Genomic DNA, 41,026 nt, shown 5'->3' with positions numbered 1-41,026 from the left:
TACCTGGTATGATAAAAGTATATAATATATTAGACAATAGAATTTCAAGGAATCCAAAAATTGTACGTTTGTTATCTAAATCTAAACAAGCACCAAATAAAGAATTAGGAGAGGGACTAAATACAGCTACTATAAAAATGGCTGAATTAGGGTTAAAAAAACCTGTTTTTAAAGAAGAAAATAATAAATTTATAGCTTGCTTATATCATGTTTCAGCTGATGAGCCTGAAATTATTATAAAAAAATTTAAAAATATTTTACCAGAGGGTTTTACTAGATTGCATGCAAGGCATTTATTTGGACTAAACCCTGAACAAACGAGTACTGAATTACAAAGGTTAAAGGATAAAAAAATTATTCATTATGTACAAGAACATAAGCGATGGAATTACTTGTAACAATTAGTTTAAGTGCTTGAAATAAATTACTCTACTGGCTTAATTAAGTTTTATTAGTCATAAAATTTTGATGATTTATAAAATAGGTATTAATAAATGCCCAAACAATCCAGATTCCTCTGTATAGGTGGTTTCCTCAATGGAACACAAGTCAAAGACCAAGGCGATAGCTTTATCTGTGTGGAAAATGGCAAACAAGTGACCTATCGAAAAATGGAAATTTTCCATCAAGACTCATGGGATCATGACTACTATGTCTGTGAAACAACAACAGATAAGCAAGCGCATAATTGGGTCTATGACATCGAGTCTAATTAATCAAATATATTTTTATTCAGTGAGTAAAATTATAACGAAGTTTCTGTAATAGACAGACATTAAAAGCCCCCCTTATTCAGGGGGCAGGTTGTATAGATATTAAATTACCAATAGCCCAGCATCTTCCACCAAAGTCCGCCCAATACAATAAAAATAGCTATATTGATAATGCTCATAGCAAAACCAGCTTTCCACCATTCACCAAGCGTGGTGTAGCCAGAACCATAAATAATAGGGGATGTACCTGTCGCATAATGAGTCAGTGTCATCATAATACTTGATGCTGCTGCCATAATCAGTGCAAAGAACATTGGAGGAGCACCTAGTGCGATACCTGCAATGTAGAATGCTGAAAACATAGCGGTAATATGTGCAGTGGTACTGGCAAAAATATAGTGGGCGTACATATAAGCAAAGAGTAAAAGCATGGAAGCAGGAACCCACGTTAAGCCAAGCTGTCCAATGCTAGTTTGTAAAACACCAGAAAACCAAGCGATTAAGCCGAGCTTATTTAAAAAGGTCGCCATCATGACCAATGCAGCAAACCAAGTTACCGTATCCCATGCACTCTTTTGAGTTAAGACATCATCCCAAGTTAAAACTCCTGTAAGCAGAAGGAGTGATAAACCAATAAATGCGGTTGTAGTTGGGTCTAAAGTCCACATATCACCCAATAGCATGGCAGGAATACCTGCCCAGAGTAATAATAAAATTCCAAATACAGCCAACATAATCATTTCATGTAAGGTAATGGGACCCATTTCTTTTAAACGGTCTTTGGCAAATTGTGCAGCATTTGGTGTTTTTTTAATTTCAGGTGGGTACATAAAGTAAAGTGCAATCGGCATAAATGCTAATGCAACAACACCTGGTAAAACCATTGCTAATGCCCATGTGGTCCAACTCAAATGGATTTGACTATTGGTCGCTTTCGCAATGAGTTCAACGACTAAAGGGTTGGGTGCAGTAGCCGTAATAAACATGGCAGAAGTAATAGGATTTGAATGGTAATTGACCAAAGCAAGATATTTACCAATTTTACCTTCAGTGCCTTTTTCTGGATCAGAATCAAAACTCGTTGCAATCGAGCGCACGATAGGGTGAATAATTCCGCCTCCACGTGCTGTATTACTTGGGGTAACGGGTGCAAGAATGAGTTCAGATAATGCAAGGCTATAGCCAATACCAATGGTTCTTTTGCCCCAAACTGCAATAAAGTAATAACCTAGTCGTGCACCTAGCCCTGTTTTTTGTAACCCTTTTGAAATCATGATGGATATACCAATCAACCAAATAAGAGGGTTAGCAAAGCCACTTAAAGCATCTTTGATGGCATCGCTAGGGTTATCTGCTGTTACTCGGGTAATCGCAACCAGTGCTATCGCGATAATCGAAATTGCACCAATAGGCATTGCTTTACCAATAATGGCTGAAATAACACCAATAAACATCGCAAATAGAAGCCAAGCATTTGCAGAAACATCTTGCGGAATTGGAATGAGAAACCAAATAATAAGGGTAAGTGATACTGAAATTATGGTTGGTATGAGTTTGAATCCCATTGAATCGTACTCCAAAAATATAGTTATTATGTGATTTATAATGAACAGTGATTTTGTTGAAGTCTAGTGTGGTTAACATATTGTCAATAAAAGAAAGATTTCAATTTTGTCTAGCGAATGATTGACTTCAATAAGAATTTAATGCTGCTCAATTCATTTATTCTTAATAGCAGTTTATATGTTTATTATGAATCTATAGTTTCAAACAGACAATAAAAAACCCCACTTTCGTGGGGCTAGTCGTATAGCTCTCGCTATACTCATATAAGGCTCATCTCATACTGAGCATATTAAAACATACATCTGCATGAATTGCAGTAAAAGAGTTATGGATTATTCAATTAACATTAAATCTGAAGTTGTTGCAGATTTAAGTGGTCGTAAAGCAAACGTCGAGCGAGTATGTCGAATTCCTTTAATCGAATACAGTTTTTTCCTTAAAAAACGTTCATAGTGTTCAGCATTTTTCACAGCAACTTTGACTAAATAATCATAATCTCCTGTAACCAAATGAGCTTCAATCACTTCGGGAATGTCTGCTAAAGTTTGGCTAAATTGCTCCAAAATTTCATCGTCATGCCGTTCTAGCGTGATTTCGATAAAGAATAATTCATTGATGCCAATTGCCTTTGGATTAATATTGGCGGTATAGCCATCAATGATTTTTAGAGTTTCCAAACGTTTTAAACGTGTCCAACAAGGGGAGGAGGAAAGTCCAACTTCATCTGCGAGTTGTGCAACTGTAAGTCTACCGTTTTGTCTCAAGGCAGATAAAATCTTCCGATCAATTTTATCTAGTGTATATTCTGTGCTGTTCAAAATTCATTCCATAGAAGAATCTTCTTTAAAATATAAATATACTTCATTCTTATGCTGAAATTTTTTTAAATCACTTTAAATACAGCAGATAATTGTGCAAGTTAATGATTAAACTAGATATATAAATTATCACTGAATGGGTTAAAAGTGATAATTGAACCAATAGCATCTTTAGGGAAGGGTGACTTAAAGATGCTATTGGTTCATCTTATGACTCACTTTCTTTGCATAATCAGTGAAATTGATCACAACCTGTATAATCATTGACAAAAATTCTTAAAAAAAATATGGATTAAATTTTTGAGCATTTATGGTTTTGTTATAACCTATATTCTAATTATATCTTATTGATTTAAATGAAATCATAATTTTGCAATTGATTGATTTAAAAGATGAATAATCGTCTTTTAACTATACGTATAAGCCTTAATTACCTAATTTAGGGGATGTCAGACAGAATCATCTAGGATTAGAATAATGAGGTCTATTCAACTCGGACGGAGTTATGAATATTTCTGAAACAATAACAGATTATAAGAAGTTATTACCTGAACATCAGAACCAATATCTAGAACAACTTTTAGCATTTGACCGTATGATTTTTCCTGATACCTGTAAGCAAGAATTGCATGATTTTATGCATGATTCTGATGCGATATCGGTGCAAGTAGTCGAGTATTTTGATGGCGTTCGTTTAATTGGGTATAACAGTATTCTTATATTAAAACTGAGTATCCGTGAAAAGAATATTTTTGTGGCGAATTCTCGCGGGTCATTTTTACCCAACTATCAGCGCGCCAACAAAACCATTAATTCGGTCATTAAAGTGGCAATACAACATAGTATCAAACATCCACTTCTTCCCTTGTGGATTGTCATGACCTTAATGCAACCTAAAGCTTATGCTTTACTTGCATCTTGTGCACAGAATTTTTATCCACGTATTGATATGGATACACCTCAGGACTACCTTGAAATACTTAAATTAATTGCATTGAGAAAATCTGATGTGCAAAAACGTGGGGAAGATATTTATGTACATCCTCGAGTAATCCCTGAAACAGCCTTAGATGAATCGATTCATATTCATGAACAGGCTAATCAACATATCGATTTCTTTATGCAACACACACCAGATTTCTTTGATGGAATGGGCATGGTGTGTGTGAGTAAACTCAATACCAAAATGTTGACAGAAGCTGCAATATTGAGTGCGATTGAACGTGCGGTAAGCTAAGCGAATCAGCGTTACAGGAGACTCACTTTCTTAACGATTGATGATTTTCACATCCGCATATTCGTGCAATAGCTCTGCGTTAATACGATCTAAAGCATCTAAGAAAGCCACATTAAATGAACCTACAGTTTGTGCTGTTTGGTATGCTAATTGTCCTGCTACAGCAAAATGCACATGTGCGGCCAAAGTGGCAGTCGTAACATCGGTTACAGCACAATAAGCTGCAATTAAAGCACCAAGCGCACAACCAGTTGCAGTCACACGAGGTTGTAGAAAGCAACCGCCATTCACTTGAATGACGCTGTTCAATTCTTTAGAAAGAATAAAATCGGATTCTCCTGAAATCGCAATACACTCAGCATGGTCTAACAAAGCCCAAGCTTGTACATAGACTTCAGCACTATCCAGTGTGCTATCTACCCCTTTACCTGCAACCTGATTACCCGCCAGTCCACTTATTTCAGAAGCATTCCCTCGAATTGCTGTAGGTTGGTATTGCAACAATTCATTGGTCATTTCCGAGCGCCAAGATAAAATGTTGCCATAACCAACAGGGTCAAGTACCCAAGGAATAGAAGCTTGATGCGCGGTATTGGCAGAAATTTGCATTGCCTGCATTTGTTCCGTTGTTGGTGTACCTAAATTAATACTGAGTGCGCTACTAATACGAGTGAAACTTTCTGCTTCAAAGGGGTTATCAATCATGGCGGGGGAAGCGCCACAGGCAAGTAGAACATTGGCTACATAATTGGCTGCGACACTATTGGTAATACATTGCACTAGAGGTTGAGTTGCACGAAGTTGGGTATGCGCTTCAACAATTTTCTGTAGTAATGGTGCAGTTTGATCCACTAGATTATCCTGAAGGTCAATTATGGGTTGGTTTGAAAGTGTAGACATGATGTTCACCATTCACCGTGTGAAATAGTGGTCCTGATGCTTACAACGTCGACAAAATAATGACACATATTCTTCGGCATCATAGTCAACGGCTAAGTCGTTGGAACCACAATACATACAGCGTTTGACTGAATAAAAGTTTAAACGCGGTTCAATTTTCTTCCAAGAACGCCACACAGGTTGAAAGAAAATACGTTCATCATAACCAAGAAACTTAAAAAATAGGATTTCACTCATTTTACTGAGGGGCATAGTTGGTAAACGAGGAAGTGTAGATGTTTCCCATTTTTCTGCGAGAGATCGTTCTCGATACTGCTGAACAGTTTTTTTGAGTAAGTTGGTATTAATGAAGTTCTCATTGCGTGGCTTAAGCGCTTTTTGTTCATGTAGATATTCTAATGCAGTTTGGATGAGATAATAAATCTGACCCACCGCGAGAGTATCCATTAAACGATAACAAAAGGTTTGAAAGCTCTGATTGCCTGCAATTTGAACCCCCCAAGATTTGCAGTAATATTGCATGAACTGAACGATTTCTTGATATAAGATCAAATACAGTGTGTTTTTAACTTCGTCAGCGTCTTTAAATGGGATACCGAGTTTTAAATTTTCGTAAAACCAATGTCTGAGTTGTTGGGTAATACTGAATAAACTCGGTTCTGTATAACCTTCTAGACGAACATTGACATAATATTCATGCGCTTCTTCTGCGAAATCTTTGGCAATTAAAATTTGGTCTTTTAACAGTTGCTTGAGCAAGGTACTTTGAAAATAATAATTGGGGGTAATGGGCTGATATTTAATTTTTTCCCAGTGAATAAATTCGTCATGTGCTGAATATTCCTGAATCTGATTATCCAGAATACTGAGTAAAAATAGTTTGTGTAGAAAGCTAAGTTGGCGCAGTTCTAGCTCTACAATCTCTTTCTTCTTGAGTTTACGTTGTTCTTGCAGTCGCGTTTCTTGCAGTAGCTTTTTACGTTTTGAAGCACAACTGTCACAGTGGCAAGTGAATTTATCCGACTGAAATACCCGATGCGCACAGTGACTACATTCATGGAATTGCACATCTTGATCATATTGTTCTGCTTCTATCCAATACATTGCTGCCTGACAAAGCGGACAAGTTGTGCTTTCATCCAGTTGTTTTTGCAGAATTTGGAGCAGCATGGTTAGTCATCGAATAATTGAATCAGTGTTTAAGATTATACACCGTTTAGGTGTTGTTCAGAGTTGAACTGTTAAGCATTTATGCAAAGCTTTGCTGATGTTTTGCAAATAAAAAGAGCTACTGCTTCGAGTAGCTCTTTATTCGTTAGCGGTTAGAAAGAATTTAATAGGCTGCTGGGCAAGGCAGGGTTTCGTCATCTTCTCCGAGTTGTTTGGCATAAATTAAAGCTTTCACTTTTTTGGAAGGAATTTTTTTGCTTCCTAATGCATCATATTGATTTAAAACGCTGCTGACTTCTTGCGCTTGTATTGGAATACCTTCGCAACACATAAATGTGGCAATCACTTTATGATCGATGCCTGCTGCGTGTAAGGTTTGCATGACTTTAATATTTTCCGTACGAATCAAATGTTCTTTGATATACATCTTGCACCTCGTTTTTATTTTGCTGATTTTTATAGTGCGCTTTGCACATCTATTTACAAGCAAAAAACGTGCACAAATTGTAGTCAGTTTGAAAGATAAGTCATAAAAATGTCACTCGCACCAGTGATACGAAACGGTGTGTAACTGAAATAGGGACGTATACGCTAAATACACTGTAATTTATGGGCTATGAGTGTCTGATTGACTTTTTGTTTTTGTTCATCTGCTAGATAATTTTGATAAGTTGTTATAGCACCAGATTGCTTCGCAGTATAGATCACGGCATAAATCCGTGCACCTTGCAGAATAATTTCATATTGTCCTGTATTGCGTTGGGAATTACGTTCGTTGAAAAAAAGATGCTGTTCATAGGGACGATCTTTTGCCATTTCAATATTTTCAGTTTTTATATAATGCAAAGAAATGGGTTTTAAATAAGGAAAATACATCAGTTTTATTGTTTGCTCATTTTGAACTGGGGCAACCAAAACAAAATGATGTTGTTGATCCGACCCCAGACATTCCATGTATTCAATAGTTGGCGCGGCAATTGCAACGGATGCAAAACTTGACAAGATGATGCCGTAAATCAGGTGTTGTATTTTCATTTTTAGCCGACATACTCATCGAGGAGGAATAAAGCGTATAAATAAAATACATCTCCTTAAAATTATGCGCAATCATGATTGAAATGCAGAAAATAAACACCCATATTGAATGATAAACAAGGGCAAAGATACTTGTACTGTGGTGAATGATTTTACGCAATGCAAAAGTCAATGCTAAAAAGACAAATAGGAAATGATATGAACATTGCGGCAAACCCAGTGGTAGAAGCAGATCAAACTGTATATTTAAAAGACTATCAAAAACCTGTATTTCTGGTTGATTCGATCAATTTAGATATTCAGGTGTATGCAGAACACACACAAGTGGATGCCAATTTGGTCATGAAACGCCAAACTGAAGGTGATTTGGTCTTATTGGGGCGTGATTTAGAGCTGAAGTCTATAAGCTTAAATGGTCATGTTTTAAATGCGAGCGATTACACTTTAGATAGTGAGCAGCTTGTTATTCATAATGCACCAAATGAAGTCATTTTAGAAACATCGGTGATCATTCATCCCGAATCAAATACGCAACTTGAAGGCTTATACCAAGCAGCATCAGATTTGTATGTAACGCAAAATGAACCAGAAGGTTTCCGTAAAATTACATTCTATCCAGACCGTCCTGATGTTTTAGGGGTATTTACGACACGCGTAGAAGCCGATAAAAAATATCCAGTGCTTTTGGCCAATGGTAATTTGCTTGAAACAGGTTTAGTTGGTGAAGATCGCCATTTTGCGATTTGGCAAGATCCAACCAAAAAACCAAGCTATCTTTTTGCTTGTGTGATTGGTGATTTGGCTGTTTTAAAAGATCGATACACGACCTCTGAAGGACGTGATGTGGCTTTGGAAATTTATGCTGAAGAAAAAGATATTCCAAAATGCCATATTGCGATGGAAGCCTTAAAACATTCCATGCGTTGGGATGAAGAACACTACGGTCGTCCATATGATCTAGACAATTACATGATTGTTGCCACCAGTGCTTTCAACATGGGCGCAATGGAAAATAAAGGTTTAAATATCTTTAATACCTCATGTGTACTGGCTGATGAAGAATACACGACCGACGCTGCAATTATGCGTGTGCAATCGGTGATTGCACATGAATACTTCCATAACTGGACAGGTAACCGTATTACTTGCCGTGATTGGTTCCAATTATGTTTAAAAGAAGGCTTAACGGTTTTCCGTGATCAATCTTTTTCGGAAGACTTGCAATCGGCAGCCGTGCAACGTATTGATGATGTCGCTGTACTCAAAGCACATCAATTCCCAGAAGACTCAGGCCCATTGTCTCATCCACCGCGTCCTGATCATTTTGTAGAAATCAATAACTTTTACACAGCTACTGTATATGAGAAAGGTGCGGAAATTAACCGCATGATGGCGACCTTATTAGGAAAAGAAAAATTCCGTAAAGGTACAGATGAATATTTCCGCCGTCACGATGGTCAAGCTGTAACAGTTGAAGATTGGGTTGCGGCATTAACTGCGGGTTCAGGTGTTGATTTGTCAAATTTCCTGACTTGGTACAATCAACCAGGCACGCCAAAACTTGAAGCGACAGGTGAGTATGATGCTGCTACACAAAGCTATCGTTTGAGTTTTAAGCAAAGCCTTAAAGCCCATGCGAAATACCCGAACTTAAAAGCAGTTCCAATTCCTGTGGCACTGGCATTATTTAATGCGGAAACAGGTGAACAATACACGCTGCAATCTGAAGCATTATTTGAAAATGGCGTCAAAGATGGTGTGTATTTATTCGATCAAGAACAAGCTAGCATTGTCTTTACAAATGTAACAGCGAAACCTGTCGTATCTTTATTACGTAATTTCTCTGCACCCGTAAATCTTGAATTTAACTATTCAGATGAAGAGTTGGCGTTCTTGCTTCAATATGAAACCAACGGCTTTAACCAATGGCAGGCAACACAAACCTTGTTAGAGCGTGTTTTATTGAATGATCATGATGCAGCAATTTATGTTCAAGCCATTAAAAATACGTTGCCAGCGCTTGTCGAAAAAGATCCTTTACTGGCTTCACGTTTGTTTGATGTTCCGAGCGAAGGTTACTTGGGTAGTCGTATTGACGAAAACTATAATCCTGCCGTAATTCAAGAAAAGCGTAATGCATTGTTAAATACCTTGGCACGTGAATTAGGTCAATTCTGTAAAGAAACATACTTAGCTTTAGACCCTGATTTGCAGAAAGATTTTTCACAGGCAATGGGTGTGCGGGCATTGAAAAATATCATGTTGATGATGTTGGCACGTCAAGGCGATGTGGAAGCATTTGATTTGGCATATAGCCAATACACCAACACACGTAATATGTCAGAGCGTTTAGGGGCCTTGCGTGTTTTAGTCTGGAATGATGCGCTGCAAGCCCCAGTAGCACTGGAAGACTTCTATGCACGCTTTAAAGATGAAGCACTTTCGCTTGACCAATGGTTTACGGTGCAAGCGTCACATCCGAATGCAACAGTAGAAAGTATTCAAACTTTGATTAATCATCCAGATTATGATTTGGGAGTACCAAACCGAATTCGTGCTGTGAGCGGTGGTTTAAATAGCAACCCTGTAAATACATGGAGCTTTGGTGTTGAGCATTTTGTAGATTTGGCCAAGTATTTAGATGAAAAGAATCCAATTTTAGGTTCACGTTTATTACAGGTTTTATCTCGTTGGTATACTTTAGCTGAACCACAACGTTCTGATGTATTGGCATCTTTAGAAGCTTTAAAGCCGCAAGTCAAATCTAAAAACGTGGTGGAAACTTTAAATAGTATGCTGAGTATCTGATAAAAAGTTTTCTAAACTTTAAGCATGTTCAGGCTATTTTTCAGTCATGAGAAATAGCCTTTTTATTGGTTTCATTAAAGGCTAAACAAGCAAAATTGAAACTAAAAATTGTGTAGGGGAAGGTGTACGGATTTACGTCTGAGGGTATTTACAGATCCAAGTGCCTGAAGATGTAATGGCACGTGCAATTCAAATTAAAAAGTAATAAGACTGTTTTTAATACGTAAGTTCTGCATTTTGCTGAATAGATACATAAAAAATCCCTCGACGCAGAGGGATTTTTTTAACTTTAGACTTTTACAATCAGAACTGGAATAGGGGATTGTGTAAGTACAGCTTGTGCAACACTACCAAGCATCATCTTTTTGAAGCCAGTACGACCATGTGAGCCCATAATAATTAAGTCTGCACTGACTTCATCTGCAATTTGGATAATGCCATCCGCAACAGAAACACCACGGATGACTTTAGTATCGACCTCAATTTCATCCCGAACGAAGGATTGTTTAATATCTGCTAAACGCTTTTGGGCATTTTCTTCCGCTTGCATAAAATAATCTGTAATTGCTGGGGCAACTTTATAAAAGTCTACGCCGACAAAAGGGTCGACAGCCACTACAGACATTACAGTAACACGGCAGTTTAATAGTTTGGCTAAAGAAAGTGCTTGCTCAACAGCAGTATATGAGATTGGGGATTCATCGACAGGTACTAAAATATGTTGATAAGTCATGAGTGCACACCTTCGATCATTATTATAAAAACTTGGCTTTGTATATTGGAGGAATTGAAAAGTACCTACGAAAGATACTTCAATGAGCACCCACCTAAAAGTAGGTGCTGAATTTTTGGACTTATTCTTTCACAATTAAAACAGGTAAATGTGTACCGCGGAGCACATCTTGCGCGAAGCTACCGAGTAAAAACTTTTGGAAGCCTTTACGACCATGTGAACCCATAACAATTAAGTCAGATTTTTTTTCTTCGGCAGTTTGAACCACACCTTCCGCAGAAACTTGCCCTTTAATGATTTGAGTTGTTGGTTCGACACCTTCAGCCTGAGCAAATACAATCGCTTCTTTTAGGGCTTTTTCAGCATTCGCATAAGCTTGTACAAAGTATTCTTTCATAATTGCAGAAGAATAATAAAAGTCGACTTCTGTAAAAGGATCTTCTGCAACAAGGCTAATCAAAGTTAATTCACTGCCAAATGCTTTCGCAATAATCGCGGCTTGTTTAACTGCGGAGAATGAAATTGCAGAGCCGTCTACTGGAACTAAAATATGTTGGTAAGACATCGGATTTACTCCTATTGTTTATCATTATTGCTACTTAATTATAGATAGCACATAGTCCGATTGTGATCAATTTATAAAGTGAAAAAACAGCGTAAATTCATTCTATTAATTAGAAATTTTTAATCTTTCTCGATACTTCCTAAAAGTTAAAAAGTTGAGTGTTTTTATCAGATTTATCATTGAAGCTTTAATCAAAATAGAAAGGTTTTTTCATTTTTTATGAGAGAGCTTTGTTTTTTCGCTAAAATACGCCTGTTGAAAAAGATTCTTTAAAACACATCATCATGAAAATATTTAAAAAAACTGTGGAATTGCTCATGTATAAAAAGACAATTTTTATCATTTTAAGCTGTATTTTGGCGCTGTTAACAGCATGCCAAAATACTCAAAAAAGTAGCAAAGTTATTGCGCGAAGTTTTAACACTGCCACAGAAATACAGAAAAGAATGTTGGATAAACATGCACCTAAAAATGTATTGATTCATTCAAATATTGAATATTCCAGAAATCCAAAATTAGGACTTGATCTATATCAACCTGAAAATATCGAAGAATTGGGCTTAAGACCGACAATTATCTGGATTCATGGTGGGGGATGGATTTCTGGTTCCAAAGAAAATGCTCGCGGGTACTTTAAATTACTTGCTGCACAAGGTTTTAATGTTGTATCAGTCGAGTACCAATTCGCTCCTCAAGTGATTTATCCTAATCAGTTATTGCAAATCAATCGAGCACTTAAGTTTATTGGTAAACATGCTGAAGACTACCATATTGATGCGAATCAACTTTATATGGCAGGTGATTCGGCAGGTGCTAATTTAGCAAGCCATTATGCAGCGTTACTTACAAATCCTCAATTTGCACGAGAATCAGATTTTGTACCTTCAATACAATCGCAACAGTTGAAAGGATTGATTCTGCATTGTGGTATTTACGATATGGCGTCTTTTGTGGCTACAGCACCTGATGAACGTAAAATTGTAGAATGGGGAATTTATAGCCTGGTTAAGGCATACACAGGGGAGCGTAAGGATGATGCCGCTTTCTTAAATGAAATATCGCCAATAAAGCATCTAACTGCAAACTACCCTCCAGTATTTATTAGCGGTGGTCATAAGGACTTTTTAACAGCGACTCAATCTGTTCCTTTTGTTGCCGCATTAAAGCAGCAAAAGATACCAGTAACCGCTGTGTTTTATCCTGAGAGTAAAGAGCCATTAATTCATGAGTATCAGTTCCTTATGGGCTTAAAAGCCAGTCAGCAAACGTTTGATCAAACCATTTCTTTTGTACAAAAAATCAGTGATTTGGATTCTGAATTATAGAAAAATCATATAATGAGCAATTATGAACTGTTAAGCTGCATCCAGAAAATTAGGAGAGGTGAAGTAGAGTATGAATGCACTGATATTGGCTTATGCCATGTTGGCTTTGGCAATTGTTTCCGAAGTGACTGGCTCCGCATTTTTAGTAAAATCTGAGGGTTTTACAAAATTAGGACCAAGTCTGTTGGTGGTTGTGTTTTATGTCATTTCTTTTTATTTATTATCGCAAGTGATCAAAACTATCCCCCTAGGAATTGCTTATGCAATTTGGGGTGGTGTGGGTATTGTATTAACTGCTTTGATCGGATTTTTTGTATTTAAACAAATTTTAGATTTACCCGCTTTGATTGGAATTGCCATGATTGTTGGAGGGGTAATTGTAATGAATGTTTTTTCAAACTCGATTGGACATTGATACGAAATGATATAAAAAAAGCATACAGAATTTGTATGCTTTTTTATTTGGCAGTGCTTATTTTTTGATGTTCAATTTCATAATAAATGCAACGGCAAAACCGAACAGTAGTCCCCAAAATGCAGAACCAATGCCAAAAAATTGAACGCCTGAAGCACTAAATAAAAAAGTCATCAATGCTGCTTCACGATCGGAAACATCGTGAAAAGCCAGTGCTATGTTGTGACTAATGGTTCCAAATAACGCAATTCCTGCTAAAGCCACAATAAAAATATGTGGAAAAGACATTAAAAGGCTAGTGAGTGTTGCGGCAAATAACCCCATTAACACATAGAAGAAACCGCAACTAATTCCTGCAATATAGCGCTTACTTGGGTCTGGATGTACTTGATCATCTAAGCTCACTGCTGCACTAATGGCTGCAATATTGACACTATAACAACCAAAAGGTGCCAGTAGCGTTTGAATGAGTCCTGTGCCACCAATTAATTGATTGACATGAGGTTGATAGCCATAACTTTTAATCATGGCAATGCCGGGTAAATATTGCGAGGCCATGTTAATCACAAACAGGGGAAGTGCAAGACCTAAAATTGCAGACCAAGTAAAGTCAGGTGTCATCCAGACAGGTTGAGCCATACTCCATGTAACAGTAGGGGTATGAAAGTCTAAAAATACTGGGCATAAGGCTATCGCTGCAATGACGGTTAATACAATGCTGTAGCGTGGAGTCAGTTTTTTTGCAACGATATAAACTGCTAATAAGGATAGAATAAATCCCCAATCAGTTTTAAGGCTAGCAAAGAGTTCGATGCCAAATTTTAATAAGACACCTGCTAACATTGCGCTGGTCAGACTTTGTGGAATAAGCGTTAGAATTTTTTCAAAAATGCCTAAATAACCTAAAACCGCAGTAATTAAACCACAAACCAGAAAAGCGCCGATGGCTTCATTTAAACTATAACCACTGCCTGTGGCAATAATTAGCGCTAGACCTGCGGTAGACCACGCAGTAGACACTGGGTATTTCAGTTTCCAAGACAGAAACATGCCCACCAAACCAATACCAAGCCCTAAAGCCCAAAACCACGAGGTAATTTGTTCAGTGTTTGCACCTAAAATTTGAGCTGCTTGAATGACCAATACTGCAGAAACACTGATCCCAATTAAAAACGTGATGAAACCAGCGAAAACTGCGGGAATAGAAAAATCTTGAATGAGTTTTTGCATGTATCCGTACTTATTCTATTTTGACCAAAGGTTTAAATATAAGTCTTGCATCATACGCTTAAGCTATATTTTGGAAAAGTGAATATCTGAAAATTAAACGATATTTCACGTTTTAACGATATTTATTGAAATTTATTCAACTATAGTGTTGAAAATGCCAATTTCATGCCAAAGCCTAAAAAAGCAAATCCAACGATTGCCACGGCAACTGAAGTGAGGCGATAACGCTGATTGAAAAATGCTGCAAAACGTACGCCAGAGAAAATCAGAATACTTAAATAAAGCATACTAATGATCTGTAAAATAACCGACATCAGGGTAAAGCTAATCGCAGGGTATGAATAGTTCGGATCGACAAATTGTACGAAGAAAGACAAATAAAACAAAATCGCTTTAGGATTAAGAATACTAATGGTCAAAGCGGTACGATAAGGCTGTGCATCTTTATAAGTGGTGATTGTGTTTGAGCTTTCTAATGCTTGAGCAGTCGTCCCTTTCCAAGTTCGTATACTTGCAATGATGAGTCGGCTACCCAAGTAGGATAAATAAGCTGCACCGACTACTTTTAGAATGGTAAATAGCCATGGAAAACTATGTAATAAAGAAGCAGCACCGAAAATGGTGCAAAGAATTAAAATGAGATCGCCAGTAAAAACGCCTAAAGCCGCAAGATAGCCTATACGTGTTCCAAAACGCGATGCAATCGACATGACATATAATGAATTTGGACCAGGAAGAATAACAATTAAAATTGTTCCAATAATATAGGTACTGAGATCCGTAATGCCAAACACAATATACTCATTATAAAAAGCCCATTTTGCTATTGTAACAAAATGAGCTTAAGCTTTGCGCACTTATGGTACGGAATTTTAAGCTTGAATTTCAGCATCAAAACCGAATGATTGACGTAATAAGGTATTGAGTTGTTCACGTGCTTTAATAAAGCCATCAATACCGCCTTGCAGTAATTGGAATGCCATTAGATCGTGTTCTAAATGGTCTTTGAACGTCGCTTTATCAAGAATGACTGCTTGTTCGGAGCTGCTTGGAATTTGGTTTGGATCGAGCTGAAGTTGTACTTCACGTGTATCGAGTTCTAAGTCAGCCAATAAACTAGGTGATACGGTTAATAAGTCACAGCCTGCCAAACCTAGGACTTGATCGGTGCTACGAAAACTTGCACCCATAATTTCAGTTTGAATGTGGTGCTGTTTGTAATATTGATAAATTTGCTTCACAGAAAGTACGCCAGGATCCTTCTCAATAGGATAGTTTTGTACATTTTCAGCTTTTTTGTACCAATCCAAAATACGCCCAACAAATGGAGAAATTAAAGTCACTTTAGCATCAGCACAGGCTTGGGCTTGATGTAAACCAAACAGTAGTGTGAGGTTACAGTGAATCCCTTCAGCTTCAAGCACACGAGCAGCTTGAATGCCTTCCCACGTAGACGCGATTTTGATCAGAATTCTGTTTTGATCAATACCATAAGCTTTATAAAGTGCTAAAAGTTCTTTAGCTTTGGCGATGGTTGCTTCGGTGTCATAAGATAATGAGGCATCCACTTCCGTTGAAACTCGACCATCAATGAGTTTAAGAATTTCTACACCAAATTTTACGGTCAGAATATCAATGGTACGTTCAATTAATTCATCAGAAGTATAGCCTTCTTGTTTTGCTTGATCATATGCAGCTTCAATTAAAACTTTATTTTCTGGTTGATTGGCTGCCGCTGTGATTAAAGAAGGGTTGGTCGTTGCATCGAGCGGACGAAATTTTTCAATTGCCGCTAAGTCACTGCTATCAGCAACGATGGTTGTCATCTTTTTTAATTGGTTTAACGCATTCTGTGTCATTGAAATCTATTTCTTAAAAGTTATACCCGTCATTAAGTTATACCACAAACTTTGTCTGACCCAAGCAAAATCAGGGTTCTAGGTGAGCTAATTCGTATTTTTTTTGCTGTTTCTAATATGATCAATCAAAAAACGAGCAGCCGCACCCAGTTGACTTTCTCGGCTCCAAACTAAATCGACGAAATATTCAAATTTGGGTGAAAAATCTTGAAAACTCAGGATTTTTAATTGTTGTTGCAATGATGGATTTTCATTGAGCATTTCATAAGGAAGTACGCCCCAACCTAAGTTCTGTAAAATCATGGCACATGAGGAGTGATGATTATCCGTGCGCCAATAATTTTTAGAAAAAAGTAATTCAGGCTTTAAACTTCGGTCGCGACTTGCAACAACAATTTGTCGATTTTGCAGTAATTGTTCATAGCTTATTTTTTCATGTTGGGCGAGAGGATGTTGTTTTGCTGCCACAGCAATAAGCGTTTCTCGCTTTAATTCTACAAATTGTTCGCCACTTTGTAATTGTTCGCGTTCAAACATCAAGGCTAATTGTGCAGATTGATCGAGTAGCATTTGCAATGCATCTTCTTGAGGTGCCGAAAAAATGTTGATTTGAAGTTCAGGAAAACGTTGTTCTAGTAGCAGAATGTAGTCCGTCCAATGCGTATGGAGTAATTCGGAAACCACCACAATGTTCAAACTCGATTCTAGACCTCCAGCTAAGGCAAAGGCATGTTGTTTCCATTGATTCATTTCAATGAGAAGCTGTTGAGTTTTCTCATATAAAGTCATGGCTTGTGCAGTTGCAATTGGCTCACGCCCTTGACGGGTGAAAAGCGTGAGATCCAGATCAATTTCAAGATTCGCAATAGACATACTAATGGCGGAAGGGACTTTACCAAGTTTTCTTGCAGCTGCAGAAAAAGAACCTGTTTCTATCACAGTCTGAAAAATAATCAGTTGATCTTGGTTAATATTCATTGGCGTATTTTTTGCTTTAGTTACTAAAAAAAGTTTTAAGATAGACCTTTCAATAAAACTGAAAGAACCTAACTCGATTAATCAATATAATAAAAATAAAATAGCAAACATCAAAGACAAAGAGTAGTTTTAAATGTTGATTTCCAAGAGAAGGATTGTTCATGCGTTGAGCTATGAGATCATCCTGTTGGTCATCATTGCCATCGCATTAAGTTTTATTTTTAATATGCCAATGGAAGTTACAGGAAGCCTAGGAATTGTTATGGCGGTCACTTCTGTATTTTGGAACATAATTTTTAATCATTTTTTTGAAAAATTTGAGCAACGCCGTAAATTGCAGCGTACTGTTGGTGTTCGTATTATGCATGCGATTGGATTCGAAGGTGGTTTGATGTTAGCCACTATTCCAATGGTGGCGTATGCAATGGACATGACCATCTGGCAAGCCATATTATTGGATCTGAGTTTGACCATGTGTATTTTGGTATATACCTTTATTTTCCAATGGTGTTATGACCATATTGAAATGCGATTAGGATATTCTCCTGTTCAGCAGTCCTAAGAAGTAAAAAAGCCACAAATGAGTGGCTTTTTTTATGCGTAGGTGTTGAATCGCTTAACAGCAAACTTATTACAAAATAAAGATATGCATTATTTCGATTGTCTGACGATGGGTAAGTCTGCTGTGCTGGGTGGATTTATTGGTGATCAGTTGTATTACCAAATTGGGAAACGGTATGGATATGACTTTATTGACCAGCATCCCAAATTAAAACTGAGATTTCAAAAAGCCAGTGTGCTGATAGAAAACTATCCGATTTTAAGTATTTTATTGATGTGGTTTGCTTGGGGCTTAAGAACGATGCTTCCCATGATTATTGGGATTAAGCAATATCCAGTTTTGCGTTATATGGCAATCAATGTATTGGCTTGTTTTATTTGGGCATTTGTTATTGTAAGTGTTGGTTTGCAAGTCTCGCGTTGGTTGTATCAGTTCTGGCAAGCGGTAGTCCAACATGACAAATATTCAACCTTGATCATTGTCGCAGTGATTACCTGTATCTTATTAGTTCGTTTTGTCTTTTGGATGGTTTCATACCTTAGACAATCTAAAGATCATTGAGTTTGCTACAAATAGATCATGAAGTTAAGAGTTAATTTAAGTCTCAGAGGGAAAAAAAGCACCTCCGTAGAAGTGCTTTTTTAGAGAGGGTAAGTCAATTATTTTTCAACAATTGCCGTTACACCTTGACCACCCGCCGCACAAATCGAGATGAGTACACGACCAGAGCCTTTTTGGTTAAGAAGTTTTGCAGCCGTTGCTAAAATACGTCCACCTGTTGCAGCAAATGGGTGACCTGCTGCCAAAGAAGAACCTTTAACATTAAGTTTACTACGGTCAATTGAACCTAAAGGTGCAGCTAAGCCTAAGCGATCTTTACAGAATTGTGGATCTTCCCAAGCTTTTAAAGTTGAAAGCACTTGTGAAGCAAAGGCTTCATGAATTTCGTAATAGTCAAAATCTTGCAGAGTAATACCAGCACGTTCAAGCATACGAGGAACTGCGTAAGCAGGGGCCATTAATAAGCCTTCTTTTGGTCCATTCTTGCCAATAAAGTCTACCGCAGCAGTTTCAGTAAAGGTTAAATAAGCCAGTACTTCATGACCATTTGCTTTCGCCCATTCTTCAGATGCAAGTAACACACAAGATGCGCCATCGGTTAATGGGGTAGAGTTACCCGCAGTCATGGTGCGTGCATCACCTTTACCAAAAGCAGGCTTAAGTTTAGCTAGTTTCTCAACTGTAGAATCAGCACGTAAGTTGTTGTCACGTTCTAAACCTAAAAATGGTGTGATCAGGTCATCAAAGAAACCTTCTTCATAAGCCTTCGCCATTTTTTGATGTGAAGAGGCTGCAAGTTCGTCTTGTGCTTCACGCGAAATACCCCATTCTAATGCAGTAATCGCTTGATGGTCACCCATTGATAGACCAGTACGTGGCTCACCATTTTTAGGGGCATCCATCAAATCTTTTAGATTAATTTTGGTTAATGCTTTTAAACGGTCTTTACCTGTTTTTGCGATATTGAGCTCAAGCAATGCCTTACGTAAACCATCACCAAAAGCAATTGGCGCATCTGAAGTGGTATCTACGCCACCAGCGATACCCACTTCAATTTGTCCCAAGGCAATTTTATTCGCAACTTGGAAAGCTGCTTGTAAGCCTGTTCCACATGCTTGTTGCAAATCATAAGCAGGAGTTTCAGGTGCTAAAGCAGTATCTAGCACACACTCACGAGTCATATTAAAGTCACGGCTATGTTTTAACACTGCGCCCGCGACTACTTCACCTAGACGTTGACCTTGAAGATTATAACGCTCAATAAGACCATTTAATGCTGCGGTAAACATATCCATGTTTGATGCTGTGAAATAAGCACCATTCGAACGAGCAAATGGAATACGGTTACCACCAATAATTGCAACGCGGCGAGGAGTATTTTGACTCATAATTTTTTCCTGTTGGACAGAAGTTTGAGTTGTAGATTCAGTTTTAGTTGTACTAGGTGCTGCTTTTTTGCGAGGCGAAGAAGTTGCACGTGTACGTGTTGTTTTAGTCGTTGGGGTTGCAGACGTAGAAGCTGTGTCAGTTGTTTTGCGTGTACGAGTACGTGCTTTTGATGTATTTGACACAGTTTCTGCCACAGAATGATCGACTGCTGGATTATCTTGAGTTGTTTTGCTCATAAGGCTTTTCCAAGCATGTTACAGTATTCTTGAGGTGTACATTAACACAATACAGCATAGCTCGAATTGACTACAATGACATTGCAGAATACATTCAGGTCAAGTCATCACTAGATTAACTCAAGTATGATTCAACGGAAACTGATGGGTCTATTGAAATCTACGTCTTTGACATGATATTGAAGTTAAACAGTAGTTTAAAAGCCATCAAATAAATTTAATTCGTTTTGAGAGATAATAAACATGACTGACCAATACCAAGCATTCGCAAAATCTCCAATTGGTAAATTTGTCATTAAAAATTTAGGTTTGCCAGCACCCACTTTTTTAGATCGTTTTGACTCTGCGACGCCTGTTGTAAAAGGTGCTGTTTTGGTTGGTGCTGCACCAGCAGGTACATTATCTGGTGCAATTTCTCAGGTTTTGGCAAATATTCATGCCAACAGCTATGCAGGCAACAATGTAGAATTACAACAAGTTGCTGCAACCCAAGGTTTAAAATTGAATGCGTTTAACGATGGTGACCGTGAGTCGAAGTTCAAAGCCGTCGTTTTTGATGCGTCTGGTATTCAAAATTCTGAACAATTGAAAGAGCTTTATAATTTCTTTAATCCTGTCGCCCGACAAATCCTAGCTTCGGGTCGTGTCATTGTCGTTGGTACAACACCTGAAACGGCTAAAACAGTAAAGCAAGCCATTGCTCAACGCGCTTTAGAAGGTTTTGTTAAATCTGTAGGTAAAGAATTCAAAAAAGGGATTGCAGCACAATTGGTCTATGTAGATGACGGTGCAGAAGCCAATTTAGAGTCGACCTTACGTTTTGCATTATCGCCACGTTCTGCTTATGTTTCAGGTCAAGTCATTCGTGTGTCTAAAGCAGATGTGATTGATGTAGATTGGGTGAAACCACTTGCAGGCAAAACAGCGGTAGTCACAGGTGCGAGCCGTGGTATTGGTGAAGCAATTGCACATGTACTGTCACGTGATGGCGCGCATGTCATTTGTTTAGACGTACCACAACAGCAAGCTGACTTGGACCGTGTTGCGAGTGAAATTGGTGGTTCGACTTTAGCGATTGATATTACCGCAGCAGATGCAGGTCAGAAAATTAAAGAAGCTGCTGTAGCACAGGGCGGTGTTGATATTATTGTGCACAATGCAGGTATTACCCGTGACAAGACTTTGGCCAATATGAAGCCAGAACTTTGGGACTTGGTCATCAACATTAACTTGTCTGCGATTGAACGTGTTAATGATTATTTACTTGAACATGATGGTTTAAATGCCAATGGCCGTATTATCTGTGTATCTTCAATTTCAGGTATTGCAGGGAACTTAGGTCAAACGAACTACGCTGCATCGAAAGCAGGTGTTATTGGGGTGGTGAAATTTACTGCACCGATCTTAAAAAATGGTATAACCATTAATGCTGTTGCTCCAGGCTTTATTGAAACACAAATGACAGCAGCAATTCCATTTGCCATCCGTGAAGCAGGCCGTCGTATGAACTCGATGAGTCAAGGTGGTTTACCTGTTGATGTTGCAGAAACCATTGCTTTATTTGCTTCAACGGCTTCGACGGGCTTAAATGGTAACGTTGTTCGTGTTTGCGGACAAAGTTTATTGGGTGCTTAATCATAAAAATTTAGAATTTTCCCTCTTCTTGAAGGAGAGGGAAAACCAATAAAGGGAATGAAATTTTTCCTTCATCCCAACCTTCTCCTTGAAGGAGAAGAAGCTTTCAAAAAATATTGAAATAAAAACTTCATATAGGTTCAACATGAAAACGCGCCATTTTTCTCAGCTTCCGAAACCTTATTTGGCTTATCCCAAAGTCGTGCAGGGCCTCATCTTTAAAAAGCCCAAAGGCGAAAAAGTTCTTCCCCAAGTTGAATATGTGGTGGATTCTTTTAAGGTTGATCCAAAGCATTTGAAAGCGTATAACGCCGTGTGTGGATTTAAAAATAATGGCTATATTCCAGCGATTTATTTAGCTGTTTTGTCTCAAAGTTTACAAATGCATATGATGACGCAAGAGGCATTTCCTTTTGCGATTTTAGGTTTGGTACATATTCGTAACCAAGTTTCTCAAAGCCGTAAAATTGGTGTAAATGAAAGCTTATGTCTATCTTGCCAGTTTGGTGAATTAAAACCGCATGACAAAGGTGTGCAGTTTGACTTTATCACCACCGCAAAAGTGGGCAATGAAGTCGTGATGCAAGGGGTGACGACCTATCTTGCACGTCAAAAAACTGAAACTAAAGCGGCTACGAAGGCAAAAGAAGAAACTCGCCCAAATTATACGCTTCAGGCAGAGTGGGCAGTTTCAGAAAATACGGGTCGTCGTTATGCCTTAACTTCTGGCGATTTTAATTTAATTCACATTCATGCAATTACGGCAAAAGCATTTGGGTTCAAACAAGCGATTGCACATGGTATGTGGAGCAAAGCAAAAGCCTTAGCCAATTTAACTTTACCCGACAGCTATGAGGCTGATGTTTGGTTTAAATTACCGATGTATTTGCCTTCTAAAGTTGAGTTCCTCACTGCGCAAGTAGGTAAGGATATCGATTTTATGATTCAAAATAGTAAAAATAAAAAACCACATGTGACAGGTCATATTACCGCACGCTAATAGCGCTGAATAAAAGCCCAAATTTTAAGGATTTGGGCTTTTTTACTTATGTATGTATCAATAATTAAAAAATTATAAGGATGTAAGATGAAAGAACTAAAAGCATATTTATCGGCGAATCCCAATCAATATCATGGTGATGTTGCTGAAAATTTTGAAGATTTGGCGAAACAGTTCAGTCGCTTACAGCATCCGCGAATGCATGAAGGTGGGGCTGCACTGTGTGTGTATTTTCAAGGACAAAAGGTCGTTGATATTTGTATCGGAAAAAAATCAGCGACAGAACAATGGGACAAGAATACTTTGTCGGTCTGTTACTCAACAGGCAAAGGTGTTTTGGCAACTTTAGCTCATATTTTAGTGAGTCGCGGTTTACTTGATTATGATCAACCAATTGCAGAATATTGGCCTGAATTTGCACAAAATGGTAAATCCAATATTCGCTTGGCGGATATTCTAAGTCACCAAAGTGGCCTATTTGATATCCGCAATTTGGTTCAAGATGCAGCTCAAATGGCCGATTGGGAGTTTATGTTAGATCGGATTGCAGAGGCCAAACCGCGCTTTGCTGTAGGTGAAGATACAGCGTATCAGCCTTTAACTTTTGGCTGGTTAGTGGGCGGTGTTCTGGAAAAAGCCACAGGGCAAAGTTTATCTCATTTAATGCAACAATATTTGTTACAACCTCTTCAGATACAAGATGCTTATTTCGGTGTGCCAACATCACAACTTGATCGGGTTGCGCGACCATTCCCCAAGGCGAACTCTAAAAGCTCACGTTCTGATTCTTCAATGAGAAAAAATACAGCCAAGAAAACGACTTTAATGGATCGTGTTGCGACTTGGTCAGGTCAAAATCCGCAAGATTTCCAAGATGCGATGATTCCTAAAGGTATGAAGAACTTTAGTTTTTTCAGTGAACAAGGTTTACGAGCCGTAATTCCTGCTGCCAATGGAGTTTTCTCTGCTGAAAGTTTGGCAAAAATTTATGCCATGTTGGCTCAAGGTGGTTCATGGCAACAGCAACAGTTGATTAGGCCTGAAGTATTCCAACGCATGTCGCAGATTCAATATCAGCATCGTGATCGAATTATGCCTATCCCCATGCATTGGCGTTTAGGGTATCACCGTGTCCTGACTTTAGGTAAACAAGTTCCACAAGGTTTTGGACACATGGGTTTTAATGGCTCAGGTGCTTGGTGTGATCCACAGCGCCAATTAAGTTTTGCTTATACACATAATTTTGCAACGGCGTCCATCACTGGAGACTATCGTTTATGGGGCTTAACGCAAGAAACATTACGCTGTGCTGATGCCATACTAAAGGGACGTAAGGGGTGGTTCTAAGATTTTTAGATTGGATAATAGAGACTTCACATACTTAATAAATGCTAGGTGCAATGGACATTGTCTTTGGTTTAATCATATTTGAAGGTGGTCAAAAATAGAGAATTGAATAAACCTTCTTAAAGAAAATGTCGTTTAAATTATGTGAAAGATGTGACTGGACAAGATCAAGTTGTATATAGATTTAAAGTGCACTTTGACTGAATCTAAGGTTAAGGTATCAACAGCGTGTTTAATTTCCACAATCATCTACTCGCTTTGAGATTGTTCATTCACTCTTGCGCAAAAAAACAGTATGCTTAGACCTGTGAAAAGGAGCATACATGTATCAAGTACTTGCGCGTAAATATCGTCCCCGTAATTTTAATGAATTAGTGGGGCAAAACCATGTCTCGCGTGCACTGAGTAGTGCATTGGAACGTGGACGTTTACACCATGCGTATTTATTTACAGGTACGCGTGGCGTGGGTAAAACCACAATTGCACGTATTCTTGCGAAATGCTTAAACTGTGAGACAGGTGTAACAGCGACACCATGTGAAGTCTGTGCTACTTGTAAAGCGGTGAATGAAGGCCGTTTTATCGACCTGATTGAAATTGATGCAGCGTCACGAACCAAAGTCGAAGATACGCGAGAGCTTTTAGATAACGTACCGTATGCGCCAACTCAGGGACGTTATAAAGTATACTTGATTGACGAAGTACACATGCTCTCTACACATTCATTTAATGCTTTGCTTAAAACCTTAGAAGAACCACCTGAGCATGTGAAATTTCTATTTGCAACCACAGATCCGCAAAAGCTCCCAATTACGGTGATTTCGCGTTGCCTACAATTTACCTTGCGTCCTCTAGCGGTCGATGAAATTACTGAGCATTTGACAAAAATTCTTGAAAAAGAACAGATTCCAGCTCAACAAGATGCAATCTGGCAAATCGCTGAGTCTGCACAAGGCTCACTGCGTGATGCGCTCTCTTTAACTGACCAAGCGATTGCCTATGGTCAAGGTGCGATTCAGCATCAAGATGTAAAAGAGATGTTAGGCTTGATTGATCGTACTATTATTTATGATTTATTGATGGCGATTCATCAAAATCAGAAAGCGCGTGTGAGTCAATTGTTGCTGCAATTTAGACAGCAAGCTTTAGATGTTTCTCTGGTTTTGGATCAGTTGATTTCAACTTTGCATGAATTAGCATTGCTGCAATATTTGCCTGATTTGAGTTTGAAATATAGTGCAGAAATTAATCAAAAAATTTCTCAACTTTCCAAATTGATTGCAGATCAAGATTTACAACTTTATTACCAGATTGCGTGTAAAGGACGCGCGGATTTGCAGCTTGCGGTAACGCAAGAGCAAGGTTTTGAAATGTGTGTGCTACGTTTGTTAGCCTTTAGACCTTTGCAACCAAATGAAATCTTGGTTTCAACGCCTACTACACAAATTCAGTCGGCACCAATGTTGGCTACTGAACAAGCTGTCACAAATATCAATACTGTAGTTGTAGCTCCGCAAGATCAAATTCAAGCGATAGCGGAAGTTACACCACTTGTAGAAAACCTTGCTGTTGAGACAAATCTACAAGATGAGTCTGCATTACCAGAAATTCCAGAGCAGGTTGAAGAAACGGCCAATTTAACGAGTCATTCAGATCAAATCGTGTTTGACCCTGCCAGTGAAGAGGTCTTATTCGACCTTGATGAAGACACTGATACATCATACGAAGCTCCATCTGAAGCAAGTAGTGATGACTTCTTGTTTGAAGAAATTGCACCAATTGCCGTAGAAGAAAAAGTAGAACGTCCAGTCGAAGCATCTGTTGAAAATGAGTCATTATCAGCCGACTTAGGTTTTACCAGTGTAGACATAACTCAAGACACACTCTTTAATTTGGCGGTTGATGAAGTCGAAACAGATTCAGCGGTTCAGCCGATTATTGAGCAACCCGAGCCTGAAATAGAATCTCTGCTCACACCAACTGCTTCGAATACAGAAACTGCAAAGCTTATGCCGCAAGATATTTTGCGTGTACAAGAACAAGTTTTGGAAGGTGAGTGGACGCTCGGTAAGTGGGAGTTCTGGTTCAGACATAGTGAATTATCACCTGCGGTGCAAGAATTGGCACAACATGGTCTGATGACGGGTCAAATTGATGCTGAATCTGTGTTTCATATTCCAGAGCAATATCAGCAATTATTGGGTCAATCCCAACATGCTCTTGAACAGGCGCTAAAAAACCAGTGGCCGAATACCTTGTTTAAAATTGAGTATGGTGCAGTGACAGATACCACACCTTATCTTTTACAGCATCAACGAAAAGAACGAGCTTATCAGCGGGCAGAAGAGCTGTTACAAACAGAACCTGTCGTGCGTGATTTAATCCAAAGTTTTGATGCTGAATTACATAACATTCAATTGAAATAACGATTAAACAAATTTCTGGTCAGGCTCAACTTGCATAAAAGTGTGTAGAGCCTGACGCATGTTCATGGGAATCGGCGTACTTTTGCGCTGCTCTCGATCTACAAAAACATGAATAAATTGTCCCTGTGCCGCAGCTCTATTTTGATTGGCTTTAAAGATGGCCAAGTCATATTCCAAAGAACTGTTTCCCATACGTTTGATTGCCACACCGACTTCAATCACTTCGGGATAACAAAGCTCTTGTAAAAACTGACAAGATGAACTCACCACTAAGCCAATAATCGGTGAATGGTGTATATCAAAATGAGCTTTTTGAATCAGTAGCGCATTTGCTGCACTATCAAAGAAACTATAATAATTGACATTGTTTACATGTCCGTAAATATCATTATCTGACCAACGTGTTTGTATGGGAAAAATAAAAGGATAATTTTCTTTAAGTTTGGCTTGGGGTTTCATTTTTTGCATGTCCTTTGCTAAGTTATAAATTAAGCGTAAATCGCTTGGTAAATTTGTTCAGCATCATTCAGGCGCAGATCACGTGGATTATTTTGCAGTAGTCGGGTTTGTAAAATCGCATCCTGTGCCAGTGCTGAAATGGCATTCTTTGGAACATTCAGGGCATTGAGCTTTAAAGTCAAACCACTTCGGTCTAAATGATTTTGCATATGATCGATAAATAAATCACATAAACCATCGGTGCAACCTTTGCTATAAGGGTCTATCCATGTCATTAGCTCTGCATATAAATGCTTGGCATTCGGCGCATTGAACTTCAAGACTTCAGTTAAAACCAAGGCATTACTGTGACCATGCGAAATGTGAAAATGGCCACCCAAAGGATAAGCCAATGCATGTACTGCACCTACAGGGGCATTAGCAAAAGCCTGACCTGCAAACATTGAACCATTCAGCATATTTTGCCGTGCTTGTAGATTTGAACCATCTTCTAGTACCAGTTTTAAATTTTGATTGAGTAGCCTTAATGCTTGTTTGGCTAACATATCGGCATATAGGTTTTTTTTAATTTTTGAAGTATATGCTTCGATGGCATGCACCATGGCATCAATACCTGTTGCTGCCGTAATATGCGCGGGTAAATTTTGGGTAAAAGTTGCATCTAAAATGGCTACATCCGCATACAGTACGGGTGAAACAATGCCCATTTTAGTGGTTTCACCTGTAGTCACAATGGAAATTGGCGTGACTTCAGAGCCAGTACCCGCAGTTGTCGGAATTAAAATTAAGGGTAATCGAGAAGATTTTGCATTGTTGATTCCATAGAGTTCAGCCAATTTTTGCGACTGGTCTGGATGGGCTAAAATTGCAATGAGTTTTGCAACATCTAAAGAGCTACCTCCACCAAAGCCAATCACCGTATCAATTTTTTCTTGTTTCGCAAATTCTACTGCTGAATTGACAACGTGTTCGGGCGGATCAGCAATGACATCGGCATAAATCACATGTGTTAAAGATAGATGTTCTAAAATCTCTAAAATAGAGTGATGTAATTGTTGTTGAAGCATACCGTTATCTGTCACCAACAGCACTTTCTTACCACCTTGTTCAGTCAAGACCGTTGTGAGTTCTTGAATTGAGCCGAGACCAGAAATAATTCGGGAAACAGTTTGAAACTGAAAGTCATACATTGGCAATTCCTTCATGCTTTATCAATATTTACGTGTTTTTGTTATACAGTTTTAGTGGGATTCATCCTCCAAATAACTTAACATAAGACATTGCAAAATAAACGTTCTATTGAGGTGCTTATGTCATCGCAAACGCCCTACAAGGTGTTATGTGTCTGTCTTGGAAATATCTGCCGTTCACCCACAGCAGAAGTGGTATTTAGACATTACTGTGATGCACATCAACTGAATATTGAGGTCGATTCTGCTGGAACCAGCAATTATCATCCGAATAAGGCACCTGATTTAAGAAGCCAAAAACATGCCAAACATCGGGGGTATGATTTATCTGCTTTACGCGCACGTCAGCTTAAGATTCAAGACTTTGTTGAATTTGATCTGATTTTGGCAATGGATTATGAAAATTTAGAAGATATTCAAGACCTCATGCAGCAGGCTCAATTGGTTTTAGGGCAGCATATGCTTCGCGCAAAGATTGCCCTGATGAGTCAGCATGATCAAAAATTCCTTCAACAAGCGGTGCCAGACCCTTATTATGGTGGCGATGATGGATTTGAGCGTGTACTTGATCAATGTGAATCAAGTAGTTTGGCTTGGGTTCAGGTACTTCAACAACAGCTGAAAGGCTAGTTCGGGTTTTAGCATGCATATTCAAAATAACGTTCAACTTCAGCCTTTTAACACCTTAAATTTGGGTTCGGTTGCATCACACTATGTAAAAATTGAAACTGAACACATGTTGTTGGAAGCCTTGTCTTATGCAGAACAGCAGCAGCTCAATGTGTTAATTCTATCTGGTGGGAGCAATATGCTTTTGCCTGAACATATTCATGCTTTGGTTATCCATATGGATATTCAAGGGATTGAAACTTTAAATGAAGATGCTCAGACCAAGACGCTCGCGGTTGGTGCGGGTCAAGTTTGGCATGATTTTGTGTTATGGACGACTGAACAGCATTTATATGGTCTGCAAAATTTAGCTTTAATTCCTGGTTTAGTCGGGGCATCACCTGTACAAAACATTGGTGCTTACGGTGTAGAAGTTGGTGAGTTTATTCAGGCTGTGCGAGTTTATGACCGCACAACACAGCAATTTACTGAAATTTTAGCGTCAGATTGTCAATTTGCTTATCGACATAGTATTTTTAAAGATGAGCCTGAGCGTTATGTTATCACTCAAGTGATTTTTCAGCTTCTAAAATATGCAAATTTAAAGCTGAGTTACGGTGATTTAAAACAAGCCGTGGGCGAAGACTTAAGTGCAGAAAATCTACAAAATCAGGTTATTCAAATTCGTCAAAGTAAATTACCAGACCCAAAAGAATATCCGAATGCGGGCAGTTTCTTTAAAAATCCTGTGATCTCTGCACAATGTTTTGACCAAATAAATACGAAATTCCCTCAATTGCCCCATTACCCTCAAGCAAATGGTCAGATTAAAATTGCTGCAGGCTGGTTAATTGATCAGGCTGGTTGGAAAGGTAAGCGTTTAGGCATGGTTGGTATGTTTGCAAAACAGGCATTGGTTTTGGTGAACTATGAAAATGCTACTTTGCTGGATGTGCAGGCGACTTATCGTGCAGTTCAGCAAGCTGTGCTAAATAAGTTCAATATCAACTTAGAACCAGAACCTGTTTTATTTAATGCAGTCGGTTTAATTCAATCACACGTGGAATAATGAATGGTTAAAACGCATTGGATGGTTCGTATTGTACAAATTGCAGCTTTGCTTTTTGTACTTTTGGGCTGCCTGATGATTTTTATCTATTCACCATTTTATTCAAAATTGATAGTCAAAGCATTGAATACCTTTGTTCCTGTGGAAGTGAATGAAGTGGCTGCAAAAAGTCAAAAAATGGCAGCATTAAGTGAAGCTGAGAATCTTGAACCAGGTTCTAATTTATGGATTGCACGTCAAGCGTATCTTAAATTGATGGAACAAGAAATTCAGCAAAATAATTCTGAAAATTTACCGCAAATTCAAGCACGTTACAAAGCCCTGCAAGATTTAATTAATAAAGAGCAGCAAGAACAACACGAAGAGGAAGAACGCCCTCAAGTTCCGCTTTTGGCAGATCCCAAGCAAGCCGCATCAGCGCCTGAAGATCCAACACAAAATGTAAAAGATTTATTAGAGTTAGACAGCAAAGAAAATAAAGCCTTGATGGAAAAATATCTGGATTTTCTACAGATACATGAAGTAAAACCTGTAGTTGAAAGTGTTGATGCACGGCAGATTGAAAAAGATATTGCACAAATTAAAGAACAGAATGAAACACCGAAAGGGGCTTTATCACAACCTTATGCGATTGTGGTGTTAGGTGGTGGTTTAACTTTGGACAAAAATAGAAAAGATATAGTTGTGAATGACTATACAAAATTAAGACTAGAGAAAACACTAGCGGTAGAAAAAGTATATAACTTACCGATTGTACTGAGTGGAGTAGAAGCTCCTTATATGCAGCGTTGGTTAAAAGAGCGTGGTGTCGATGCAAAACTATTAGAAAATAGAAGTATGAATACCTGTGAAAATTCACGCTTTAGCTCTCTATTATTACAAAAGAAAGGAGGAGCACCAACCGTGATTCTCATTACTGATCAATATCATATGCCTAGAACGCGCCGTTTATTTGCTTTAAATGGAATTGAGACTGTGCCTATTGAGGCACCAATGCCAACACAATTAACTGCTTGGCAGCCTAGCCAACAAAACTATGATCATAGCCGCCGTGCAAATTATGAAATGTTGGCGACCATTCGCGATATGTTATTCGGCTCAAGTGATTGCCGAGAGGTACCTTAATGCCTGAAATTCCATTTTTAAATCCAAGTATACTGAAACAACTAGATTTACCTGTACCTAATCGAGACACGACGCCACAGGTTTTAAGTCCATTAAATTTGAATCATGCATTTTCACCATCGGTTGAATTACAAGCTTATCGTAAGTTGTACGGGTTACATTTGCTGGACTGTGAGCATTGGCAAGGTTTTGTGCAAATGCCTTTGTTTAAATTGCATGTGCAAGTGTTTCAACCTAAAGCGAATGCAGAAGGAAAGGTTGTCATAAAAGGAACAGTATTCCTTTTGCATGGCTATTTAGAACATAGTGGAATTTATCAGCCAATTATCTGTGAACTGCTTGAACAAGGTTTTAGTGTACTTACATATGACCTCCCAGGTCATGGATTGAGTGATGGTTCGCCCGCGAGTATTCAAGATTTTGATCATTATCAGCGTGTTTTACATGCGGTATATCAATATGTGAAAAATGCTTCGCAGCTTCCTAAACCATGGTTAGGGATTGGACAAAGTACGGGTGGTGCGATTTTAATGCATCATTTACTTGAGTTTGCCGAGCGCCGTGAAAATCCATATGTAGAGCGTGTTCTATTATTGTCACCTTTAATTCGACCTGCTAAATCGGCTTGGTGGCACAACTCTGTCGGTTTGGGTATTATTCGTCGGATTAAGCGGCAAGTTCCGAGACATTTCCGTCGTAATAATCATAACCCTGAGTTTTTACGCTTTGTTCGTTTAAAAGATCCTTTGCAACCTCGTATGATGGGTATGGACTGGATTTTGGCAATGTCGAAGTGGATGCAGCAGATGGAAGAGCGCCCCTCTTGTCGTATACCTGTCTGGTTGGCTCAAGGTGCATTAGATCAAACCGTAGACTGGCGTTATAACATTGAATTTATCCGTCGGAAATTTCGATTGCAAACCCTGTTGATGTTAGAAGAAGGGTCACATCAATTAATTAATGAACGGGCTGATATTCGTGCTGCTTTAACAGGTCTAATCCCTGCTTTTTTACATGCGCATAGCACAGGCGAGTATTATTAAAATTATTTTTGAAATTCATGCTTAAAATGGACTGGGTTAAAAGCTTAGCCGAGTCCATTTATCATTAGAAATATTCTTTTTTTGCCATATTCCACATACGGAAATAAAAGTTTTCCTGATCTTTATTTTCGCAGTTTAGAAGTTCACCGTCTTTCAACCAAAAATGCAATTGAGCATAGTTTTTAATTTCACGGTCATTAATACGTTGTGCTAAATGATGAGCTTTAATGTCTGAAGGGTGGCGTAGACCTGCCGCAGCAATCATTTCGGATAGGGCGTGTAGGGTATTTTTGTGGAAATGGAAAACACGTTCACCTTTTGTAGGCACATGTATTGCCTTTTGGCGGTCTTGATCTTGGGTTGCAACACCTACGGGGCACTGGTTGGTGTGACAACTCTGTGCTTGAATGCAGCCAATTGCGAACATAAAGCCACGTGCTGAATTAACCCAATCGGCACCAATTGCCATTGTGCTTGCAATATCAAAAGCACTGATGATTTTTCCACTGGCGCCAATCTTGATCTGCTTTCTTAATCCAGCACCAACTAAGGTGTTGTGTACGAATAGTACGCCTTCACGGAGCGGTGTTCCCATATGATTGATCAATTCAATCGGTGCAGCCCCAGTCCCACCTTCGGAACCATCGACTACAATAAAGTCAGGTAATATTTGCGTATGCAGCATCGCTTTGACTATCCCCATAAACTGCCAAGGTTGACCGATACACAATTTGAATCCTACGGGTTTTCCGCCAGAGAGTTCACGTAATTTTTGAATAAACTGTAGCATTTCAATAGGCGTATTGAAGGCTGAGTGTTTAGAAGGTGAAATACAATCACGATCACGTGGAATACCACGGATTTGCGCAATTTCCGCAGAGATTTTATCTTTAGGGAGGATGCCACCGTGCCCTGGTTTGGCACCTTGTGACAGCTTAATCTCAATCATTTTAATTTGGGGAAGAACAGCCTGCTGTGCGAACTTTACAGGATCGAAAGTACCATCTTCAGTGCGACAACCAAAGTATCCACTGCCCAGTTCCCAGACAATATCACCACCATATTCTAAGTGGTAAGGACTGAGACTACCTTCACCAGTATCGTGGTAAAAGTTGCCCAATTGTGCTCCTTTGTTTAATGCACGAATGGCATTAGCACTTAAACTTCCAAAGCTCATGGCAGAAATATTCATGATAGAAGCATTATAGGGTTGAGTACATTGTGAACTCCCGATTTGAATGCGGAATGTAGAAGGGTCGGCAGGGGGGCAAGGTTGAATGGAGTGCGTCATAAAGCGATAGTCTTGCTGATACACATCGATGATGGAACCAAAAGGTTTATCTGAGTTTTCATTCTTGGCGCGTTGATAGACTAAGCTGCGTTGCATTCTTGAAAAAGGCAAAGCATCTTCATCGGATTCAATGAAATATTGTCGAATTTCTGGTCGGAACTCTTCAAATAAGAAGCGAAAATGTCCCATGATCGGGTAGTTTTTTAAAATTGAGTGCCGATTCTGTAATAAATCATATAAGCCGACAATGCTTAGGACAGTACTCACTAACCATAATACGTTAAGCGTCGTATCGGAGAGGAAATAATAAATATAATGAGGGGCATAATTGAGTCTAAACCAAGTGATGCTAAGTGCGATAAAAATAAAAGTGAACCAAACAGAATGACGCGAGAAAAAAGTGTTCAGTAATTTGTGGCGTACAATTTGTGCTGGATTCGGCATAGTTATAATTCATCCTTGTACCTGAAGGTTATTTCATTTCACAATGCCAAGATTTGATGATGAGTACAAGTAACTATTTGTGTTAGAAGTTCACTCATAAATCATTAAAAAAAGTCGAGTGGCTTACATAACAATCATGTTTATTTTCATTTAATTTATGCGAATAAACAGTTTTTTTGTGTAAAAAGTAAGCGATGAGTGTATCTTAGGAGAATAGTATTAAATTGAAGGAGAAAGCTTTAATTTACCCAAATATAGGGATATGAGTCATCTTAAAAATTTGAGTATAGTACATACCAAAAAATGGGGTGTTACATGAGCAATGATGAAACAATGTTGCCAGTGCCAGTAGTTATTCTGGAAGATGAACCGATTATACAAAACCGTCTAAGAAGAATTCTAACTGAACTGGGATATGAAAATGAGACATTACATTTTGTCTCTAATCTTAAAGAAGCATTTGAAAAAATAGAGGAAATTCCGGTCTCATTGGCTTTGGTAGACTTGGGTTTGCCAGATGGAAATGGCGTGGAGTTTATTGAGAAGTTACGCGAAAGAGATTCGAGCGCCTTAATTCTGGTTATTTCAGCATGGAGTACACAGTCAAGCTTATTCTCTGCCATTAAGGCAGGTGCAACGGGTTATGTGTTAAAAGAGCGTGATGACGCTGAAGTCTTGTTGGCTATCCGTAGTATTTTGCGTGGTGGTGCGCCAATTGACCCTTTTATTGCTCGTGAGATTTTGAACCAAATTGCGGTACAAGAAAACTCACATGATAAAAGTCAGCAACAGGAAGCTTTACCTGTTGATATGGAAGCTTTAACCAATCGTGAAAAGGAAATTTTGGATTTGGTGGCGCAAGGTTTAAGTAATCGGGAAATCTCTGAACAATTATTTGTTTCGCGCTATACGGTAGAAAGTCATATTAAGCATATTTATCGGAAACTTTCCGTTTCAAAAAGGACGAAAGCTGTAAGTGCAGCGAGAACTTTAGGGATTATATGACCAAATTGATTCTGCGGATTTTTTGTATGTTTGCACTAGTTTGCATTCATATGCAGACTTACGCAGCATCATCTTATTATTCCATAGATGAGCATTGTACGATTCAAGTACAACCGATTCAGTTTGTAAAAACGAATACGATTCATCATATTCCTACATCGGGTTGGAAAGAGGTAGCGTTACCTGATAATTGGGATATCCATGAGCCAAATTATAATGGTGGTGCGTGGTATAAAATACTTTGGAAACCTGATTGTTCTTCAGGAACACTTAGTGAATCTTTTGCATTTTCGATTGAATATATTAATTCTGCGGGTGCAGTTTATTTTAATCGTAACGTACTTTGGCGTGATAAAAATTTGGTTGAACCCTTATCGAAAAGCTGGAATATGCCTAGATATTGGGTATTAACACCATCTAGTTTTAAAACTGGAGAGAATGAGTTTTTAATTTATGTGAATGGTTATGCCTTTCAAAAAGCAGGACTTGGAGGGATTTCTTTCCATAATGTACAAGCTGCTGATGATCAACATCGGCAACAGATTTGGAATAGGCGAACTTTATTTGAAATCAATATCATTATTTCATTGGTGCTAGGTCTATTATGTTTTTCGATATGGATTTTTAGGCGTTCAGAAACAACTTTTGCATGGTTCGCACTCAGTTGCATACTTTGGGTTCTATTTATTTCCAATATTCTAGTGACAGAAACTAAACCATTTCCTAATAATCTGATTTCTGCACAAGCCAATCTCAGTTTTTTTATTCTTTATATGGTGTGTTTCTGTACGTATCTGCTTCGATTTATTCGTATTGAGTTTCCTCGCTTAGAGCGCTGTATTTGGGGTATCACGTTTATTATATTAATTATTATTTTCTTTACACCACTACAATGGATCACCCCAGTTTTTATTAATATTTTTATTCTTTATATTTTATTATTTTTATCGACTTATTTTTATTTGGCTTATATTACAATTAAAACTAAGAAAAGAGAGTATATATTTTTATTGCTCTGTCTTACTGGTATTTTAATTTGTGCATTATTTGACAGCTTACTTCTAGGTTCAAATTTGCATAAAAATATCAAACCACTTTCTCCTTATACATCACCAATCATTACGGTCTTTGTCGTGCTTATTTTAGGGGTGAAATTAGCCAGAAATACGCGCCGCGTAGAGAAGTTCAATGTAAGACTAGAAGAAAAAATGCATCAGGTCAGTCAAGATTTATATGCCAGTATGAATGAAAAACATAAGCTTGAATTGGAGAATGTTCGTTTACAGGAGAGAATTCATCTTTCGCATGATTTACATGATGGATTAGGTTCATCTTTGGTGCGTTCCATGATTATTGTGGATCAGGCGGAGCACAATATGAGTAATCAGCAATTTTTATCTATTTTAAAGTTGTTGCGGGATGATTTAAGACAAATCATTGATAGTGGGTCAAGTCTTGGCTCACGAGTTCCTGAAAATCCAATTTTATGGGTAGCACCAGTTCGTCACCGTTTTAGCCAACTCATGGATGAATTGGACATCGAGTCTAAATGGTCTTTTCCACAAAATTGGGGCTATGTGCCGAATGCTTTACAGTGTTTAACCCTTATTCGGGTTTTGGAAGAAAGTCTGACCAATATTGTGAAACATAGTCAGGCGAAACATGTCTTTGTTTCTATGATATTCCCGTATGAACGCCAACTGATTTTAACCATTGAGGATGATGGTGTTGGTTTTGATGTGAAGAGCAATTTTCAAAATGGGATGAGCATTGGAATTCGAAGTATGAAAATGCGTTTAGAACGTGTAGGTGCTGAATTACAAGTCAGCTCTGAAAAGGGTAAAACGGTGGTTCAGGCATTTTTGGAAATTAGACAATAAAAATATTAAAAAAGGCATTCAAAACGAGATTGAATGCCTTTGTAACGTTGACTTATTCTTCAGTTGGTGGAAGTAGCATCAGAATCGAGTCATTCATCAGTTGAGCAAAATCTTCTAAAATTTCGTCATGATTAAAGTGCTGATCAAAGGCCAATATTTGACCGTCTGCAATTTGCTTTAACAGATTGCTAGAATCTTCAGAAATACAAATTTGCTCGCCATTTGCCCAGAACAATAATGCTTGGTCTTGTTCGGCATACAATAAACGTGACGCAGGTTCGAGTAAAATTTCATAACCTGTATCTAAAATTTCACGTAAGTCATCTGCTTCAATTTCATCAGGTTCAGGAATATTGTCTGGATATTTTGGCTCTGACATTAAACTGATAATGGCATTATCCAGTTCGGATGAATTCTGTAGGCGTTCGAGTAACAGGGTTTTTAAATAATCCAATTCTGATTTGGTGATTTGTCCAATTGAATTGGGATGTTGTCTTTGAATATCAATCAATGGATTTTTTAAAAAAGTGTTATCAGCAAACTTGTCACTAACACGATCCATCAGATCGGCCATATTTGGCATACGGAAACCAAATGAGAAGGTGAGACAGTCATCTTCTGCGACACCGTAATGAGATAAACCTGGTGGGACATAGAGTAAATCGCCAGGCGCAAGTACTTCATCAAAATCAACCTGCATTTCAGGCAGTAATTTTAAAGGTTGACCTGCAACAAATTCGGTATTGGCATCACACATTTGTCCAAGCTGCCAACGACGATGCCCATAGCCTTGCACAAGGAACACATCATAAAAGTCAAAGTGTTTTCCAACTGAACCACCTTTAGGCGCATAGGACACCATAATATCATCACGGCGCCATTGCGGAATAAATGGAAACTTTTTCCACAATTCAGCCAAATCAAAAGAGTAATGATCGACGGCTTGAACCAGTAAGGTCCAAAGTTTCGGCATTTTTTGGAAATCACCCTTAATTAAAGGTGAAGATTTCACTGTCCATTGATTTGGGTCTTTATCTTTTTGCTTAATTAAACGTGCAGTCACATGCTCTTCTAAAGCCAGTTCCATCACATCATTCGGTTCTAAGATGTTGATGATCTCAGGTAAAGCATTGCGTACAAGTAAAGGTTTCTTTTGCCAGTATTCGCGAAGAAACTGTTCAGCGGTGATGCCGCCTAAAACATCTAAAGGTTGGGACATAAATTACAGCCTAAATTAAGGAACTAAAATATTTAATTGACGGAGAATTTGGCACAATTGAATCATCGGCATGCCCATTAATGTGGTTTGATCGTGTCCGATCATTTGTTCGAATAAACTAATACCCAAACTCTCACATTTAAAGCTACCCGCACAATGTAGCGGTTGCTCTATGGCGACATAACGTTCAATCTCTGCCAAACTCAGTTTTCTAAATTTTACTTTGTAGTGTTCTACCAGTGTTTGTTCAAATCCAGTTGAATGTTGTTGTACGCTCAGTGCAGTGCTGAAATAGACGATTTTGTCAGAATTGGCTTGTAACTGACGAATGGCTTTATCTGCCGAGAGCGGTTTACCAATAAAAATATCTGGGGCACCTTCACGCCAAGCCACTTGGTCTGAACCAATGACAATCGAGTCAGGATGTTTCTGTGCAATGGCATTGGCTTTTTCAAAGGCTAAACGACGAGCCAAATCATCTGCATGTAATTCACCACGGGGTGATTCATCAATATCTGGTACAACACAATCATACTGGATCTTTAAGCGATCCATTAAATCTTTGCGTGTCTGACTGCTTGAAGCCAGAATGATTTGGGTATTCATCAGATGGCATAATCCATTAATACATTCAGTGGAACATAAGAAAGAACGGCTTGATGGCAGGCATGGATTTTAACAGGAGGTGCTTGACCCGCCTGATAAGCTTCCACCCAACGTGTCACACAAATACACCAGAAATCGCCAGGTTGTAAACCAGGGAAACCAACTTCGGGTACAGGGGTGATTAAGTCATTGCCAACTTTCTGTGAAAAATTTAGAAACTCAGAAGTCATTTGCGCACACAGGGTGTGCTGCCCTAAATCGGTCGTTGCAGTATGGCAAAATCCATTGCGGAAATAACCTGTAATTGGGTCAAAACAACAACTGGCTAAGGGTTCGCCAAATACATTTAAGCGGTTAATTTTAGGATCTGGATGAAATGACATAGCAGTGAATCAATTTGTGGCTTTTCAATATCATAATCAAAACGAACGCTTTCGGCAGCTTTTATGCAAAAGAAGCTAACCTTTTTCTGCATAATCATTTAAAATCGTGCCGATTTTATATATTCAGAGAGCTATACATGAATTTTCAGCGTATGACTGACCTTGATTTAGCAGGTAAACGAGTTCTTATTCGTGAAGACTTAAACGTTCCTGTTAAAAATAGTGTGATTACCAGTGATGCACGTTTACGTGCTGCATTACCGACAATCAAAGCCGCATTAGATAAAGGCGCAGCAGTCATGGTGTATTCACATCTTGGTCGTCCTGTAGAAGGTGAGCCAAAAGCTGAACAATCATTAGCTCCAGTTGCAGCATACTTAACAGAAGCTCTAGGTCAAGACGTTCAGTTAGTCACTGACTATCTTGATGGTGTTGAAGTTCAAGCAGGTCAAGTGGTTCTGTTAGAAAACTGCCGTTTTAACCTCGGTGAAAAGAAAAATAACCCAGAATTGGCGCAAAAATATGCAGCGCTTTGTGATGTATTTGTGATGGACGCATTTGGTACGGCTCACCGTGCTGAAGCTTCAACTGAAGGTGTTGCACGTTTAGCACCTGTTGCAGCAGCAGGTCCACTCCTTGCGGCTGAACTTGATGCCTTAGGTCGTGCATTACAAACGCCTGAAAAACCAATGGTCGCAATTGTTGCAGGTTCTAAGGTATCGACTAAGTTAGATGTGTTGACCTCACTTTCTGATATTTGTGATCAATTGATCGTGGGGGGGGGTATTGCCAATACATTCTTGGCGGCAGCAGGCTTCAATGTTGGCAAATCATTGTGTGAAAATGATTTAATCGATACAGCAAAAGCGATTGCGGCAAAAGTATCTGTTCCACTTCCAACAGATGTTGTTGTTGCTGATGCATCTGAAATTAACTTTGATGATTTCTTGGGTTCATTGGCTGCTGCAAAAGCAGTGGTGAAAAAAGTTGAAGATGTTACTGATAACGACATGATTTTGGATGTTGGCCCAGAAACAGCGCAAGCTTTTGCAGAAATTTTAAAAACTTCAAAAACAATTCTTTGGAACGGTCCTGTAGGCGTGTTTGAAGTTGATCAATTTGGTGAAGGCACTAAAACGCTTTCTTTAGCGATTGCAGAGTCTGAAGGTTTCTCAATTGCAGGTGGTGGCGATACTTTAGCTGCAATTGATAAATACGAAGTTGCTGACAAAATTGGTTATATCTCAACGGGTGGTGGTGCTTTCCTTGAATTTGTTGAAGGTAAAACACTTCCAGCAGTCGCTGTTCTTTTAGAACGTGCTTAAAAAAATAATTCATCGAATGAGATGAAATATAAAAGGTTGACTTCGGTCAGCCTTTTTTATTGCATTCATCTTTAGGTCATCAAACTGTCACATCTTTGAAATAAAATCACGCCTATTAAATCACCTGTTGTAGGAATAATGTGATGAACCTAAAATTAACGCTTGCTGCTTTATTAATCGCACCATTGGCTTTAACTGCTTGTGCAAAAAAAGATGAAGCACCGAAAACAGATGCAGCAGTAGAAGAAAAAGTTTCTCCAGAGCAACAAGCTGCAATTGATTCACTAGATAAGCCAGTTATGGATGAAAAGAATACTGATGTGCCTGCAGAAGTTGCAAATGTAGATGCCGATGCTGCGACTCCTGCAACAGAAGTTGAAGCTTCAAAGGCCACTGCTCAATAAATTGTCGTATTTTCTTAGAAGGTCCCTGCAATTGCAGGGATTTTTTTTAAATAGTGTTATTTATTGCTGAATTGAAATTAATGACCATGTAGAATATGTCGCATTACCTGGGAGGACACTATGGCTCTTATTTCATTGCGCCAGCTCTTGGATCACGCCGGCGAACATGCTTACGGCGTACCAGCATTCAACGTAAACAACTTAGAACAAATGCGCGCAATCATGCTTGCAGCAGATGCGACAAATTCACCTGTTATCGTACAAGCATCAGCGGGTGCGCGTAAATACGCAGGTGCTCCATTTTTACGTCACCTTATCTTGGCTGCAATTGAAGAATGGCCACATATTCCAGTGGTGATGCATCAAGATCACGGTACAGATCCAGATGTTTGCCAACGTTCAATTCAATTGGGCTTCTCATCAGTGATGATGGATGGTTCATTAGGTGCAGACGGTAAAACACCAA

Annotated in this window: 40 protein-coding genes (1 of these 40 running past the window's edge); 21 read left to right on the top strand and 19 right to left on the bottom strand. The window is 38.6% G+C overall.

Going from position 1 to position 41,026, the window contains the following annotated elements; translation table 11 throughout:
• Together DCO44_RS08480 and DCO44_RS08475 are read left to right on the top strand one after the other, a co-directional pair.
• On the top strand, positions 1–398 hold a 398-nt coding region (locus DCO44_RS08480; protein WP_228157533.1), incomplete at its 5' end, for a hypothetical protein.
• A 96-nt stretch (positions 399–494) separates the two neighbouring features.
• On the top strand, positions 495–716 hold the full coding sequence (locus DCO44_RS08475) for a hypothetical protein (RefSeq protein WP_116760942.1): 222 nt from the start codon (positions 495–497) through the stop codon (positions 714–716).
• Between the two features lie 104 nt (positions 717–820).
• On the opposite strand, the gene DCO44_RS08470 is transcribed toward DCO44_RS08475, so the two are convergent.
• Both DCO44_RS08470 and DCO44_RS08465 read right to left on the bottom strand, forming a co-directional pair.
• Positions 821–2,278, bottom strand: a complete 1,458-nt coding sequence (locus DCO44_RS08470) for a DASS family sodium-coupled anion symporter (protein WP_116760940.1) — start codon at positions 2,276–2,278, stop codon at positions 821–823.
• A gap of 333 nt (positions 2,279–2,611) precedes the next feature.
• On the bottom strand, positions 2,612–3,097 hold the full coding sequence (locus tag DCO44_RS08465) for an Lrp/AsnC family transcriptional regulator (protein WP_116760938.1): 486 nt from the start codon (positions 3,095–3,097) through the stop codon (positions 2,612–2,614).
• A 505-nt stretch (positions 3,098–3,602) separates the two neighbouring features.
• On the opposite strand from DCO44_RS08465, the gene DCO44_RS08460 reads away from it, so the two are divergent.
• Positions 3,603–4,334 carry a hypothetical protein gene (locus tag DCO44_RS08460; protein ID WP_116760936.1) on the top strand — a complete coding sequence of 244 codons (732 nt, stop codon included), beginning with the start codon at positions 3,603–3,605 and terminating at the stop codon, positions 4,332–4,334.
• Between the two features lie 30 nt (positions 4,335–4,364).
• Here DCO44_RS08460 and thiM read toward each other — a convergent pair whose 3' ends face one another.
• The 4 genes from thiM to DCO44_RS08440 form a co-directional block, all read right to left on the bottom strand.
• Positions 4,365–5,234, bottom strand: a complete 870-nt coding sequence (gene thiM / locus DCO44_RS08455) for a hydroxyethylthiazole kinase (RefSeq protein WP_116760934.1) — start codon at positions 5,232–5,234, stop codon at positions 4,365–4,367.
• Positions 5,235–5,246: 12 nt separating this feature from the next.
• A complete protein-coding gene (locus DCO44_RS08450; protein WP_116760932.1) occupies positions 5,247–6,404 on the bottom strand; it encodes a hypothetical protein in 1,158 nt (385 codons plus the stop codon).
• Between the two features lie 163 nt (positions 6,405–6,567).
• Positions 6,568–6,831: a hypothetical protein gene (locus DCO44_RS08445; RefSeq protein WP_116760930.1), complete on the bottom strand. Its 264-nt coding sequence runs from the start codon at positions 6,829–6,831 to the stop codon at positions 6,568–6,570.
• 164 nt (positions 6,832–6,995) lie between these two features.
• The gene (locus tag DCO44_RS08440) at positions 6,996–7,439 is read right to left on the bottom strand and encodes a hypothetical protein (RefSeq protein ID WP_116760928.1); all 444 of its coding nucleotides are present in this window, start codon (positions 7,437–7,439) and stop codon (positions 6,996–6,998) included.
• Between the two features lie 198 nt (positions 7,440–7,637).
• On the opposite strand from DCO44_RS08440, the gene pepN reads away from it, so the two are divergent.
• On the top strand, positions 7,638–10,247 hold the full coding sequence (gene pepN / locus DCO44_RS08435) for an aminopeptidase N (protein ID WP_116760926.1): 2,610 nt from the start codon (positions 7,638–7,640) through the stop codon (positions 10,245–10,247).
• A 289-nt stretch (positions 10,248–10,536) separates the two neighbouring features.
• Here the strand turns inward: pepN and DCO44_RS08430 are convergent, their stop codons facing one another.
• Together DCO44_RS08430 and DCO44_RS08425 are read right to left on the bottom strand one after the other, a co-directional pair.
• Positions 10,537–10,980 carry a universal stress protein gene (locus DCO44_RS08430; RefSeq protein ID WP_116760924.1) on the bottom strand — a complete coding sequence of 148 codons (444 nt, stop codon included), beginning with the start codon at positions 10,978–10,980 and terminating at the stop codon, positions 10,537–10,539.
• A gap of 121 nt (positions 10,981–11,101) precedes the next feature.
• Complete coding sequence (locus tag DCO44_RS08425; RefSeq protein ID WP_116760923.1) at positions 11,102–11,545, bottom strand: universal stress protein; 444 nt, start codon at positions 11,543–11,545, stop codon at positions 11,102–11,104.
• Between the two features lie 317 nt (positions 11,546–11,862).
• Between DCO44_RS08425 and DCO44_RS08420 the strand changes: the two genes are divergently transcribed.
• Positions 11,863–12,870: an alpha/beta hydrolase gene (locus DCO44_RS08420; RefSeq protein WP_116760921.1), complete on the top strand. Its 1,008-nt coding sequence runs from the start codon at positions 11,863–11,865 to the stop codon at positions 12,868–12,870.
• Between the two features lie 70 nt (positions 12,871–12,940).
• Complete coding sequence (locus DCO44_RS08415; RefSeq protein ID WP_116760919.1) at positions 12,941–13,285, top strand: DMT family transporter; 345 nt, start codon at positions 12,941–12,943, stop codon at positions 13,283–13,285.
• 57 nt (positions 13,286–13,342) lie between these two features.
• Here DCO44_RS08415 and DCO44_RS08410 read toward each other — a convergent pair whose 3' ends face one another.
• From DCO44_RS08410 to DCO44_RS08395, 4 genes are all read right to left on the bottom strand, one after another.
• Positions 13,343–14,515, bottom strand: coding sequence for a benzoate/H(+) symporter BenE family transporter (locus tag DCO44_RS08410; RefSeq protein WP_116760917.1), 1,173 nt, complete (start codon positions 14,513–14,515; stop codon positions 13,343–13,345).
• A 140-nt stretch (positions 14,516–14,655) separates the two neighbouring features.
• Positions 14,656–15,309: a leucine efflux protein LeuE gene (gene leuE, locus DCO44_RS08405; RefSeq protein ID WP_116760915.1), complete on the bottom strand. Its 654-nt coding sequence runs from the start codon at positions 15,307–15,309 to the stop codon at positions 14,656–14,658.
• A gap of 78 nt (positions 15,310–15,387) precedes the next feature.
• Positions 15,388–16,374: a transaldolase gene (tal, locus tag DCO44_RS08400; RefSeq protein WP_116760913.1), complete on the bottom strand. Its 987-nt coding sequence runs from the start codon at positions 16,372–16,374 to the stop codon at positions 15,388–15,390.
• A gap of 87 nt (positions 16,375–16,461) precedes the next feature.
• Positions 16,462–17,352 (bottom strand): LysR family transcriptional regulator, encoded by an 891-nt coding sequence (locus DCO44_RS08395; protein ID WP_116760911.1) that lies wholly within the window; start codon positions 17,350–17,352, stop codon positions 16,462–16,464.
• A gap of 133 nt (positions 17,353–17,485) precedes the next feature.
• Between DCO44_RS08395 and aceI the strand changes: the two genes are divergently transcribed.
• Positions 17,486–17,914 (top strand): chlorhexidine efflux PACE transporter AceI, encoded by a 429-nt coding sequence (gene aceI, locus DCO44_RS08390; protein ID WP_116760909.1) that lies wholly within the window; start codon positions 17,486–17,488, stop codon positions 17,912–17,914.
• A 45-nt stretch (positions 17,915–17,959) separates the two neighbouring features.
• Positions 17,960–18,475 carry a DedA family protein gene (locus DCO44_RS08385; protein WP_228157532.1) on the top strand — a complete coding sequence of 172 codons (516 nt, stop codon included), beginning with the start codon at positions 17,960–17,962 and terminating at the stop codon, positions 18,473–18,475.
• A gap of 98 nt (positions 18,476–18,573) precedes the next feature.
• Here the strand turns inward: DCO44_RS08385 and DCO44_RS08380 are convergent, their stop codons facing one another.
• The gene (locus DCO44_RS08380; protein ID WP_116760907.1) at positions 18,574–20,100 is read right to left on the bottom strand and encodes an acetyl-CoA C-acetyltransferase; all 1,527 of its coding nucleotides are present in this window, start codon (positions 20,098–20,100) and stop codon (positions 18,574–18,576) included.
• A gap of 243 nt (positions 20,101–20,343) precedes the next feature.
• Here DCO44_RS08380 and DCO44_RS08375 point away from each other — a divergent pair, with 243 nt between their 5' ends.
• The 4 genes from DCO44_RS08375 (at position 20,344) to dnaX (ending at position 26,508) form a co-directional block, all read left to right on the top strand.
• A complete protein-coding gene (locus DCO44_RS08375; protein ID WP_116760905.1) occupies positions 20,344–21,735 on the top strand; it encodes a 3-oxoacyl-ACP reductase in 1,392 nt (463 codons plus the stop codon).
• 145 nt (positions 21,736–21,880) lie between these two features.
• Positions 21,881–22,735 carry a MaoC/PaaZ C-terminal domain-containing protein gene (locus DCO44_RS08370; RefSeq protein WP_116760903.1) on the top strand — a complete coding sequence of 285 codons (855 nt, stop codon included), beginning with the start codon at positions 21,881–21,883 and terminating at the stop codon, positions 22,733–22,735.
• Positions 22,736–22,822: 87 nt separating this feature from the next.
• Positions 22,823–24,082, top strand: coding sequence for a serine hydrolase domain-containing protein (locus DCO44_RS08365; RefSeq protein ID WP_116760901.1), 1,260 nt, complete (start codon positions 22,823–22,825; stop codon positions 24,080–24,082).
• A 323-nt stretch (positions 24,083–24,405) separates the two neighbouring features.
• The gene (gene dnaX, locus DCO44_RS08360) at positions 24,406–26,508 is read left to right on the top strand and encodes a DNA polymerase III subunit gamma/tau (protein ID WP_116760899.1); all 2,103 of its coding nucleotides are present in this window, start codon (positions 24,406–24,408) and stop codon (positions 26,506–26,508) included.
• 3 nt (positions 26,509–26,511) lie between these two features.
• Here dnaX and DCO44_RS08355 read toward each other — a convergent pair whose 3' ends face one another.
• Together DCO44_RS08355 and DCO44_RS08350 are read right to left on the bottom strand one after the other, a co-directional pair.
• On the bottom strand, positions 26,512–26,967 hold the full coding sequence (locus tag DCO44_RS08355) for an acyl-CoA thioesterase (RefSeq protein WP_165815698.1): 456 nt from the start codon (positions 26,965–26,967) through the stop codon (positions 26,512–26,514).
• Positions 26,968–26,996: 29 nt separating this feature from the next.
• Positions 26,997–28,157 (bottom strand): iron-containing alcohol dehydrogenase, encoded by a 1,161-nt coding sequence (locus DCO44_RS08350; protein ID WP_116760896.1) that lies wholly within the window; start codon positions 28,155–28,157, stop codon positions 26,997–26,999.
• Positions 28,158–28,277: 120 nt separating this feature from the next.
• On the opposite strand from DCO44_RS08350, the gene DCO44_RS08345 reads away from it, so the two are divergent.
• The 4 genes from DCO44_RS08345 to DCO44_RS08330 are packed head-to-tail and all read left to right on the top strand — an operon-like array spanning position 28,278 to position 32,003.
• Positions 28,278–28,787 (top strand): low molecular weight protein-tyrosine-phosphatase, encoded by a 510-nt coding sequence (locus DCO44_RS08345; protein ID WP_116760894.1) that lies wholly within the window; start codon positions 28,278–28,280, stop codon positions 28,785–28,787.
• 13 nt (positions 28,788–28,800) lie between these two features.
• Positions 28,801–29,835, top strand: coding sequence for a UDP-N-acetylmuramate dehydrogenase (gene murB, locus DCO44_RS08340; RefSeq protein WP_116760892.1), 1,035 nt, complete (start codon positions 28,801–28,803; stop codon positions 29,833–29,835).
• Between the two features lie 3 nt (positions 29,836–29,838).
• Positions 29,839–30,960: a YdcF family protein gene (locus tag DCO44_RS08335; protein ID WP_116760889.1), complete on the top strand. Its 1,122-nt coding sequence runs from the start codon at positions 29,839–29,841 to the stop codon at positions 30,958–30,960.
• A complete protein-coding gene (locus DCO44_RS08330) occupies positions 30,960–32,003 on the top strand; it encodes an alpha/beta hydrolase (protein ID WP_116760887.1) in 1,044 nt (347 codons plus the stop codon). Before DCO44_RS08335 ends, DCO44_RS08330 begins: the two co-directional genes overlap by 1 nt.
• A gap of 64 nt (positions 32,004–32,067) precedes the next feature.
• Here DCO44_RS08330 and DCO44_RS08325 read toward each other — a convergent pair whose 3' ends face one another.
• Positions 32,068–33,738 carry an FMN-binding glutamate synthase family protein gene (locus DCO44_RS08325; protein WP_116760885.1) on the bottom strand — a complete coding sequence of 557 codons (1,671 nt, stop codon included), beginning with the start codon at positions 33,736–33,738 and terminating at the stop codon, positions 32,068–32,070.
• Between the two features lie 315 nt (positions 33,739–34,053).
• Between DCO44_RS08325 and DCO44_RS08320 the strand changes: the two genes are divergently transcribed.
• Both DCO44_RS08320 and DCO44_RS08315 read left to right on the top strand, forming a co-directional pair.
• Positions 34,054–34,743 carry a response regulator gene (locus DCO44_RS08320; protein WP_116760883.1) on the top strand — a complete coding sequence of 230 codons (690 nt, stop codon included), beginning with the start codon at positions 34,054–34,056 and terminating at the stop codon, positions 34,741–34,743.
• Complete coding sequence (locus DCO44_RS08315) at positions 34,740–36,623, top strand: 7TM diverse intracellular signaling domain-containing protein (protein WP_416224522.1); 1,884 nt, start codon at positions 34,740–34,742, stop codon at positions 36,621–36,623. The genes DCO44_RS08320 and DCO44_RS08315 overlap by 4 nt, the downstream gene beginning before the upstream one ends.
• A 52-nt stretch (positions 36,624–36,675) precedes the next feature.
• Here the strand turns inward: DCO44_RS08315 and DCO44_RS08310 are convergent, their stop codons facing one another.
• Genes DCO44_RS08310 through DCO44_RS08300 form a run of 3 tightly spaced genes read right to left on the bottom strand, consistent with a single transcriptional unit; the run spans position 36,676 to position 38,831 of the window.
• Positions 36,676–37,842 (bottom strand): cupin domain-containing protein, encoded by a 1,167-nt coding sequence (locus DCO44_RS08310; RefSeq protein ID WP_116760881.1) that lies wholly within the window; start codon positions 37,840–37,842, stop codon positions 36,676–36,678.
• A 15-nt stretch (positions 37,843–37,857) separates the two neighbouring features.
• A complete protein-coding gene (locus DCO44_RS08305; protein ID WP_116760879.1) occupies positions 37,858–38,448 on the bottom strand; it encodes a Maf family protein in 591 nt (196 codons plus the stop codon).
• Positions 38,448–38,831: a DUF2237 family protein gene (locus tag DCO44_RS08300; protein WP_116760877.1), complete on the bottom strand. Its 384-nt coding sequence runs from the start codon at positions 38,829–38,831 to the stop codon at positions 38,448–38,450. Before DCO44_RS08300 ends, DCO44_RS08305 begins: the two co-directional genes overlap by 1 nt.
• Before the next feature lie 137 nt (positions 38,832–38,968).
• Between DCO44_RS08300 and DCO44_RS08295 the strand changes: the two genes are divergently transcribed.
• From DCO44_RS08295 to fba, 3 genes are all read left to right on the top strand, one after another.
• Positions 38,969–40,156: a phosphoglycerate kinase gene (locus DCO44_RS08295; protein ID WP_116760875.1), complete on the top strand. Its 1,188-nt coding sequence runs from the start codon at positions 38,969–38,971 to the stop codon at positions 40,154–40,156.
• Positions 40,157–40,299: 143 nt separating this feature from the next.
• A complete protein-coding gene (locus DCO44_RS08290; protein ID WP_116760872.1) occupies positions 40,300–40,560 on the top strand; it encodes a hypothetical protein in 261 nt (86 codons plus the stop codon).
• A 120-nt stretch (positions 40,561–40,680) separates the two neighbouring features.
• Positions 40,681–41,026 carry the start of a class II fructose-bisphosphate aldolase gene (gene fba / locus DCO44_RS08285; protein WP_116760870.1) on the top strand. Its footprint extends 692 nt past the window's final position, so 346 of the gene's 1,038 nt are visible here — the first part of the coding sequence; the start codon lies at positions 40,681–40,683; the stop codon falls past the right edge of the window.

This window comes from Acinetobacter sp. AM (assembly GCF_003105055.1).
GTDB lineage: Bacteria > Pseudomonadota > Gammaproteobacteria > Pseudomonadales > Moraxellaceae > Acinetobacter > Acinetobacter tibetensis.
The sequence above is the reverse complement of the archived record's forward strand: the minus strand, read 5'-3'. Positions and strand labels throughout refer to the sequence as shown.

What these genes read in the sequence shown, in the direction of transcription:
- DCO44_RS08335 (WP_116760889.1), top strand. Translation starts at nt 29,839, where the DNA reads ATGGTTAAAACGCATTGGATGGTTCGTATTGTACAAATTGCAGCTTTG.
- DCO44_RS08420 (WP_116760921.1), top strand. Translation starts at nt 11,863, where the DNA reads ATGTATAAAAAGACAATTTTTATCATTTTAAGCTGTATTTTGGCGCTG.
- murB (WP_116760892.1), top strand. Translation starts at nt 28,801, where the DNA reads ATGCATATTCAAAATAACGTTCAACTTCAGCCTTTTAACACCTTAAAT.
- pepN (WP_116760926.1), top strand. Translation starts at nt 7,638, where the DNA reads ATGAACATTGCGGCAAACCCAGTGGTAGAAGCAGATCAAACTGTATAT.
- DCO44_RS08440 (WP_116760928.1), bottom strand. Translation starts at nt 7,439, where the DNA reads ATGAAAATACAACACCTGATTTACGGCATCATCTTGTCAAGTTTTGCA.
- DCO44_RS08395 (WP_116760911.1), bottom strand. Translation starts at nt 17,352, where the DNA reads ATGAATATTAACCAAGATCAACTGATTATTTTTCAGACTGTGATAGAA.
- DCO44_RS08380 (WP_116760907.1), bottom strand. Translation starts at nt 20,100, where the DNA reads ATGAGCAAAACAACTCAAGATAATCCAGCAGTCGATCATTCTGTGGCA.
- DCO44_RS08410 (WP_116760917.1), bottom strand. Translation starts at nt 14,515, where the DNA reads ATGCAAAAACTCATTCAAGATTTTTCTATTCCCGCAGTTTTCGCTGGT.
- DCO44_RS08310 (WP_116760881.1), bottom strand. Translation starts at nt 37,842, where the DNA reads ATGTCCCAACCTTTAGATGTTTTAGGCGGCATCACCGCTGAACAGTTT.
- thiM (WP_116760934.1), bottom strand. Translation starts at nt 5,234, where the DNA reads ATGTCTACACTTTCAAACCAACCCATAATTGACCTTCAGGATAATCTA.
- DCO44_RS08295 (WP_116760875.1), top strand. Translation starts at nt 38,969, where the DNA reads ATGAATTTTCAGCGTATGACTGACCTTGATTTAGCAGGTAAACGAGTT.
- DCO44_RS08350 (WP_116760896.1), bottom strand. Translation starts at nt 28,157, where the DNA reads ATGTATGACTTTCAGTTTCAAACTGTTTCCCGAATTATTTCTGGTCTC.
- DCO44_RS08415 (WP_116760919.1), top strand. Translation starts at nt 12,941, where the DNA reads ATGAATGCACTGATATTGGCTTATGCCATGTTGGCTTTGGCAATTGTT.
- DCO44_RS08345 (WP_116760894.1), top strand. Translation starts at nt 28,278, where the DNA reads ATGTCATCGCAAACGCCCTACAAGGTGTTATGTGTCTGTCTTGGAAAT.
- DCO44_RS08300 (WP_116760877.1), bottom strand. Translation starts at nt 38,831, where the DNA reads ATGTCATTTCATCCAGATCCTAAAATTAACCGCTTAAATGTATTTGGC.
- DCO44_RS08365 (WP_116760901.1), top strand. Translation starts at nt 22,823, where the DNA reads ATGAAAGAACTAAAAGCATATTTATCGGCGAATCCCAATCAATATCAT.
- DCO44_RS08330 (WP_116760887.1), top strand. Translation starts at nt 30,960, where the DNA reads ATGCCTGAAATTCCATTTTTAAATCCAAGTATACTGAAACAACTAGAT.
- DCO44_RS08470 (WP_116760940.1), bottom strand. Translation starts at nt 2,278, where the DNA reads ATGGGATTCAAACTCATACCAACCATAATTTCAGTATCACTTACCCTT.
- dnaX (WP_116760899.1), top strand. Translation starts at nt 24,406, where the DNA reads ATGTATCAAGTACTTGCGCGTAAATATCGTCCCCGTAATTTTAATGAA.
- DCO44_RS08305 (WP_116760879.1), bottom strand. Translation starts at nt 38,448, where the DNA reads ATGAATACCCAAATCATTCTGGCTTCAAGCAGTCAGACACGCAAAGAT.
- tal (WP_116760913.1), bottom strand. Translation starts at nt 16,374, where the DNA reads ATGACACAGAATGCGTTAAACCAATTAAAAAAGATGACAACCATCGTT.
- DCO44_RS08375 (WP_116760905.1), top strand. Translation starts at nt 20,344, where the DNA reads ATGACTGACCAATACCAAGCATTCGCAAAATCTCCAATTGGTAAATTT.
- DCO44_RS08355 (WP_165815698.1), bottom strand. Translation starts at nt 26,967, where the DNA reads ATGAAACCCCAAGCCAAACTTAAAGAAAATTATCCTTTTATTTTTCCC.
- DCO44_RS08315 (WP_416224522.1), top strand. Translation starts at nt 34,740, where the DNA reads ATGACCAAATTGATTCTGCGGATTTTTTGTATGTTTGCACTAGTTTGC.
- DCO44_RS08450 (WP_116760932.1), bottom strand. Translation starts at nt 6,404, where the DNA reads ATGCTGCTCCAAATTCTGCAAAAACAACTGGATGAAAGCACAACTTGT.
- DCO44_RS08475 (WP_116760942.1), top strand. Translation starts at nt 495, where the DNA reads ATGCCCAAACAATCCAGATTCCTCTGTATAGGTGGTTTCCTCAATGGA.
- DCO44_RS08445 (WP_116760930.1), bottom strand. Translation starts at nt 6,831, where the DNA reads ATGTATATCAAAGAACATTTGATTCGTACGGAAAATATTAAAGTCATG.
- DCO44_RS08290 (WP_116760872.1), top strand. Translation starts at nt 40,300, where the DNA reads ATGAACCTAAAATTAACGCTTGCTGCTTTATTAATCGCACCATTGGCT.
- DCO44_RS08320 (WP_116760883.1), top strand. Translation starts at nt 34,054, where the DNA reads ATGAGCAATGATGAAACAATGTTGCCAGTGCCAGTAGTTATTCTGGAA.
- aceI (WP_116760909.1), top strand. Translation starts at nt 17,486, where the DNA reads ATGTTGATTTCCAAGAGAAGGATTGTTCATGCGTTGAGCTATGAGATC.
- DCO44_RS08325 (WP_116760885.1), bottom strand. Translation starts at nt 33,738, where the DNA reads ATGCCGAATCCAGCACAAATTGTACGCCACAAATTACTGAACACTTTT.
- DCO44_RS08425 (WP_116760923.1), bottom strand. Translation starts at nt 11,545, where the DNA reads ATGTCTTACCAACATATTTTAGTTCCAGTAGACGGCTCTGCAATTTCA.
- DCO44_RS08370 (WP_116760903.1), top strand. Translation starts at nt 21,881, where the DNA reads ATGAAAACGCGCCATTTTTCTCAGCTTCCGAAACCTTATTTGGCTTAT.
- DCO44_RS08460 (WP_116760936.1), top strand. Translation starts at nt 3,603, where the DNA reads ATGAATATTTCTGAAACAATAACAGATTATAAGAAGTTATTACCTGAA.
- DCO44_RS08430 (WP_116760924.1), bottom strand. Translation starts at nt 10,980, where the DNA reads ATGACTTATCAACATATTTTAGTACCTGTCGATGAATCCCCAATCTCA.